The sequence below is a fragment of the Arthrobacter sp. zg-Y1116 genome (assembly GCF_024385485.1).
Lineage (GTDB): Bacteria > Actinomycetota > Actinomycetes > Actinomycetales > Micrococcaceae > Arthrobacter_B.
Window position 1 is genome coordinate 689,666 of record NZ_JANFLR010000004.1, and the last position, 46,899, is coordinate 736,564.

The window sequence follows — 46,899 nt, forward strand, 5'->3', positions numbered from 1 at the left end:
ACGGCTGGGACGGGAACGAGTTCCGGTGCCTGGTCATCCTCTGGAATCACGAGTCCAACTGGCTAACCACTGCCGACAACCCCTACAGCGACGCCTACGGCATCCCGCAGTCCCTGCCGGGGAGCAATATGTCGAGCCACGGTGCCGACTGGCAGACCAATTACCGGACCCAGGTCAGCTGGGGCCTGGACTACATCAAGTCCCGGTATGGCACACCGTGTGCGGCCTACGCCTTCTGGCAGCGCAACAACTGGTACTGAGCGGGTACCTGTAGCGACAGGCAGGCTACCTGGTCGACGCCAATAGCGGCGTTACCGTTTTGAGACTTTTCCCAGAAAACTCCGATACGGTCCTGCGCTTGTGACTTCAACTAACTTGACGCGACGCGAAGAGACCCGCATCCGACGAGCCCTGCGACGCCGTCGGCGGCTCCACCTCGGTGCCGCAACCGCGCTGGGTTCCCTGGCAGCGGTAGGTGTTTCCGGCGCTGCCCTTGGCACTGCCGGAGCGAACCTCCGGGCCACGGCCGGCATCCAGCTGGTGAACCTGGCCGAGCCGCTCCTTGCCGCTGCCGACACCGCAGAGGACGCCGACGACGGCAGGGACAGCGCAGCAGGACCGGACGAACGTCCAGCGACTAACAGCGTGCCCGATCGGCAGGCGGCGGAGAATCCCCTGACGGTCGAAGCGGGGACGGGAACAGAGGTCGAGGCGCCGGAACCCCTGGAGCCCCCGGCGGAGCCCGCAGCCGACGAGGCCGCACGAAGTGCTGCAGCGGAGGCAGCCGCACAATCGGCTGCGGACGACGCGGCCCGAGCCGCCGTACCGCTGGACGATCCCGCCGCGGCCAAGGCCTACGCTGCCTCGGCCCTGCCCGCCCGCGGTTGGGACGCGGGCCAGCTAACCTGCCTCGACACGCTCTGGACGAAGGAATCGGAATGGCTGACCAGTGCCCTCAACCCCGGCAGCGGGGCCTACGGAATTGCGCAGTCCCTCCCGGCGGAAAAGATGCAAGTGGCCGGAGCCGACTGGAAAGTCAGCTATTCCACGCAGATCAACTGGGGCCTGGACTACATTGCGTCCCGCTACGGCAGCCCCTGTGGTGCACTCAGTTTCCATTACGCCAACAACTGGTATTAGGAAAAAGTCTGCCGCGGGGCATACCGGACGGTACCGCCGATGGACGTACCCTAGGAGGGTGAGTTTGACTGTTTCTTCTCCCGCCCCCGAGTCCGCTGCGGCCCAGCCCCGCACCTACGAGGTGCGCACCTTCGGCTGCCAGATGAATGTGCATGATTCCGAGCGGATTTCGGGCCTGCTGGAAGGCGCGGGTTATGTGCCGTCCGACGGCGGCCTGGCGGACATCGTCGTGTTCAATACCTGTGCCGTGCGGGAGAACGCGGACAACAAGCTGTACGGCAACCTCGGGCAGCTGGCGCCGGTCAAGGAAAAGCGGCCCGGGATGCAGATCGCCGTGGGCGGCTGCCTGGCCCAGAAGGACCGGGATGCGATCCTGCGCAAGGCCCCCTGGGTGGACGCCGTCTTCGGCACGCACAACATCGGTTCGCTGCCGGCACTGCTGGAACGGGCCCGGCACAATGCCAAGGCCGAGCTGGAGATCCTGGAGTCGCTGGACGTCTTTCCCTCCACGCTGCCCACCAAACGAGATTCCGTGTATTCGGGCTGGGTCTCGATCTCCGTGGGCTGCAACAACACCTGCACTTTCTGCATCGTCCCGTCGCTGCGCGGCAAGGAACGCGACCGCCGGCCGGGGGAGATCCTGGCGGAAATCCGGGCCCTGGTGGACGACGGCGCCATCGAGGTAACGCTGCTCGGACAAAACGTAAACTCCTACGGGGTGGAGTTCGGCGACCGCGGGGCCTTCGCCAAGCTGCTGCGGGCCTGCGGCGGCATTGAGGGCCTGGAACGGGTGCGGTTCACCAGCCCGCACCCTGCGGCCTTCACCGACGATGTCATTGAGGCCATGGCCGAGACGCCCAACGTGATGCCGCAGCTGCATATGCCGCTGCAGTCGGGCTCGGACAAGGTCCTCAAGGACATGCGCCGCTCCTACCGGTCAAAGAAGTTCCTCGGCATCCTGGACAAGGTCCGCGAGCGGATGCCGCACGCGGCCATTTCCACGGACATCATTGTCGGTTTCCCGGGGGAGACCGAAGAGGACTTCGCCGCCACCCTCGACGTCGTGGAGCAGTCCCGCTTCGCCACCGCCTTCACCTTCCAGTATTCGAAGCGTCCGGGCACCCCGGCGGCAGAGCTGGCCGACCAGCTGCCCAAGGCCGTGGTGCAGGAGCGCTACGAACGCCTCACCGCGCTGCAGGACCGGATTGCCGCCGAGGAAAACGCCAAGCAGGTGGGCACCACCGTCGAGGTCATGGTCACCGCCGCTTCGGGCCGTAAATCCGGCGAGACCGGGCGTCTGTCCGGACGTTCCCGGGACCAGCGCCTGGTGCACTTCTCGGTGCCCGACGGCGCGCCGGTACCGCGCCCGGGCGACCTCGTGACCGTGCCGGTCACGGCGGCCGCTGCGTTCCACCTGATCTCCGACCCCGCCGGACCCGCGGACTACTCGCTGCGGCGTTCGCGCGCAGGTGATGCCTGGGACCGCTCGCAGGCCGAGTCCTGCGGGGTACCGGCCGGACCTGCAGGCACCCGCACCGGTGTGTCCCTGGGCATGCCCGCGCTGCCGCCGCGTTCCTGAGCGCCCGTGAACCCTTCCCCAAGTCTCCCCGATTCCCCGGCGGTAACCCCCTTGAGTGCTTCCATGCCGTCCGCTTCCGTGCCGTCCGCCGACGAACGGCCGGTGATCGCCGTCGTTGGTCCCACCGGGTCCGGAAAGTCCGACCTCGGCGTTGCCCTGGCCCTGGAGCTCGGCGGGGAAGTGATCAATGCCGATTCCATGCAGTTCTACCGGGGGATGGACATCGGCACGGCGAAGATTTCCGTAGCCGAACGCCGCGGCGTGCCGCACCACCTGCTGGACATCATGGACGTGACCGAAGAGGCAAGCGTCTCGGCCTTCCAGGCGCAGGCACGGGAGCTGATTTCTGAGATCCGGGCGCGGGGCAGGTACCCCATCCTGGTCGGGGGTTCCGGCCTGTACGTCCGGGCCGCACTGGACGTCCTGGACTTCCCGGGTACCGACCCGGCGGTCCGCGCCGGGATCGAAGCCGAGCTGGAAACCCGGGGCCTGCCCGCGCTGCAGGACCGGCTGCGGGAAGTGGACCCCGTCTCAGCCGAACGGATCTCCGATGCGCGCCGGGTGGTACGCGCGCTGGAGGTCTTCGAGTTGACCGGACGCCCCTTCAGTTCCTTCATGCCGGTGCGCCAGTACGTCTCGCCGGCCGTGCAGATCGGCCTGGGCGTGGAACGCCCGGTGCTGCACGAACGCCTGGCCCGTCGGGTGGACAGGATGGTGGAACAAGGGCTGCTCGAAGAAGTCCGGCGGCTGGAGCCGGCAGGACTGCGCACCGGCCGGACCGCTTCGCGCGCCCTGGGATACGCACAGTTCCTGGCCGTCCTGGACGGGAAATCGTCCGTGGCGGAAGCCTCGGCTGCAACAGTGGTGGCTACCCGCCAGTTCGCCCGCCGGCAGCTGACCTGGTTCCGTGCGGATCCCCGGATCACCTGGCTGGAGCACAACGACCCCCGGCTGGTGGCCCGGGCGGCCGCGGCCGTCCGGGAAGGGCACCCGCCCAGTATCCTTGGTAAGTGACCAATACTTCTGCTTCCTCCGCCGCATCCCTGTCCGCCTCCGGCCTGCCCTCCTCCGTTGCGGGACTGCCCTTCGCGAAGGGTCACGGCACCGGCAACGACTTTGTGCTGGTGGCCGATCCCGACGCTGCGCATGATCTTGCCGCCGACGAAGTAGCCGCTGTCTGCGACCGGCACCGCGGAGTGGGCGGCGACGGTTTCATCCGGGCTGTCCGGTCCGAGCATCTCCCTGAAGGCCGTGCCCTGCTGCAGACAGCTCCGGACGCCGGGTGGTTCATGGACTACCGGAACTCGGACGGCAGCATCTCGGAAATGTGCGGGAACGGGGTGCGCGTCTTCGTGCACTTCCTGCTGGAAGAGCAGCTGGTGGAACTGGCCGAAGGCGCGTCCCTGGTGATCGGTACCCGCGCCGGGGTCAAGACCGTAACCCGGATGGCCGGCGGCTATGCGGTGGACATGGGGCCCTGGGAGTTCATTTACCCCGACCACGCGGCTGCCAAATCCATGGACACGGTGGTCAACGCAGACGGACTGGAGGTGCCCCGCCCGGGCCTGTCCGTCAGCATGGGCAACCCGCACACCGTCGTGGCCCTCGCGGAACTGGATGAACTGGCCGCGACCAACCTGACGGCAGCTCCGTCCGTGCAGCCGGAGCCGGAGCACGGCACCAACGTGGAGTTCGTGGTCCCGGCCGAGCCGCTCGTAGAAGACGGGGTGGGGCTTCTCACCATGCGCGTCCACGAGCGCGGCGTCGGCGAAACCCTCTCCTGCGGTACCGGCGCCTGTGCGGCCGCCGTAGCCACCCGGTTCTGGGCCGGAGCCGACGCACCCGATGACTGGGCGGTGACTGTGCCGGGCGGCGTCGTCGGCGTCCGTTTCCTGACCGGACCCGACGGCCGCGAACATGTGGAGCTCAGCGGACCGGCCGTCCTGGTGGCACGCGGCACCCTGCTCTAGGCGCTGCGTTCCACCTTCAGGGTCCGGAAGGACTTCGCGGTGCTGTGGCGGGAGACGGTGAATCCGGACGGCAGCGTCTCCGCCAGCCAGCGCTGCAGGGAATCCGAGCCCAGGTTTTTCTGCACCACCAGCCAGGCAGTGCCGCCCGGCGCCAGGCGCGGCAGCCAGAGCAGCAACAGGGCATGCAGTTCCTCTTTGCCGATCCGGATGGGCGGGTTGGACCAGATGGTGTCGAAGCGTACTTCGGGGTCCACCTCCTCCGGCAGCGAGGCCGTGACGTTGCCGCAGCCCAACGCCGCTGCGTTGTCCCGGGTCAGCGCGATGCAGCGTTCGTTGACATCGACCGCGTAGACCCGGGCCGCGGGGGATTTCAGCGCCAGGGTGAGGGCGATGGGTCCCCAGCCGCAGCCGATGTCCAACAGGTTGCCGGTTTCCGGCGGCGCGGGAACTTCCTCCAGCAGAACCATCGTGCCCTTGTCGATCCCGTCGGGGCTGAAGATCCCGCCCGCTGTCTGCAGGGTCCGTTCGGTCCCGTTGAGGCTGACGCGCAGCGGTTTGCGGACCTCGGGCCCGGACGGTGTGGAGGAGAAGTAGTGGTCTGAACCCATAACAGTCCAGATTAGTCGCTGCAGGCGTGTGGCATGGAATTTATGGGTGGCCGTACGGGTTGTAAGGGACAGCTGGCGCGGTAGGGATCCATTGCGGAGAAGGTTGTTTTCCTGAGGATTTGTCGGTTCACTGGCCTACCATGGAAAGTACGTTCCAATAAGGAGATTATGACGATCAACAACTCCCGTCCTGTGAATTCGACGGACAGTTCCACACCCGAACTGAGTCCTTCGGATATCCAGGGTGTCATCGACAGGATTCTCGCCAAGGACAGCGCGGTCGAAGCGAAGGCCCCCGGCGACAAGCAGCGAGGCCGCGCCCTCGCGCTCTCCGACAGCGATAGCGGGCATTCCGTCCACGACGGCGAGCAGCAGGACCTGGAGGAACGCCGCGCACTGCGCCGCGTTGCCGGGCTTTCCACCGAACTCGAGGACGTTACCGAGGTCGAATACCGCCAGCTGCGGCTGGAACGGGTTGTCCTTGCCGGGCTCTGGAGCGAGGGCACTGCTGCCGACGCCGAAAACTCGTTGAAGGAACTGGCCGCACTGGCTGAGACTGCGGGATCCGAAGTCCTGGACGGCATCATCCAGCGCCGGCTCAAGCCGGACCCCGGCACCTTCCTCGGGTCCGGCAAGGCCCAGGAACTCAAGGACATTGTGACGGCCACCGGTGCAGACACGGTCATCGTGGACAGTGAGCTGGCTCCGTCCCAGCGCCGCGGGCTGGAAGACATCGTCAAGGTCAAGGTCATCGACCGGACAGCGCTGATCCTGGACATCTTCGCCCAGCATGCCAAGTCCCGCGAGGGCAAGGCCCAGGTGGAACTGGCGCAGCTGGAATACCTGCTGCCGCGCCTGCGTGGCTGGGGCGAATCGATGTCCCGGCAGGCAGGCGGCCAGGTCGGCAGCGCCAGCGCGGGCATGGGTTCGCGCGGCCCCGGTGAAACCAAGATCGAATTGGACCGCCGGAAGATCCGCACGCGGATGGCCAAGCTCCGCCGCGAAATCGCGGGCATGAAGCCGGCGCGCGAAACCAAGCGGGCCAACCGGCACCGCAACTCCGTGCCCTCCGTCGCCATTGCCGGCTACACCAATGCAGGAAAGTCCTCGCTGCTGAACCGGCTCACCGATGCCGGGGTACTGGTGGAGAACGCACTGTTCGCCACCCTGGATCCCACCATCCGCAAGGCCCAGACCGAAGACGGAATCGGCTACACGCTCGCTGACACCGTGGGGTTTGTCCGGTCGCTGCCCACCCAGCTGGTGGAAGCCTTCCGCTCCACCCTGGAGGAAGTAGCCGACGCAGACCTGATCCTGCACGTGGTTGACGCTTCGCACCCGGACCCGGAGGGCCAGATCGCGGCCGTCCGGACCGTCCTCACCGAAGTCGACGCCCGCAAGGTGCCCGAAATCATCGTGCTGAACAAGGCCGACGCAGCGGATCCGTTCGTGCTTGAGCGGCTGCGCCAGCGCGAGCCCCGGCACGTGGTCGTCTCGGCCCGCACGGGCGAGGGCATCCCCGAGCTGCTGCAGGCGATTTCCGAGGGCATTCCGCGCCCCGGCGTGGACCTGGAACTCCTGGTGCCCTACGAGCGCGGCGACATCGTCTCGCGCCTGCACCAGGAAGACGCCGAGATCCTCTCCGTGGAGCACGGCGAAGCCGGTACCCAGCTGCATGTGAAGGTTCGTGAAGGGCTGGCAGCAGAGCTGGAGCAGTTCGTGACCCATGGGTAGGAAAGCGCCACAGGGGCCGGACCAGGTCCTGGATCTGCTTGACACTGCGGTGGCGGCCATGGGCGGGCAGAACCGGCCCGGCCAGCACGAGATGGCCCGGCAGGTGGCCGAGGCCATCGAGTCCGGCGACCACCTGCTGGTGCAGGCGGGAACGGGTACGGGCAAGTCGCTTGCCTACCTGGTCCCGCTGATTGCGCACGCCTTGGAAAGCAGCAAACCCGCGCTGGTCTCCACTGCCACGTTGGCCCTGCAGTCCCAGATCGTCGGGCGTGACCTCCCGCGCCTGCTGAAGACCCTGGAACCGAAGCTTCCGCGGGAGGTGGATGTTGCCCTGCTCAAGGGCCGCAGCAACTACGTCTGCGTCCACAAGACCGGCGGCGGATTCCCCGAGGAAGACGAAGCCGGAACACTGTTCCTGCTTGGTGACGAGCAGGCTGTCTCCCATCCCGCTCCCGCCGGCGGGCCCACCTCCGCCCTGGGGCGCGACGTCGTCCGCCTGCAGGAATGGGCGCAGGAAACGGAAACCGGTGACCGGGATGAGTTGCTTCCCGGCGTCAGCGACCGTGCCTGGCGTCAGGTGTCCGTCACCTCCATGGAGTGCCTGGGGGCGCAGAAGTGCCCGGTGGCGGAGGCCTGTTTCAGCGAACGGGCACGGGCCAAGGCCGCCGTCGCCGATCTGGTGATCACCAACCACGCGATGCTGGCCATCAGTGCGTTCGAGGGACTGGCCGTCCTGCCGGACTATGACGTAGTGGTGATCGATGAGGCCCACGAGCTGCAGGACCGGGTTACCGGAGCGGTTACCGGACAACTCTCCGGAACAGTCATTGCCGCGGCGGTCTCCGCAGCACGCAAACACACGTCCGCCACCATGGAGCCGCTTGCCGCTGCCGGCCGGGCCTTCGACTCGGTGTTTGCCCCGGTGCCCTCCGGCCTGCTGGCCGCGGGGCTGTCCGAAGACCAGGAGCTGGTCCTGGGATCCGTGCGTGAAGCCTGCCGCACGGCGCTGTCCGACTCCAAGCCCGAAGGCTCCGACGCCGTCGACGGCGGCCGCCAGATGGCACGCTCGCGCCTGATGGCTGTCCTGGAACTGTGCGAACGGATCCTTGACGCAGTGAATTCAGGGGAGGTGCTGTGGGCGTCGCGTGCCAGCACCTTCTCGCCGGGCACCGGCTACACCGCCCCGGAAGAAGACGCACCACCCACCATCAACGTTGCACCGCTGTCCGTGGCCGGCCGGCTGCGCGAAGGCCTGTTCGACGGGCACACCGTGGTGCTGACCTCGGCCACCCTCGCCATCGGGGCGGAGTTCGGCCCGGTGGCCGGAGCCCTGGGGCTGCTGGGTGCCGGTGCACCGAAGTGGACGGGGACCGACGTCGGCAGCCCCTTCGACTACCCGCGGCAGGGTGTCCTGTACGTAGCCAAGGACCTGCCGAAACCGGGACGCGGCACCTCCCCGGAGCAGCTGGATGAACTGGAGGCGCTGATCAAGGCCTCAGGCGGCGGCGCCTTGGGGCTTTTCTCCTCCCGCCGTGCAGCGGAGGAAGCCGCGGAAGCCCTGCGGAAGCGGGTGGACTTTCCGATCCTCTGCCAAGGGGAATCCACCATGTCCGCCCTGGTCCAGCAGTTTGCCGACGAGGACGAGACCTGCCTGTTCGGCACCATGTCCCTCTGGCAGGGCGTGGACGTCCCCGGCGCCTCCTGCCGGCTGGTCATCATTGACCGGATTCCGTTCCCGCGCCCGGACGATCCGTTGATGACCGCCCGCACCCGGGCGGTTGCCAAGGCCGGGGGCAACGGCTTCATGAGCGTCTCGGCCACCCACGCAGCCGTCCGGCTCGCCCAGGGTGCCGGCCGGCTGATCCGCGCCTCCGGGGATAAGGGAGTGGTGGCTGTGCTTGACTCACGCCTGGCAACCGCGCGCTACGGCAGTTTCCTGCGGGCCGCCCTGCCGCCGTTCTGGTCCACCACCGACCGTTCCGTGGTGCTTCAGGCACTGAAGCGGCTCGCCGCGGAACCCGCGGGCGCGAAGAAGTAAACTCCGCCCGGGAAAGGGGATCCCGGGAAGCAAAAAACAGCGCTGCCGTGTACCGGCGGCGCTGCTTTTGCATGGTCCTTTTTCACGTCCGGCCAGGACGGTCAGCTTGTGCCTAGAGCGAACGCATCACCGAGACGACTTTGCCCATAATGGTGGCTTCGTCACCGAGGATCGGCTCGTAGCGGGTGTTCTGGGGCAGCAGCCAGGTGTGTCCGTTGCGCTGCCGGAAGGTCTTCACGGTTGCCTCGTCTTCGAGCAGGGCCGCGACAATGTCACCGTTTTCGGCGGTGGGCTGGCGGCGGACAACCACCCAGTCACCGTCGCAGATGGCCGCATCCACCATGGAATCGCCCGCCACGCGAAGCATAAACAGGTCGCCGTGACCTACGAGCTGGCGCGGAAGGGGGACCATCTCTTCGACCTGCTGGTCGGCCAGGATGGGTCCGCCTGCGGCGATCCGCCCGACCAGCGGAACCATCGCGGTGTCGATTGCGGTGGTGAGGTCGGAGACGCTGCCGGAACGTTGCGTGCGTGGGCTGCCGCCGCCGGAGCCGCCCTTTGCTGCACCCTCAGCAGCCTCCACGGTGTTCCCGTCGCCGCCCGCGTTGCCTTTGCCTCGGCGCACAGGAGCATCGCGGAGCAGAAGCGGAACCAGTATCTCCATGGCGCGCGGGCGCTTGGGGTCCCGGCGGATGTAGCCCAGCTTCTCCAACTGGCTCAGCTGGTGCGTAACGCTGGAAAGGCTGGCCAGCCCCACTATGTCGCCGATCTCCCGCATGGACGGGGGATAGCCGTTCGCGTTCACCGAACGCTGGATGGTCTCCAGGATCTTCGTCTGCCGGGCGGTAAGGCCCTTGGTACGTCCTGCCGGCGCGGGCGCGGCAGGGGAGGGGGTGCTGCCATTGGTAACACGGGCCACGTCGGCTTCCCTTCACAGTCGGCCCGTGGATGCGGGCCGGATGGTTCTAGCGGTGTATCTGGTTGGTGCTGCGGTGCTGCGGTGCTGCGTTGCTGAGGTGCTGCGGTGCGTTGATTCGATGCAGTGGTTGGATGCGGTGGTCTATCCCGCCAAGCCGTTTTGTCAGTGCCGGATGGTTAGTTGGTCCCAGCCGCTTCCAACAGGTTCAACGCTAGGGGAGCGCAGGCATATTTTCAAACATATATTCGAGCGAGTCTCGACAATGTTCGTAGATAAGTGCTAGAAATGTTCGAGTACAGCTTCGAACATATGTTCGACCCTGAGTAGAAAACGGTCCACCGACACCTCGGCGGACCCACCAGATGTTCGAATGCAGTTTCGAGCCACACTGTTTTCCCGGTGCTTTTTACGGGAGGCGGGGGAATCGGCGGAGCTGCTCTTCGGACCGGAAAGGTATTGACATGTCAGTACACGTACTTCCCCTCACTGCACAGAGCATCACTGCACAGAGCATCACCGGATCTTCCCCCGACCGGGCGGCCGGCCCCGCCCGCATGGCCACCACCGCGGACGCCCAGGCATCTGTCCCGCTGCGCCTGACTCGCCGTGGCCGGCTCGTCCTGGTCGGCGCCCCGCTGATGATCGTGGCCGCCGCACTGCTGGCCTTCATCGGATTCTTCACCGCACCGGCCATGGCCTCGGGGGACTCCCCGGAACAGACACGCACCATCCAGGTGGGTGTATCCGCCGGGGATTCACTGTGGTCGCTCGCCACCGAGTTCGCTCCGGACCGGGATCCCCGCACCGTGGTCGCCGACATCGTGGAACTCAACAACCTGGCGGACGCCACCGTCCCTGCCGGCAGCCAGATTTATATCCCGGTCTCACGCTGATCCACCGGCCAGCGCGCTCCGGTGATCCTTACCTGCGTGCCCGTAACAGAGGGGTGCTGGAAGTCCCTCAAATACAACGTCACCGCAGTCCGTCCTAAGCTGTAGAAGTGAACGAACAGCTGGAAAACCTGAACAGACTTCCCCTGCGCGATGATCTGCGGGGCCTGACCCCGTACGGCGCCCCTCAGCTGGATGTGCCCATCCTGCTGAACGTCAACGAAAATACCCACGGACTTCCGGAGCATGTGCGCCGGGCCATTCTGGCCGAGATTGAATCAGTGGTCGCCGGCCTGAACCGATATCCCGACCGCGAATTCACCCTGCTGCGGGAAAACCTGGCCAAATATCTCGGCCACGGACTGGCTGCGGAGAATATCTGGGCCGGGAACGGTTCCAACGAGGTTCTCCAGCAGATCCTGCAGGCGTTCGGCGGACCCGGGCGGACGGCCATGAGCTTCCCGCCCACCTACTCCATGTACCCGCTGCTCGCCAGCGGCACCGGCACCGCGTACGTCACCGGCTCGCGGGAGCGGGACTTCTCCCTGACCCCCGAATCGGCTGCGGAGCAGATCCGGGCGCAGGCACCCAATATCGTGATCCTGTGCACCCCGAACAATCCCACGGGTACCGCCCTGGAACTGGACGTGATCGAAGCCGCCTATGAAGCGGGAGAAGCTTCGAACGCCATCGTCGTCGTTGATGAGGCGTATGCAGAGTTTTCCCACGCCGATACCCCCAGTGCGCTGCAGCTGCTCCCTGGCCGGGAGCGGCTGATTATCTCCCGGACCATGTCGAAGGCCTTCGCACTCGCCGGGGCCCGGATCGGCTACCTTGCCGCAGCGCCGCAGATTGCGGACGCCCTGCGGCTGGTCCGCCTGCCCTACCACCTCTCCGCCATCACTCAGGCGACGGCGAATGCTGCCCTCACGCACGCCGATGCGCTCCTCTCCAATGTGGAAGACATCAAGGGCCAGCGGGACCGCATCGTGAAAGAACTGCGTGCGCTCGGACTGGAACCGGCGCCGTCGGACGCCAATTTCGTGCTGTTCAGCGGTATGGAGAATCCCCGGGCGGTATGGGAAGGCCTGCTCGAAGCCGGGGTCCTCGTCCGTGACATCGGCATCGAGGGCCACCTGAGGGTCACCGCCGGCACCGAAGCCGAAACCACTGCGTTCCTGACGCGGCTGCGGGAACTGCTCGCTGCCTGAGCGGAAGCCGGGCACCCAGGATGACCCCGGTTTCAGTGAGTCGGGGCGTTCGGGACTAAACTGATGACCTGCCGGGGCTTTGCCTATTGCCCCGCTTCCAATCTTCGTGAAGGAACCCCATGACTGTGGAGACCGCCACCGGACGCACCGCCCGCCTTGAGCGGACCACCAGCGAATCGTCTGTCTTCGTCGAGCTGGACCTGGACGGCACCGGCCGCGCCGATATCAGCACCTCGGTGCCGTTCTATGACCACATGCTGACGGCGCTGGCCAAGCACTCGCTGATGGACCTCACCGTCCGGGCCACCGGCGACACCCACATCGACGTCCACCACACGGTCGAGGACGTCGCGATCAGCATCGGCGAGGCGCTGAAGACTGCCCTGGGCACCAAGGCCGGCATCCGCCGCTTCGGCGAAGCCACGGTACCCTTGGACGAGGCGCTGGCAAACGCCGTCGTCGATATTTCCGGGCGTCCCTACCTGGTGCACTCCGGGGAACCCGCCGGCCAGGAATACCACCTGATCGGCGGACACTTCACCGGATCCCTGACCCGCCACGTGTTCGAAGCCATCACCCTGCACGCCCAGATCTGCCTTCACATGCGGGTCCTTGGCGGACGCGATCCGCACCACATCGTCGAGGCCCAGTTCAAGGCCTTCGCCCGCGCCCTGCGTGCAGCCGTCGAATCCGATCCGCGCGTCGAGGGCATCCCCTCCACAAAGGGAGCACTGTGAGTCCCCGCAACGTCACTGTCCTGGACTACGGATCCGGCAACATCCGGTCGGCTGTCCGCGCCCTGGAGCACGCCGGCGCCAACGTCACGCTCAGCGCCAAGCCTGACGATGTGCTGAACGCCGATGGGTTGGTGGTGCCCGGTGTTGGAGCCTTCGCGGCGGTAATGCAGGGCCTCAAGGACGTGGACGCGATCCGCATGATCGGGCGCCGCGTAGCCGGCGGCCGGCCGGTCCTGGGTATCTGCGTAGGCCTGCAGGTCCTCTTTGACGAAGGCGTGGAACACGGTGTCCGGACCAAGGGGATGGGCGAATGGCCCGGCGTGGTCGAGCGGCTGGCCGCCGACGTCGTACCCCACATGGGCTGGAACACCGTGACTCCGCCCGAAGGATCGGCACTGTTTGAGGGCATCGAGAACGAGCGGTTCTACTTTGTACACAGCTACGGGGTGCAGAAATGGGACTTCGACGTCACCCAGCCGGCCATGCGCCCGCCGCAGGTGACCTGGGCGGACCACGGCGGCCCGTTCATCGCCGCGGTGGAGAACGGCGCCCTGTCGGCCACCCAGTTCCATCCGGAAAAGTCCGGTGACGCCGGTGCGGCGCTGCTGAACAACTGGCTGAAGACCCTGGGCTAGGCACCGATATGTGGAGCGTTATCCTCATGGGCCTGGCCGGACTGCTCATCGGAGGTGCGGTTTCCTTCCGCAGCCAGGGCATGTCCAAAATCATCGTTATCAGTTTCTGGGTCCTGGCCGGAATGGCCCTGCTGGGCGCGTACCTGCTGACCCTCGACCTCTCCTGACCCCACCACCGAAAGCATCCAAATGCCCTTCAGCGAAACCCCTGTCCTTGAACTGCTGCCCGCCGTAGACGTAGCGGACGGCCAAGCCGTGCGACTGGTGCAGGGCGAGGCAGGCAGCGAGACCAGCTACGGCGATCCGCTGGACGCAGCCCTGGCCTGGCAGAACGACGGCGCCGAATGGGTCCATCTCGTGGACCTCGACGCGGCGTTCGGGCGCGGCTCGAATCTCGACCTGCTCAGCCGTGTGGTGAAGTCCCTGGACATCAAGGTGGAACTGTCCGGCGGGATCCGGGACGACGAGTCGCTGGAAAAGGCACTGGAGCTCGGTGCCGCCCGGGTCAATCTGGGAACCGCGGCACTGGAGAACCCGGGGTGGACCGCCAGCGCCATTGCCCGCTACGGCCAGGCCATCGCCGTCGGCCTTGACGTGCGCGGCACCACCCTCGCCGCACGCGGCTGGACCCAGGAAGGCGGGGACCTCTGGGAGGTCCTGGCCCGGCTGGAAGAGGCCGGCTGTGCCCGCTACGTGGTTACCGATGTGACGAAGGACGGCACGCTGCGCGGACCCAACCTGGAACTGCTCCGCGAGGTACTGAAACGCACCGACCGTCCGGTGGTCGCCTCCGGCGGCATCTCCAGCCTCGATGACCTGGCCGCGCTCCGGGAACTGGTTCCGCTGGGGCTCGAGGGCACCATTGTTGGCAAGGCGCTCTACGCCGGCGCGTTCACTTTGCCCCAGGCCTTCGACGTCGCCGGGCACCCGGAACGCTAGGTATGGCAGCACGCGAACTACCGGGCCACATTGCGGCGGCCCTTGCCGGCGCCGGCGGCCCCACCGATTCGGCGGGCCGGCCGTGGTCCGGACGGGACCTGGCCGGCGAGGGAAACCCGCTGCACAACTTCGACTCAGACAACGGGCAGACCGACGCAGGGTACGCGGCGGCCCTGGCGAAACTGATTGCCGGGAGCGGAAGCGAAGCGGAAGTCGTAGCCTCCCTGGCCACGGCCCGCGTCTTCGTGCCGATCATCGCCGTGCTGGGGGAGGAAGCCGAATCCGACCACGGGCTGACCGCGGACAAGCAGGCCGATATGGCGCTTGTGACGCTCAACGCCCCGGACGGCCGCAAGGCGCTGCCGGTGTTCACCTCGGTGGACGCTTTGGAACACTGGCATCCCGAAGCCCGGCCGGTTGCGGTCTACGCCAACCGTGCCGCACTCTCAGCCGTCGCCGAAGACGCCCAGCTGCTGGTTATCGACCCGGGAGCCGAGTTCACCTTCGTGGTGCGGCGCCCGGCCATGTGGGCCCTGGCCCGGCAACAGGAGTGGGTGCCCTCCTATGCCGACGCCGGCCTCGTCGCGGCGGCCGAAGCCGCCGCCGGGCCGGACCCGCGGATCCTGGCCGTCACCCTCCAACAGGGGCCGGGGACCGCGTCGCGGACCGCCGCCGGTACTCCGGTGGCCGGGGGAGGGGCCGGTCCTGAGCTTAGAATGGTGCTTCAGCTAGCGCCCGGACTTGATCCGCAGGACGTTTCTGCCCTGGCGGCCGGACTGCAGCAGCGCCTGACTGCCAACCCCGAGTTTGTTGAGCGCGTGGATTCACTTGACCTGAAGATCACGCGCTGACCCGTCCGGCGTAGCCGCCAGAAGAGAACTGCCGTGAATTTTGGCCTGTACCGCGAGATGCTGCGGATAGCTCCTATCCGCCGTGTCCTGCTCATCGGGATGATCGCCCGTTTCCCGCATTCCGCCGCCGGCGTGCTGCTGACCCTGCACGTGGTCAACACCATGGACAAGGGCTACGCGGCCGCCGGCGCGGTAGCCGCCGTCGTCACCATCGGCATCGCAGTGGGTGCCCCCTGGCGGGGCCGCCGCGTGGACACCGTGGGCCTGAGGCGTGCCCTGATTCCCTCGGTTATTGCCGAAGCTGTCATCTGGAGCCTTGCTCCGCACGCCAGCTTCGAATGGCTGCTGGTTCTGGCGCTGATCGGCGGTGTGTTCACGCTTCCGGTCTTCAGCGTGGTGCGGCAGTCGCTGGGCGTCCTGGCCACCGGCGAACAGCGGCGCACCGCGTTTGCGCTGGATTCCATCGCCACCGAGCTTATTTTCATGATGGGCCCTGCCCTGGGCGCGGTAATAGCAACGCGCTCGTCCGTCATCGGACTGACCGCAGTAGGGGTGTCCGCCGCAGTAGCGGGACTGCTGCTGATCTGGTTCAACCCGCCCACCCGGACCGCGGAACCCCGGAACGCCGTGACCGCCGCAGACGAGCAGGATGCCGCTGCGGCCGCCGCGGTCGCCGTGGCCCCGGCAAACGTGCAGGAAGCACCGATGGAGCTCACCGGTGCGGGGCTGCCGGACGGGCCGCAGAACCTGTTCGGCAGGCTGCGAAACGGCCTCGCGGGGAACTTCGGCTGGTTCACCCCGAGCGTGGCCGTGGTCTTTGCCGTCGCCGTCGGCGCCGGCCTGCTGCTGTCGAGCACCGACGTCGGCATGGTGGCGCTGGTGGAAGCAGGCGGAAACCCGTCAGAGGTCGGCATCGTGTTCGTGGCGTGGTGCGCAGCCTCCGCTGTCGGCGGGATTCTCTACGGTGCCATGAACCGGCGGATCTCGCCGATGCTGCTTCTGCTGGCCATGGCCGTCCTGACCATGCCGATGGCTTTTGCCACCAGCACCCTCAGCCTGGCGCTGCTTTCCATCCCCGCAGGCCTGCTCTGCGCACCGGTGCTGTCCTCGGCATCCGAGCGGGTTGCCGACCTCGTGTCGGAGGAACGGCGGGGCGAAGCGATGGGTTGGTACGGCTCGTCAATGACCGCCGGCACCGCACTGGGTGCGCCGGTGGCAGGCCTGGCCATCGACGTCATAGGCCCCTGGTCCGGCTTCCTGATGGCCGGCGGCGCCGCATCGGTGCTGGTGCTGGTGACGCTTACGGTCCGATGGTTCGCCCGGCGCACGGCTCCGGTCAGCTAGCTTCCGGGCACGAAAAAGCCCGAAGGGCCTGCCGCGGATTCCGCGGTACCGGCAGCTGCCGGCATCAGGCCCTTCGGGCATTCAATGGTGTGGGGGAGGAGGGAAGTCCTAGCTGACGGGACCGGTGAACTTTTCGCCCGGACCCTTGCCCGGGGCATCCTGGATAACGGAGGCTTCCCGGAAGGCCAGCTGCAGGGAACGCAGTCCATCGCGCAACGGACCGGCATGCTGGCTGCCGATCTCCGGAGCGGCGGCGGTGACGAAACCGGCAAGGGCGGTAATCAGCTTGCGGGCCTCGTCCAGGTCCTTGAGCTCCTCGGCGTCATCGCCTTCGGCCAGGCCGCACTTCACGGCTGCTGCGCTCATCAGGTGCACGGCCGCCGTCGTAATGACTTCGATGGCCGGCACCTCGGCGATGTCGCGCATCTGCTCGACGACTTCCTGCTGTGCTGCTGCCGCAGATTCGGACTCTGCTGATGTTCCCGGGAAGGAGTGGCGGGTTGCCTCGCCTGCCGGATTGCTCTGTGGGGTACTCATACTGGTAAGCTTGTCACAGACCGACTGGTTGTCGTTACTTTCAATGCCCATCACGGGCGGGATGAAAATCACACTTTCCTCCTGGAAGCCTACGGCGCCGGTATGCAAGCGGAGACCCCTCCCACCCGCGTCAGCCTGACCGCCCTCGTTGGCGGCAGAGTTGCCGGGTTCAGGTCGGCCCCGGACGGGCTGCAGTATTACTGCGGTTTATTCCGGGAGCTAACTGCCTTCGAACTGGCTTCGGAGCAGTTGCTGCCGACCCCCTACAGGGCCTTCGATTGCGCTTGCAATTGGAGGCCTTCTTCATTTGCAGGCGGTAGCCGTTTTGAAGAGCACAGGAGCTGCAACATTAGCGAGCCAAGAATCAATGATCGGATCCGCGTCCCCGAGGTGCGGCTGGTAGGTCCGGCAGGTGAGCAGGTCGGAGTGGTCCGGATTGAGGACGCGCTTCGTCTGGCTGCCGAGTCTGACCTGGATCTTGTTGAGGTAGCACCGCAGGCCAAGCCTCCGGTGTGCAAACTAATGGACTTCGGCAAGTACAAGTACGAAGCCGCCGTCAAGGCACGCGAAGCCCGGAAGAACCAGACGAACACCGTTCTGAAGGAAATCCGCTTCCGCCTGAAAATCGACACCCACGACTACGAAACCAAGCGCGGACACGCCATGCGCTTCCTGGCCGCCGGTGACAAGGTCAAGGCCATGATCCAGTTCCGTGGACGTGAACAGCAGCGCCCGGAAATGGGCATGAAGCTGCTGAACAAGTTCGCTGAGGATGTTGCCGAGGTGGGTGTGGTTGAGTCCACCCCGCGTATTGACGGCCGCAACATGGTTATGGTCATTGGGCCGGTGAAGAACAAGGCCGAGGCCAAGGCCGAAGCGCGACGGGCTACCCAGCGCGCCGACGCCAAGGCAGCGAACGAGGCAGTTCGAAACGGGGAGGCACCCGAACGGGTGAACACCTCGGAGAAGGCTGCTCCCATGACGCAGAGCCTCGCGGACCTGCTTCCGGATGGACTGCGTTTGGGTTCCTCCGCTGAAGCTGCCGACAAGGCCCGCGCCGAGCAGGAGCAGGCTGAAAAGGAACAGGCCGCAAAGCGGGCCAGGGCTGCAGCTGCCGAAAAGGCTGCAACCGAGGCACGCCGTGTGGCTGCAGCCAGCAAGCCGGCCGCAGTGCCTGCCGCTGAAGCTGCCGCTCCCGCCGCTCCCGCCGCTCCGGCGGAGCCCGCGAAGCCGGCAGAAGCAGCGAAGCCTGCCGCAGCGCCTAAGCCTGCAGCGGTTCCGAAGCCGACGGCGGCAAAGCCTGCGCCCAAGCCTGCAGCCCGGCCCAAGCCTGCCGCAGCACCGAAGCCTGCCGGCAAGCCGTCCTCCTCGCGGGGGACCACCGGCCAGAACAAGCCCGGAACTGCAGAGTAGTTTCACTGCACTGCGCCTCGTTCCGGCGTCCAGTAATAAGCCCTGGCACCCGCAAGGTGTCCGAAGCCCCGCGGGCCTGCCCGCGGAAACCTAAAGGAGATCGGTAGACATGCCGAAGATGAAGACCCACAGTGGCGCCAAGAAGCGCTTCAAGCTGACCGGTACCGGCAAGCTCAAGCGCCAGCAGGCTAACCGCCGCCACTACCTGGAGCACAAGCCCTCCACGCTGACCCGCCGCCTCGCCAACGACAAGCTCGTGGCACCGGCGGACGCCAAGGTCATCAAGAAGATGCTCGGCATCTAGCCAGTCCCCGATAGCCGTCCCGTCCGGGCCGGCATCACCCATCAAGCTTTCCCCGCCTGGGATCAACAGGTGCAGAGACTTTTTTGAAGTCGGGGAGATTTACCAAAAGGAGTACGCACGTGGCACGTGTGAAGCGGGCGCTTAACGCCCACAAGAAGCGTCGGGTTATTCTCGAGCGCGCCAAGGGTTACCGCGGACAGCGTTCGCGCCTGGTCCGTAAGGCCAAAGAGCAGCTGCTGCACTCGTTTGTGTACAGCTACGGTGACCGCCGCAAGCGTAAGGGCGACTTCCGCCGCCTGTGGATCCAGCGCATCAACGCTGCTTCCCGCGCCAACGGCCTGACCTACAACCGCCTGATCCAGGGCCTGAAGCTGGCAGAGATCCAGGTTGACCGCCGCATGCTGGCCGAACTGGCCGTCAATGACGCTGCCGCCTTCGCCGCACTGGTCCAGCTCGCCAAGGACGCACTGCCGTCCGACACCTCCGCTCCGGCCGTCGCGGCCGCTCCGGTTGCCAAGGCTGCCGCTCCCGCCGCCGCCGAAAAGCCGGCTGCTGCCGTTGCCTCCGCTCAGGGCGGCTTCAAGGCTTCCGAGGGCGACGCCCCGGAAGGCTTCGTTATCAAGGGCAACCTGGGTTCGGGCAAGTACCACGTCCCGGGTTCCACCTGGTACGAGCAGACCGTTGCCGAGTACTGGTTCAACTCCGTTGAAGCAGCCAAGGCTGCAGGCCTGGAGCCCGCTGGCGGAGAATCCCGCCAGAAGTTCCAGGGCTAAGTCGGTTCCTAAAAGCTGATGAACCTTGAAGGGCGCCCGCAGGCACCGCTTATGTCCAACCCCCGAGCCGATCGGGTCCGTGATGTAGCGAAGCTTGCCGGGCGCTCTTCGCGCTTAAAATCCGGCCGTTTCCTGGCCGAAGGGCCGCAGGCCGTGCGGGAGGCGCTTTCCGCGCACCGTGCGGCCGCGGTCGACGGCGGCCCCGCCGTCGTCCACGAGGTCTATGCCACAGAGGCCTGCCTGGACCGGCTGCCCGAGCTGGCCGATCTGGCCTCCGGCGTGACGCTCCGCCTGGCCACCGATGAAGTCCTGGCCGCCATGGCCGACACCGTTTCCCCGCAGGGCATCGTGGCGGTCTGCCACACCTCCACCGCCACTCTCGAGGAAGTCCTCGCCTCAGGGGCGAAGCTCGTTGCCGTGTTGTGCGAGGTGCGGGATCCGGGCAATGCGGGGACCGTGCTGCGCGCAGCGGATTCCGCCGGCGCCGACGCCGTAGTGCTCACGGCGTCCAGCGTGGACATCTACAACCCCAAAGCGGTGCGTTCCACCGCCGGGTCGCTCTTCCACCTGCCGGTGGTTACCGGCGCCGACTTCGCCGATGTCATCCACGCCCTGCATACCGCAGGCGTCACGGTCCTGGCCGCCGACGGCTACGGCAACGTCAACCTGGACCGGCTCCAGGACCTCAGCGCTGTGCGCCGCTTCGGCGGTGCCTCGGAGACCGGCAGTTCCCGCCCCGACGGGGCGGACGGATCCGCAGAGGCCGCCCTTCCGCAGCTCGAGCTGCCCACAGCGTGGCTGTTCGGTAACGAAGCCCAGGGCCTGTCCGATGCAGAGTTGGCCGCAGCCGACCACCGCGTGGCCGTCCCGCTCTACGGCCGGGCCGAGAGCCTGAACGTCGGGACCGCGGCAACCGTCTGCCTCTATGCCTCGGCCCGCGCGCAGAACAGGTAAACCGGCAGGTTCTGCCCGCAGACCGCGCTGACAGCAAACCGGGCAGGAGATCGCCGACGGCATCAACGCTCCTGAAGCGCAGTTCCGTGCCGCAGCCGATCGCTACCGCTATTTACCCGGAGCCTGATGTGTTTGCTTCGAAGAACGCGCAGGACGCCGGTCAAGTGACCCGCTGATCAGCGCAATAGCCAAACCAAGCAGGGCGAGTACCGCTCCCACCACAGCGGGGGAGCGGTACCCCCAGCCCCAGGCGATAACGACGCCGCCCAGCAGCGCTCCCAGCGCATTGGCCAGGTTCAGGGCCGCATGGTTCAGTGAAGACGCCAGTGACTCGGCACCCGGCGAAACATCCAGCAGCCTGGTCTGCAGCGGAGGCGTCAGCATTGAGCCGATCACGCCCACCAGGAAAACCAGCACCATGGCGGTCGCCGCGTACTGCACCGCCCACGCGTAGGCCAGCAGGATTACCACTGTGCCGCCCAGGATCGCGTAGATGCTGCCCATGACATTGATATCGGCCAGCCGTCCGCCGGCCACGTTGCCGATCACCTGGCCCACGCCGTAGAGCCCGACGACGACGGGCAGCACGTTCTCGGAGATGCCCGCCACCTCGGTCATGGTGGGCGCGATGTAGGAATACACGGCAAAGAATCCGCCGAAACCGACAGTTCCCACCAGCAAGGCCAGCCAGACCTGGGCCCGCCCGAGGGCGCTAAGCTCGCCCTTGATGCTGGCACCGGCCAGGGGCGCCTGGTACGGGACGAAACGGGCCACCATGGCAACGCTCAGGAGGCCGATGGCCGCCACCAGGACGAACATCCACCGCCACCCGGCCTGCTGTCCCAGCCAGGTCGCAAAAGGGACTCCTACGACGTTGGCGATGCTCAGTCCGAGCATGACCATTGAGATGGCCCAGGCCCGGCGCGTCGGTGCCACCAGCGACGCGGCAATGACCGCTGCAACGCCGAAGAAGGCACCGTGCGGAAGCCCCGACAGGAACCGGGTGAAGAGCAGCCAGGAGTAATCCCCGGCAAAGAACGAAGACAAGTTGCTCAGGGCGAAGAAGAGCATCAGGCCCAGTACCAGGGTCTTGCGGGGCATCCGGGCTCCGAGAGCGGCAAGCACGGGAGCCCCCACCACAACGCCCATTGCGTAGGCAGAGATCACATGGCCGCCTGCGGGGACGGAGATGCCCAGGTCTTCGACCATTTCCTGCAGCAGGCCCATAATGCTGAACTCAGTGGTGCCGATCGCGAAACTGCCCACGGCCAAGGCGACTATGGCCTTGGCGGCGGTGGTATGGCGCGTGTCGGGTGTGCGCTTGCCGGACAATGAAATGGGCGCGGTGGTGCTCCGGGACATGTTCGCTTTCCGAGTGGGGGTGCGGCTGTGCCGCTGCGGACGGCGTTCACGGTCAACGAGCAGGAAATGCTCCTGCCGGACGCCGGGACGGCTTCGTCCCCTCCAGCCTAGTGCAGGGGCGCCCCCGGCGCCGACCTGTGCGACGGAACATTCCGCTACGGGCAGGCACAGGCGGCCTGCCCTAGGGAACGTCCGCATAGACTTCTTTCGTGGTCATTGAATCAACGCAAATCACCAAACAGGTTGTGGGCGGTGCGCTGGTGGACAGCCTCCGGCAGCCTTCCCGGATATTGGCGGCGCGCCGGAGCGCCCCGGAAGCGCTTGCCGGGTTGTGGGAATTTCCGGGCGGAAAAGTGGAACCCGGAGAAAGCTGCACGCAGGCCCTGCACCGCGAGCTCGCCGAAGAGCTGGGTGTCCGGGTTCAGCTGGGGGCTGAAATCACGGGGCCCCTGGACGAAGGGTGGAGACTGAACGACGTCGCTGCCATGCGGGTCTGGCTAGCGGAGATCACCGAAGGCACAGCCGAGCCGCTCGAAGACCACAGCGAGCTCCGCTGGGTTGATCTCAACGCAGATGCACTGATGGACCTCGCCTGGATACCGGCGGACCTGCCGATTGTCACTGCGCTGCTGGAGGCTGTCGAGGCGGTTTAGCCACGGTGGTGCGCCAAGGGATTGTCCGGGAACGTGCTAGAACAGAGCGTCCTGGGCAGCCGCAGTGACGGTCTCCTTCCCGTTCGCGGCGCGGGCGGCCTGGGTGCCGGCGGGCCGCAGGAACCGTGCGCCGCCGGTGAAGCCGTACTTGGCCTTGAAGAACCGGATCCGCCCGGCGAGCCAGTCCCGGTATTCCTTCGACGCATACGTTCCCTTGCCGTACAGGTCGGCGTATTTGCCGGAGAGCTGCGGGTAGTGCCGGGCAATGAACTCGAGGTACCACTCGCGGGCACCGGGTCGCAGATGCAGTGCACCCGCCGTGACCCCCGTGGCGCCGGCCGATGCGAGCGCGGAGAACAGGGCATCGAGGGATTCGTCGCCGTCGGTAAGCCAGGGCAGGATCGGCATGGCCATGACCGAACAGGGGAGTCCGGCATCCCGCAGCCGGCTGATCAGCTCCAGCCGTGCACGGGGTGTGGGCGTTCCCGGTTCTGCCCGCTTAGCCAGTTCGGGGTCTACCAGCGCCAGCGAAATACCCATGCCGATGTCGGTCTGCGCGGAGGCTTCCTTCAGGAGCGGGATATCGCGGGCCAGCAGGGTGCCCTTCGTCAGGATGGAGAAAGGCGTGCCGCTGTCTGCCAGCGCACGGATGACGCCGGGCATCAGCTGGTAGCGGCCCTCGGCCCGCTGGTACGGGTCCGTATTGGTGCCCATGGCCACATGGTGGTGCTGCCAGGAGGGCCGTGAGAGTTCCCGCCGCAGGACCTCGGCAGCATTGACCTTGACCACCAGCTGGCTGTCGAAATCGGCGCCGCTGTCCATATCCAGGTAGGTGTGGGTCTTGCGGGCGAAGCAGTAAACACAGGCATGGCTGCAGCCGCGGTATGGATTGACGGTCCATTCGAAGGGCATGTTCGAGCCGCCGCCCACCTTGTTCAGCACCGATTTGGCCACGACCTCATGGAAGGTCACCCCGGCAAAGTCCGGCGTACGCACGGAGCGGACCAGGCCCTGCAGCGGGATCAGCGGATCCGTGGTGCCCGACACTGCGGTAAGGGGCAGTGCTGCAGGGGGCGCTGCCGAAGGGGCCTGGAGCGAACCGGGTGCCGTAGCAGGGCCGGGCTCCCCCTGGGCGGTTCCGGGTTCGTTGCCCTTCGCGGGTGATGCCTTCAGTTCCTGACCTTGCCACCTCATCCCATCATTAGAACATATGTTCGAATCACGGGGTAGTGCCGCGGGGCGGGCGGCGATGCCGGACTGCCGGCGAAACGCGGACCCGGGGGCGCCGCCGCGGCCTTCCGGGGTGCGGCCGGTACCCGCCGTCACGGAGGCCGGCCAGCCGCTCAAACGGATTCGCCGACGCCGGATCGCCGGCAATCACGCGCGAAAGAGCCGCCGCCGCAGAGTACGCGGGCAGGAAGAGCGGACCCAGGAGTGCGTACTGCGTGCTGTGGCGCGTCTCGTGGCGCAGCAGCGGGCTGTCCGGCGCGTGGATGCGGCGGGCCGAGGAGGAACGGTAGAGGACCACGTTGCCGACGGTGAACGCGGCCGCACGGGGGAACGGCAGCGGATAGCCCTCGGCGAGGGTGATCTTCTGCGGCCCCGGGGTGATGCTGCACCCGGTGGCACGCGCCAGCAGCATCCCCGCAGGGGTGGAGAGATTCAGCAGATTGATCCAGCGGCGGATGGAGGCTGCACGCGGTCGGAGAACGATCGGTACGGACGGCATGGAACCTCCCAGCGGCAGTATGACGGCCCGGTCGGGGGCGTCTACTAGACTTGCAAATGATAAGCCAGAACCCAACTAGGGCCGGAAACAGGTAAGAACAGTACATGTCTAACTCCACACCGGGGACCGGTTCCCCAGATACTTCCCCTGAGGGCACCCAGCCCGAGCCGCCGAATCCGCTGGATGAAGCCGCCATAGCCGCCGCCGTCGAGCAGGCGCTCGCCGCCATCGCCGCTGCCGCGGACCTGAGTGAGCTCAAGGAAGTCCGGATCGCCGTCACCGGCGAGAAGTCGCCGCTGAGCGGAGCGAACCGGACCATCGGCAAGCTCCCCAAGGACCAGAAGGCCGCCGCCGGCAAGCTCGTGGGCCCCGCCCGCGGCCGGATCAACTCCGCGCTCGCCGCCCGCACCGTTGAGCTCGAAGCGGAGCGCGACGCCCGGATCCTTGTCGAAGAGGCCGTGGACGTCACCGCAGCTCCCCGCCGCCGGCACATCGGCGGCCGGCATCCCATCTCCACCCTGCAGGACCGGGTGGCGGATGTGTTCGTCGGCATGGGCTGGGAAATCGCGGAAGGCCCCGAAGTGGAATCCGAGTGGTTCAACTTCGACGCGCTGAACTTCAAGCCGGACCACCCGGCCCGCGAAATGCAGGACACCTTCTTCGTGGAACCGCCCGAGGCGCACCTGGTCATGCGGACGCACACCTCCCCGGTGCAGGTCCGCTCCATGCTTGAGCGCGACCTGCCGATCTACGTGCTCTGCCCCGGCAAGGTGTTCCGCACCGACGAGCTGGACGCCACGCACACCCCGGTCTTCCACCAGTTCGAGGGCCTGGCCATCGACAAGGGCCTGACCATGGCAGACCTGGTCGGCACCCTGGAGCACTTCACCCGTGTTCTTTTCGGCGATGAGGCGAAGGTCCGGCTGCGGCCGAACTACTTCCCCTTCACCGAACCCAGCGCCGAGCTGGACATCTGGCACCCGGGTGCCAAGGGCGGCCCGCGCTGGATCGAATGGGGCGGCTGCGGCATGGTCAACCCCAACGTGCTCCGCGCCGCCGGGATCGACCCCGAGGTCTATTCAGGTTTTGCCTTCGGCATGGGCATTGACCGTGCCCTCATGTTCCGCAACGAGGTTTCGGACATGCACGAAATGATTGAAGGCGACGTACGTTTCAGCGAACACTTCGGGATGGAGATCTAAGTGAGAATCCCACTTTCCTGGCTGCGCGAGTATGCCCAGGTACCGGCGGAAGCAACCGCCGAAGACGTGATGGAAGACCTCGTGCGCGTTGGTCTGGAAGAAGAAGACGTCCACCGTCCCACCGATGACCTGCAGGGGCCGATCGTGGTGGGCCAGGTGCTCAGCATGGAACCGGAGCCGCAGAGCAACGGCAAGACCATCAACTGGTGCACGGTCCGCGTGGTGCCGGAAGGTGCTGAGCAGACCCTGACTGGCAAGGGCATCGAGCCCTCCGGCGTGCAGGGCATCGTCTGCGGCGCGCACAACTTCAAGGTAGGGGACAAGGTCGTCGTCACCCTGCCCGGTGCCGTGCTGCCCGGAGACTTCCGCATCAGCCCGCGCAAGACCTACGGCCACGTCTCGGCCGGCATGATTGCCTCCGTGCGTGAACTCGGCATCGGCGAGGACCATGACGGCATCCTGGTGCTCTCCACCCTGGGGCTGGACCCCGAGGTGGGCACCGATGCGATGGAGCTCCTGGGGCTGTACGACCAGGCGGCGGAAATCAACGTCACCCCGGACCGCGGCTACGTTTTCTCCATCCGCGGCGCCGCCCGTGAATACGCCCACGCCACGGGCACCAAGTTCACCGACCCGGCTGCCGCCGTCGTTGTTCCACAGGCCGACGGCAAGGGCTACCCGGTGCGGCTCGACGACGCCGCGCCCATTTACGGCAAGCCCGGCTGCGACCGGTTCGTTGCCCGGACCGTCCGCGGCGTCGATACCTCCCGGCCCACCCCGCCGTGGATGTCCTCGCGCCTGCGCCTGGCCGGCATGCGGTCAATCTCGCTGGTAGTCGACATTTCCAACTACGTGATGCTCGAACTCGGCCAGCCGCTGCACTTCTACGACCTGGATAAGCTCACCGGCGAGATCGTGGTCCGCCGCGCCGCCGAGGGCGAAACCCTGAAGACCCTGGACGAGAAGGAACGCCGGCTCTCCCCGGAGGACCTGCTGATCACCGACGGAACCGGTGCCATCGGCATCGCCGGCGTGATGGGCGGAGCCGCCACCGAGGTTGCCGACGGAACGCAGAACGTCCTGGTTGAAGCCGCCCACTTCGAGGAAGTCAGCATTGCCCGCTCCCGCCGCCGGCATCGGCTGCCCTCCGAGGCATCCAAGCGCTTCGAACGCGGCGTGGACTGGAACATCGCGGACGTCGCCGCGCAGCGTGCAGTGGACCTGCTGGTGGAACTCGCCGGCGGCACGGCCGAGGAGTCCATTACCGACGTCGGCACGGCCCCCGCGCCGCGTCGGATCGAACTGCCCGCACAGTTCCCGGCCCAGCTGATCGGCCTGGATTTCACCGAGTCCCAGATCACCGGGACGCTGGAGGACCTGGGCGCTACGGTCGAGAAGACCGACGACGGCTACCTGGTGACGCCGCCGAGCTGGCGCCCGGACCTGGAGACGCGCGAGGACCTCACTGAGGAAATCATCCGCCTGGTGGGCTATGACAAGATTCCGTCCACCCTGCCGGTCGCCCCTCCCGGGCGCGGCCTGACCCGCCTGCAGCAGCAGCGCCGCCGGCTCATGCAGTCACTTGCAGCAGCCGGCCTCACGGAGGTGCTGGCCTACCCGTTCGTGACCGAGGCGGACAACAACACCTTCGGCGCTCCGGAACCGGGCACCCGCCCGGCCCTGAAGCTGGCCAATCCGCTCAGCGCCGAGTACGGCTACCTGCGGACCTCGGTGCTGCCCGGCCTGTTCGAGGTTGCCAAGCGCAACATGTCCCGCGGCTTCCGGGATCTGGCCCTGTTCGAATCGGGCACGGTCTTCCTTCCCGGTGAGCACCTGGGTACGGAGAGCATCCCGCCGCTGGGCGCCAAGCCGTCCGAGGAAGTCCTCGACGAGCTCTACGCCGGAATTCCGGACCAGCCGCTGCACGTGGGCGTCCTGCTGGCCGGTCACGAGTCCGCTCCCGGTGCCGGCAACACGCCGCGCGCCTGGGACTGGGCCGACGCCGTCGATTACGCCCGGTTGATGGGCGACGTCCTCGGCGTGGAACTCGTGGTGGAACAGGGTACCCATCAGGCGTTCCACCCCGGCCGCACCGCGCGCATCGCACTGCGCAGCGGCGAGACCGTGGGCTACGCCGGCGAACTGCACCCCAAGCTCCTGGCCGCACGGGACATGCCTGCCCGCACGGTGGCTGCGGAACTGAACGTGGATGCGGTTTTCGACGCCGCCCCCGACGTCATCGTTGCCCGTCCGATTTCCAGCTTCCCCATTTCCACGCAGGATGTGGCGCTGGTGGTGGCAGAGGACGTTCCCGCCGAGCAGGTCCGCGAGGCACTGCGCGAGGGAGCCGGGGAACTGCTCGAAGACGTGGCCCTGTTCGACGTCTACGCAGGCCAGGGCATTGAGTCCGGGCATAAGTCGCTCGCGTTCGCGCTGCGCTTCCGCGCGCCGGACCGGACCTTGACCGCGGACGAAGCCTCCGAGGCCCGTGCCGCAGCCGTCGCGCTGGCCGCCGAACGGTTCGGTGCCGTTCAGCGCTAGGTTTATCCAACAACCAGCAGGCACCGCCGGATGTCGTTATCCGGCGGGGCCTGCTGCGTTTAAGCCCTGTCGTGTCCGGATCCCGGCGGGAACCGAACACGGCTGCCGCGCTCCGGACCGTTCGCTAAGCTGTGGCGATGACATCCTCCGGCCCGCACTGGTACCTCTTCGATTACGGCATGGTGATTTCCACCGCTCCCGCCCCGGAGGACTGGCGGGTGCTGGAACAGGCCACCGGCCTCCGGGAGCTGGCGGCCGGAACGAGCCCGTATTGGGAAAGGCGCGAAGACTTTGACGCCGGCCGGCTAACCCCGGCGCAGTACTGGGGAAGCGTGCTTGGCCGGGATCCGGTCCCGGCAGAGGTGGAAGCCCTGGAGGAACTGGACGCCGCGCAGTGGGCGCATCTGAATCCCCGGACTCTGGAGGTTTTGGAGACGCTGCACGGCGAGGGCGCCAACCTTGCCCTGCTCTCCAACATGCCGGAGGGCATGTCGCGGAGGTATTCCACCGAATCGTCCTGGGCACACTACTTCTCCAAGCTGTACTTCAGCGGGCAGATGGGTCTGGTGAAACCGGACCGGAGGATCTTCGACCGGGTGGTTGCCGGCCTTGGTGCTGCGCCGGAGGGCATCGTCTTCATTGACGACAACCCGCAGAACATTTCGACGGCGCGGGAACTGGGGTTCCACACGGTGCTCCACCGCAGCGGGACGGACCTTCGGGCGGAGCTTGCCGGGCGCGGGCGGTAGGAGCGGGCTCCGCCGGCAGCACCGGGTGATCCGGCAGTACCGGGCGGAGCCGCTTCCGGCTCACGGAACCAGCAGTACCTTCCCGGTGGTCTTCCGCCCTTCAAGGTCAGCGTGCGCACGGGAGGCCTCGGCCAGCGGATAGGTCTGTCCGATCCGCACGTCCAGGTTGCCGGCCAGGACCGCGTCAAACAGTTCGCGGGCCCGCCACCGGCGTTCTTCGGGTGTGAGGAGGTAATGCGCAATCGTGGGCCGGGTCAGGAACAGGGAACCGGAGGAGTTCAGCCGCTGGATGTCGAAGGGCGGGACCTGTCCGGAGGCGGCGCCGAAGAGCACCATCATGCCCCGGGTGCGCAGGCTGGCGAGCGAGCCGTCGAAGGTGGCCTGCCCGACGCCGTCGTACACCACGTCCACGCCCTGCCCGCCGGTGAGGGCACGCACCTGCCCGGTGAAACCGTCGTAGCGCAGCACCTGGTCGGCGCCGGCGCCGCGGGCAAGGAGCTCCTTCTCCTCGGTGGATACGGTGGTGATCACCGTCGCGCCCTTGGCCTTGAGCAACTGGATCAGCAACAGCCCGACGCCGCCGGCACCGGCATGCACCAGCGCCGTCTGTCCTTCCTGCACCGGAAACGTGGAGTTGCACAGGTAATGCGCGGTAACCCCCTGCAGCAGCAGCGCCGCCGCGGTGTCGTCCCGGATGCCGGCGGGTACCGGCAGCGCCACGTCCGCGTCCAACAGCATGTACTGCGCATAGGCCCCGCCGCCCTCCGCCGTGGCTACCCGGTCACCCTCCCGGAAGCCGGATTCAAGCCCGGCGGACACGACGGTCCCGGCGGCCTCCGAACCGGGTATGAAGGGATATGACATGGGATAGACGCCGGCACGCTGATAGGTGTCGATGAAGTTCACGCCGGTTGCGGCTACCTTGACCAGCACCTGCCGAGGGCCGGGCTGCGGCAGGTCAACGTCTTCATAGCGCAGGATTTCCGGTCCGCCCGGCTGCGGGACGACAATGGCTTTGTGCATGGCATGGCCTCTTTTGCTGGCTGGAACGTACTGGCTCGATATGGTCCCCATCATACGGTTTGCATAAATATTGGAGACAGTGCATAAGTGTGCTGTAGGGTGGGGGCATGACGATTTCCGTAGCAGTCTCGGGCGCCAGCGGCTATGCCGGGGGCGAAGTGCTGCGCCTGCTGGCCGGCCACCCGGAGGTATCCATCGGTGCCATCACGGCCCACAGCAACGCCGGCAGCCGGCTGGGGGAGCTGCAGCCGCACCTGCATTCCCTCGCCGACCGGGTACTGGAGGACACCACCGTCGAGACGCTGTCGGGACACGACGTCGTTTTCCTCGCCCTGCCGCACGGCGCCAGTGCGGGGATTGCCGCGCAGCTGGATCCGGACACCCTGGTGATCGACGCCGGTGCCGACCACCGGCTCGAGGATCCCATGGCCTGGGAAAAGTTCTACGGTTCTCCGCACGCGGGAACCTGGCCCTACGGACTGCCCGAACTGCCCGGACACCGCGACCGGCTCAAGGGGGCCCGCCGGATTGCCGTTCCGGGCTGCTACCCGACAAGCTCCCTGCTCGCCCTGACACCCGGCTTTGCCGCCGGCCTGCTGGAGCCGCAGGATGTCGTCATCGTGTCGGCCTCCGGCACCTCGGGCGCCGGCAAGGCCGCCAAGCCCCACCTGCTGGGCTCGGAAGTCCTGGGCGGCATGAGTCCCTACGGCGTGGGCGGCACCCACCGGCACACCCCTGAAATCGAGCAGGGCCTCTCCGCCGCCGCCGGAGAGCCCGTGGCCGTGTCCTTCACGCCCACGCTGGCTCCGATGGCCCGCGGCATCCTGACCACTGCCACCGCGAAGGTCCGTCCCGGCGTCGACCCCGCGGCCCTGCGCACAGCCTGGGAACAGGCCTACGCTTCGGAACATTTCGTCCGGGTGCTGCCGGAAGGCCAGTGGCCCGCCACCAAGATGGTGGTCGGCTCCAACTACGCCGTGATGCAGCTGGCGTACGACGCCCACGCCAACCGGGTGATTGTCAGCTGCGTCATTGACAACCTCAACAAGGGAACAGCCGGCGGCGCCGTGCAGTCCATGAATATTGCCCTCGGCCTGGATGAAACCGCGGGACTGACCCAGCAGGGAGTGGCACCGTAATGAGCGCCGAATCACTGACCACCGACAGCACCACCGGCGCCGTCACCGGCATCACCGCCCCGGCGGGTTTCCGTGCCGCGGGTGTGGCCGCAGGCCTGAAGGATTCCGGGGGACGCGACGTCGCCCTGGTCGTCAACGACGGTCCGTCGAAGGCTGCCGCGGCCGTCTTCACCCGGAACCGCATCGCGGCCGCTCCGGTGCTGTGGTCCCGGCAGGCAGTGTCCGATGGACGGGCAGACGCCGTCATCCTGAACTCCGGCGGCGCCAACGCCTGCACCGGCAGCGAGGGATTCCGGAACACCCACACCACCGCCGAAAAGACCGCGGAACTCCTGGGTCTCAGCGCTTCCGACGTGCTTGTCTGCTCCACCGGCCTGATCGGCGTCCAGCTGCCCATGGACAAACTGCTTCCGGGCATCGAAGCGGCAGCCGGGATCCTGTCCGCCGACGCCGGCGCGGACGCGGCGCATGCCATCATGACCACTGACAGCGTCGCCAAGCAGGCGGTCTTCACCGGCACGGACAGCGCGGGCCGGACCTACCGCATCGGCGGCATGGCCAAGGGAGCCGGAATGCTCGCCCCCGGACTGGCCACAATGCTGGTGGTTCTGACCACCGACGCGGATCTCCCGGCACCCGCCCTGGACTCGGCACTGCGGGCCGCAACCGCGGTGACGTTCGACCGGACCGATTCGGACGGCTGCATGTCCACCAACGACACCGTGATCCTGATGGCGTCCGGTGCCTCAGGCGCGGCACCCGAGGCAGGGGATTTCGCGGGCGGACTCACGGAGGTCTGCTTCTCGCTCGCCCAGCAGCTGATCACCGATGCCGAAGGCGCCAGCCATGACATCGCCATCACCACGGTCAACGCCGCCACGGTGGCCGACGCGGAAACAGCTGCCCGCGCCGTCGCCCGTTCCAATCTGTTCAAGACCGCCATTTTCGGCAACGACCCGAACTGGGGCCGGGTGCTGTCCGCGGTCGGCACCACCGACGCGGCGTTTGAACCGGACCGGATCGACGTCGTAATCAACGGCGTGCAGGTCTGCCGGAACGGCGGCATCGGAGATCCGCGGGAAGGCGTGGACCTGGCGCCGCGCGCCGTGACGGTGGAAATCGACCTGCACGCGGGCACGGAAAGCGCCACCATCTGGACGAACGATCTCACCACGGATTACGTCCACGAGAACTCTGCGTACAGCAGCTGACCGGGGGACAGGCATGATCACACCAGCAGAAGCCGGCGAACGGCTGCGGGCACAGGACAAAGCGGCAACGCTGATCGAAGCGCTGCCCTGGATCCAGCGCTTTGCAGGCACCACCATGGTCATCAAGTACGGCGGCAACGCCATGGTGAACGACGACCTTCGGCGGGCGTTTGCCGAGGACATCGTGTTCCTCCATCACGCCGGGGTGCACCCGGTGGTCGTCCACGGCGGCGGCCCGCAGATCAGTGCCATGCTGGACCGGCTCGGTATTGCCTCCGAATTCCGCGGCGGACTGCGGGTGACTACACCCGAGGCGATGGACGCCGTGCGCATGGTCCTGACCGGCCAGGTGGGCCGAGAGCTCGTCGGCCTCGTTAACGCGCACGGTCCCTACGCCGTCGGACTCTCCGGCGAGGACGGCGGCCTGCTGGAGGCCGTACGGACCGGCGTCGTGGTGGACGGAGAGGAACTGGACCTCGGCCTGGTCGGGGAAGTGACGGGGGTCAACCCCGGCGCGATCCTGGACATCATTGCCGCCGGACGGATCCCGGTGATCAGTACCGTGGCACCGGAAGTGAACGCCGACGGCGGCCCCACCGGCCAGGTGCTCAACGTCAACGCCGATACGGCCGCGTCCGCCCTGGCCGTAGCCCTGGGTGCCTCGCGGCTGGTGGTCCTCACGGACGTGGAAGGCCTTTACGGGGATTGGCCCGACAAGTCCTCGCTGATCTCCTCACTGACTGCCGGGGAACTGCGGGCCATGCTGCCCGGCCTCGAAGCGGGCATGATCCCCAAGATGCAGGCCTGCCTCGCCGCCGTAGACGGCGGTGTTGACCGTGCCGCAGTGGTTGACGGCCGGATGGCGCACTCCATGCTGCTGGAAATCTTCACCGAAGCCGGAATCGGCACCCAGGTAGTACCGGAGGACGAAGATGCATAACCCGGATACCCAGGGCACCATCCCCGGGATGGCAGCTCCAGACGCGCAGGAGGACTGGCTGAACCGCTATGGCTCCTCCCTGATGGGCGTCTTCGGTGCTCCGCAGCGGGCGCTCGTCCGCGGGAGCGGCTGCTATGTGGAAGACGCCGATGGAAAGCGGTACCTCGACTTGCTGGGCGGCATTGCGGTCAATTCGCTGGGCCACGCCCATCCGGCGCTCGTGGCGGCGGTGGCCGATCAGCTTGCCACCCTCGGCCACGTGTCCAACTTCTTCACCAGCCCTCCCCAGGTGGAGCTGGCCGAACGGCTGCTCGCGCTCGCCGACGCTCCGCAGGGTTCCAAGGTGTTCTTTGCGAACTCCGGTGCCGAAGCCAACGAGGCGGCCTTCAAGCTGGCCCGGCGGAACTCCGATCCCGCTGCCGGACGCACCCGGATCCTGGCGCTCGAAGGAGCATTCCACGGCAGGACCATGGGAGCGCTGGCCCTCACGGCCAAACCTGCCTACCGGGAACCCTTCGAACCGTTGCCCGGGGGAGTGGAACACCTTCCGTTCGGGGACATCGATGCGCTGCTGGCCGCAGTAGATGAGACCGTAGCCGCCGTCTTCCTGGAACCGATCCAGGGCGAGGCAGGAGTGCGGATGCTTCCCGCGGGCTACCTGCAGGCCGCCCGCGAGGCCACCCGGGCCGCGGGCGCGCTGCTGGTGATTGACGAGGTGCAGACCGGCATTGGCCGGACGGGCAAGTGGTTCGCCTCCGAAGGCGTCCTTCCGGATGCCATGACCCTGGCCAAGGGACTCGGCGGCGGCTTCCCCGTCGGCGCCATGATCACCTTCGGCGAGCGGACCTCCGGGTTGCTGGCGGCCGGAATGCACGGCACCACCTTCGGCGGGAACCCCGTGGCTGCCGCCGCAGCCCTGGCGACCCTCTCCGTGCTGGAATCCTCCGACGTGCTGGCCAATGTGCGCGGCACCGGGGAGTACCTGCGCCGGGAACTGGCAGCTCTGGACTTCGTGGCCGAGGTGCGCGGGGAGGGCCTCCTCATCGGCCTCGACCTGGTCGACGACGTTGCTCCCGCCGTGGTCGCGGCTGCGCTGGAGGCGGGGTACATCATCAACAGCACCGGCCCGGCAACGCTGCGGCTGGCCCCGCCGCTGATCCTCACTCCGGAGCAGGCCGGCACCTTCCTGGACGCACTACCGGGTATCCTGCGAACGGCCTCCGGTGCCGCTTCAGCCGGAGGCGCCGCCTCCGCCCGAAGCGCCGCCGCCGGTCCCGCCGCCGAGACCACTCCAGACTCTGTACCCGGTGCCACCGGCACAACCACTGAAGGAAAACCATGACCCGTCATTTCCTGGTCGACACCGACCTCACGCAGGCGGAACAGGCCGAAGTCCTGGATCTGGCCGATGCGCTCAAGAAGGACCGCTACAAACACCAGCCGTTCGCGGGCGAATCCACCGGCCGCAAGACCGTGGCCGTCATCTTCGACAAGACCTCCACCCGGACCCGGGTGTCCTTTGCGGCCGGCATCTCCGATCTGGGCGGCGTTCCGCTGATCATCGGTGCGGGGGAGTCCCAGCTGGGACACAAGGAGAGCGTTGCGGACACCACCAAGGTGCTGGAACGCATGGTTTCCACCATCGTCTGGCGGACCTACGCGCAGGCCGGCCTGGAGGAAATGGCTGCCAACTCCTCGGTTCCGGTCATCAACGCGCTGTCGGACGACTACCACCCCTGCCAGCTCCTGGCGGACCTGATGACCATCCGCGAGCACAAGGGCCGGCTCGCCGGCCTCACCCTGGCGTATCTCGGTGACTGCGCCAACAACATGGCCAACTCCTACCTGCTCGCCGGTGTGACCGCCGGAATGCACGTCCGGGTAGCCGGTCCGCTGGGCTATCTGCCCGATCCCCGGATTGTCGACGCCGCTGCGGCCCGTGCGGAAGAAACCGGCGGCTCCGTGACCATCACAACCGACGCCGCCGAAGCGCTGGCCGGAGCCGACGTCGTCGCCACCGATACCTGGGTGTCCATGGGGCAGGAAGCCGAAAAGGCCGCCCGGCAGGAACTGTTCCGCAGCTACGCCGTGGACGCCGACGCGATGGCGCAGGCGGCGGACGACGCCGTCGTGCTCCATTGCCTGCCCGCCTACCGCGGCTACGAAATCTCCGCCGACGTGCTTGACGGACCGCAGTCAGTGGTCTGGGACGAAGCGGAGAACCGGCTGCATGCGCAGAAGGCCCTGATGGTCTGGCTCACGGCGCATTCCGGCCTCACGGGAATTCCGGAGGCACGGGCATGACCATGCCGGCAACGAAGACGGCGCGCCAGGCGCGCATCCGCACCCTGCTGACGGGTCTTTCCATCCGTTCCCAGGCCGAGCTCGCGGCACTGCTGGCCGACGACGGCGTGCAGGTTACGCAGGCGACGCTCTCCCGCGACCTGGTGGAACTCGGCGCCGTGCGCATGCGCGGCAAGGACGGTGCCCTGGTGTATGCCGTTCCGTCCGAGGGCGGGGAACGGGCGCCCAAGTCCGGCGTCACCCAGGAAGTGCTGGATGCACGGCTGGCCCGGCTCTGCGGTGAACTGCTGGTTACCGCCGAGGCGTCAGCGAATATCGTGGTGCTGCGGACTCCGCCCGGAGCCGCGAACTTCCTGGCACTGGCCATCGACCATTCCGTGCTGCCGTCCGTACTGGGCACCATCGCCGGCGACGACACGGTGATGATGGTGACCCGGGACCCCGAGGGCGGCCCCGACCTCGCGGCCCGCTTCCTGCGGATCGCAGACGAAGCCAGCAACAACGGCTCCGCACCCGAAAGCCGGATCCTGTAACCGGTCCCCGGCCCGTTGAACCACAACCCAAGACTTTCATCCTGAACCAACCAGCGGCCCCGATCGGGCCGCAACCAATGCAAGAGGAGCGAAATCCGTGAGCGAACGTATTGTTCTGGCCTATTCCGGTGGCCTGGATACGTCAGTAGCCATTGGCTGGATTGCCGAGGCAACCGGCGCTGAAGTTATTGCCGTTGCCGTGGACGTAGGACAGGGCGGCGAGTCCCTGGAGACCGTCCGCCAGCGAGCCCTGGACTGCGGCGCCGTCGAAGCCTACGTGGCCGACGCCCGCGAGGAATTCGCCACCGAGTACTGCATGCCGGCACTGAAGGCCAATGCCCTCTACATGGACGCCTACCCGCTGGTCTCGGCCCTCTCGCGTCCCGTCATCGTGAAGCACCTGGTGGCCGCTGCCCGCCAGTTCGGTGCCACCACCGTCTCCCACGGCTGCACCGGCAAGGGCAACGACCAGGTGCGCTTCGAAGTCGGCATCCAGACCCTGGGCCCGGACCTGAAGTGCATCGCACCGGTCCGCGACCTGGCCCTGACCCGCGACAAGGCCATCGCCTTCGCCGAGGAGAAGAACCTGCCGATCGTCACCACGAAGAAGAACCCCTTCTCCATTGACGCCAACGTCTGGGGACGTGCCGTGGAGACAGGCTTCCTCGAAGACATCTGGAACGGCCCCACTCCGGACGTGTACGAGTACACCTCCGATCCGGCGTCGGCTTCCGCCCCGGATGAAGTCGTCATCACCTTTAAGGAAGGCGTGCCGGTCGCGATTGACGGCAAGCCGGTCACCCCGCTGCAGGCCATCGAGGAAATGAACCGCCGCGCCGGTGCCCAGGGCATCGGCCGGATCGACATTGTCGAGGACCGCCTCGTGGGCATCAAGAGCCGCGAAATCTACGAAGCCCCCGGCGCCATGGCGCTGATGGCTGCGCACCGCGAGCTGGAAAACGTCACTGTGGAGCGCGAGCAGGCCCGCTTCAAGAAGACGGTCGGCCAGCGCTGGACCGAGCTGGTCTATGACGGCCAGTGGTTCTCTCCGCTGAAGCAGTCCCTGGACGCCTTCATCGGCGACACCCAGCGGTACGTCTCCGGCGACATCCGCATGACCCTCGACGCCGGACGCCCGGTGGTTACGGGACGCCGCTCCGAGTCATCCCTGTATGACTTCAACCTGGCCACCTACGACACCGGTGACAGCTTCGACCAGTCGATGGCCCGCGGCTTCATCGAGTTGTTCGGGATGTCCTCCAAGGTGGCCTCCGGCCGCGACCAGCGCCTAGCAGAAGGTAAGTAAGCAGATGACAGACGGCAAGTCGCCAGAAGAAGCAGCGGGTGCCGGGACCTCCGGTTCAACCGTCCAAGGTGCCCTGTGGGGCGGCCGGTTCGCCGGCGGCCCTGCGGACGCCCTTGCGGAGCTGAGCAAATCCACCCACTTCGACTGGCGGCTTGCCGGCTACGACATTGCCGGCTCGCGTGCCCACGCCCGCGTGCTGCACAAGGCCGGCCTGCTCGACGACGGCGAGTTGGAAGGAATGCTTGCGGCCCTGGACCAGCTCGACGCCGATGTGAAGTCGGGTGCCTACGTGCCCGCGGCGTCCGACGAGGACGTGCACGGTTCACTGGAACGCGGATTGATTGAACGGGCCGGCACCCAGCTGGGCGGAAAGCTCCGGGCCGGCCGGTCCCGCAATGACCAGATCGCCACGTTGGGCCGGATGTACCTGCGGGACCATGCCCGCATCATCGGCGCCGGCGTGCTGTCGGTCATCGACGCCCTGGTGGGCCAGGCCCAGGCACACCTCGGAGTGGCGATGCCCGGACGCACCCACCTGCAGCATGCCCAGCCCATCCTGCTCAGCCATCACCTGCTGGCGCACGCCTGGTCCCTGCTGCGCGATGTGCAGCGGCTGGCCGACTGGGATAAGCGTGCGGCAGTGTCTCCCTACGGTTCCGGTGCCCTGGCCGGCTCCTCGCTGGGCCTTGACCCGAATGCCGTGGCGAAGGACCTGGGGTTCGATTCGGCTGTCTGGAACTCCCTGGACGGGACTGCCGCGCGTGACGTGTACGCCGAATTCTCCTGGGTGGCCGCCATGATCGGCGTCGACCTGTCCCGCGTCAGCGAAGACATCATCCTGTGGGCCACGAAGGAGTTCTCCTTCGTGACGCTCGACGACGCGTACTCCACCGGGTCCTCGATCATGCCGCAGAAGAAGAATCCCGATGTTGCCGAACTTGCCCGCGGCAAGGCCGGACGGCTGATCGGCGACCTTGCCGGGCTGCTGGCCACCCTGAAGGGCCTTCCGCTGGCCTACAACCGTGACCTGCAGGAGGACAAGGAACCGGTCTTCGATGCTGCCGACACCCTCGAGGTACTGCTTCCGGCGGTGTCCGGGATGATCGCGACCCTGAAGTTCAACACCGAGCGGATGCAGTCCCTGGCACCGCAGGGCTTTGCCCTGGCCACCGACATTGCCGAGTGGCTGGTCCGCCAGGGTGTGCCCTTCCGTGAGGCGCATGAGCTCTCCGGAGCCGCTGTGCAGCTGGCCGAGGGGCGCGGCGTCGAACTCTGGGACCTGACCGATGAAGACTATGCCGGAATCTCGCCGCACCTGACGCCCGAGGTACGCACCGTGCTCAGCACCGAAGGCTCCCTGGACAGCCGCAGCTCCCAGGGCGGCACCGCCCGGTCCGCTGTCGAGCTGCAGCTGGCGGAGCTGATCCGCCAGGTCGGCGACGTGCGCGGCTACGCAGGCTGAATCTGCCCGACCTGAGACGGACCCCGATGGAGTGCACCTCCCCGGGGTCCGTTCTTTTTGGTGCCGGGCTGCGGGGCAGCGGCACCGGCACACAGCTACGCTGGGCGGCATGAGTGATTCCTTCCGGGCCCGGCTGCGTGCCCTTCCGGACTTTCCCGAGAATCTGCCCGACTTCGATCCGGCCGCAGCGCCTCAGGACCCCGCGGAGCTTTTCCGCCAGTGGCTTTCCGATGCGCTGGCCGCCGGGGTAAGGCAGCCGCATGCATTTTCCCTTGCCACGGCCGACGGAGGCGGGCACGTCTCCTCCCGGATGCTCATCCTCAAGGACATTGACGACGACGGCGGCTGGCAGTTTGCCACGTCCCTTACCTCGCGCAAAGGCGGAGAGCTGGCCGAGAACCCGAATGCGGCAATGAACTTCTACTGGCCGGAACTTGGCCGCCAGATTCGAGTGGCCGGAGCCGTAGTGGAACTCTCCCGGCAGGCTTCGGCCGCCGACTGGGATGCCAGGCCGGCATCGGACGGGAGTGCGAACCCGCAGTGGCAGCTGTATGCGCTGAAGCCGAGGGAGATCGAATTCTGGCAGGCACGTGCCGACCGGCATCACATCCGGCACCGGATGGTCTTCTGAGGCTCGCTCGGCTCCAAGCCGGCACCCCGGATACCCGTCTTTCCGGTTCGACTACCTGTCCGCCCCTCCCGGCGGCGCCCCCGCCGAAGCTACCCTTGGAAGAACCCCAGGAGGACGCGCCATGACCGAGTCCAGCCCCCTCGAAACCCCGGTTCCCGCCGGAAGAATCGAGCGCCGCCCCGACGGCTACACCCTGGTCTTTGAGCGCCTATTCGATTTTCCCGCGGGCTACATCTGGGAGGTGCTGACCAACGGGGACAAGGTGGCCCAGTGGCTCGGCACGGTGACTCCCGGCTGGCAGCTCGGCAAGGAATACCGGCTGGACATGGGCAATGTGGAGGTAACCGGAACCGTACTGCAGATGAGTCCCGGTCTAAGCCTGCAGTTCACCTGGGAGGACCCGCTGGGGGATGAATCCGTCCTCGACTGGCAGGTGCTGGAAACCCCCGACGGTTCCCTGCTGCAGTTCCGCACGCATGAGCCCAGCGCGGATTTCCTCACCGAAGGCGCCGCAGGGTGGCAGGGGATCCTGGACGTGTTCGACGACGTCGCCGCGGGCAGGGAACCTTCCCGCGCGTCCATGGACCAGTGGCAGGCCCTCCGCGACGCGTACGCGGAGGAATTCGACGTCTCACCCACGATGGGGCAAACGGATGCCGCCGGGATCGTCTTCCAACGCTGGTTCAACGCAGCCGCCGGCGACGTCGGCAGCGCACTGGACCGTGCGACGTCGGAACTCGGCATCGGTGCGGAGGCCTCGGTCGACATCACGGACGACGGCGGCCGGACCCGCGTCGTCGTCCGGCAACCGCTGAGCGGCGGAAACGGCGGATCAGACGAGGCGGCCGGCCTGCTCGCCGCGTGGCACCAGGCACTGGACGCCGCCGGCGACCACGTTGCCGGAAACCCCTGGCATCCCAGCTCCCGCAGGCTGGCGGCCCTGAAGGAGTTCTACGGAGCCTCTGCCGGGAGCAGCTGAACGGCAGCACGGAAAATCTCCCCAATGAACCTTGCTACCGTCGGAGTATGGCTTTTGCGAGTGAACGAGAACGTCTTGCCGTCCCGGCCACCTCCGCCGCACCCCAGCTGTTGGGTGCGGTCCTGACCCACGACGTCGACGGCGAACGCGTCAGTGTGCGGATCACCGAGGTGGAGGCCTACATGGGCGACGCCGATCCCGGCTCCCACGCGTTCCGCGGCCAGACGGCACGGAACGCCACCATGTTCGGGCCGGCGGGACACCTCTATGTGTACTTCACCTACGGCATGCACTACTGCGCCAACATAGTCTGCGGAACGGAAGGCGATGCCACCGGGCTGCTGCTGCGCGCCGGCGAGATCGTCGAGGGGGCCGACATCGCCGCCGTGCGGCGTGGAAACCCGCGCAACCCGCTGGACCTGGCGCGCGGTCCGGCACGCCTTGCCCAGGCGCTGGGCATTTCCCGGCCGCTGGACGGGGCAGATGTGTTCGCTCACCCCCTGCACCTGGCATTGCCCGCCGATCCGGTGGGCGGGGAACTCCTGTCAACCGGACCGAGGGTGGGAGTCAGCGGCCCCGGCGGCTCGGACGAATATCCGTGGCGGTACTGGCTCACCGGGGACCCGACAGTGTCTAAGTACCGTCCCGCCCAGCCGCGCAGGCAGCCGGCGTCCGCGGCAGCTGCGGCCCTGCGGCAGTGAAACGCAGAACGGCGTTCCGGGTAACTGTTACCCGGAACGCCGTTCTGCGAAGCTGCTGCTAGGAGCGAGGAAGCGGTGCCTGCGCGGAAATGAGCTTCTTTTCCAGCAGCTCGTCCCAGAAGGCAGCCGGAATCTCGGCCTTCATCGCCGCAATATCCTCCGCGACGCGTTCAGGCCGGCTGGAGCCCGGGATGACCGCCGCCACGGCGGGGTGAGCAGTGGAGAACTGCAGGGCAGCGGCCTTCAGGCTCACGTCGTGCCGAGAGGCAACCGAGGTCAGCTCGGCGATCCGTGCCTTAACCTGCGGAGGGATCTCGGCGTAATCGAAGTAGTCGCCGCCCAGCAGGGCGCCGGAGTTGAAGGGGCCGCCGACGACGATGCCCACTCCCTTTTCCTGCGCCATGGGCATCATGCGCTGCAGCGCACGCTCGTGCTGCAGCAGGGTGTACTGGGTGGCGGAGAGGCTCATGGTCGGCGCGGCCTCGTCCATGGCCATGGCCAGCTCGATGGGCTCGGTGGTGTTGACGCCCAGGCCCCAGCCGTTGATGACGCCCTCGTCCTGCAGGCGGGCGAGTACCCGGAACGCGCCGGTCCGCGCCTCGTCGAACTTGGAGATCCACTCATCACCGAGGAAGTCCCGGGACGTGTCGTGGATGAACACAAAGTCCAGGCGGTCCGTCTTGAGCCGGTTCAGGCTCTCCTCGATGGACCGCAGCGTGGCGTCCGTGCTGTAATCCGTGGCGATCTTGTTTGAACGCCCGTGGGTGAAGAGGCCGGAGCCCTTTTCTTCTTCCTCATCCAGGATCAGCCGTCCTACTTTGGTGCTGAGCACATACTCATCGCGGTTGTGCTGCGAGAGGACCTCGCCCAGGCGGGATTCCGCCAGGCCGGCTCCGTAGAAGGGAGCGGTGTCGAAGTAGCGGATGCCTGCGTTCCAGGCCGCTTCAACCGTTGCCAGCGCCTCTTCCTGGGGAATGTCGCGGAACATGTTTCCCAGGGGAGCTGTGCCGAAGCCGATCTTGTTCTTGAGCACGTCGTGCAGGTTAGCCATATGTGGTGCAGTCCTTGACTGTTGTGCGGGTAGGTTCCGGTCCCGTGCGAAGGGGCCGAGACATGGCAACCGCCGTCGGCGACCCTTTATTCCTCCGCCGGCCCGGACCGACAGCGCCGGATAGCCCGGGAGAGAAGTGCCACAGGAGCCCGTGCGGCTCCGGTCAAACCGGGTGGAACGGGTAAGGTAGACGGGTGAAAGATGCCCCGGCAGAACCGGATAACCACGAGTCCATTGAACAAACCATCGAACGCCTGGGCGCTGTAATCCCTGATTACCCCAAGCCCGGGATCGTTTTCCGGGATCTGACCCCGGTCTTTGCTGACGGGCCCGCCCTCCGGCGCGTAGTAGATGCCCTCATTGCCCCCTTCGAGGGACAGTTCGATTTCGTGGCAGGGGTGGAAGCACGCGGCTTCCTGCTTGCCGCCGCCGCTGCCTACGCTTCCGGCAAGGGAGTCATCACCGTGCGCAAGCCCGGTAAGCTGCCCCGCGAAGTGTTCTCCGAAAGCTACTCGATGGAGTACGGCGAGAGCACCCTGGAACTGCACCGCGACGACATGCCCGTGGGCTCGCGCGTCCTGATCCTTGACGACGTGCTGGCCACCGGTGGAACCCTCGGTGCCGCAGCGCGCCTGATCCGCAAGGCAGGCGCGGAAGTGGCCGGATTCGGCGTCGTGCTGGAACTGGGCGACCTCGGCGGCAGGGACCGCCTCGGCGACACCCCGGTTACCGCTCTGATCCGCTACTAGGCCGGTCCCCTCAACGAGGGGAAGGGCCCGCACGACACGCGTTCCTCGCAGGCAGCAGCTGAGAGAGAAACCGCATACATTAGGGACCTGCAAAAGTCCAAATGCACTGTAAGATTGACGCTCTGCCTTTGCGAGAGGGAACGCGAACATGCCTGAAACACCTTCAGCTTCGAACGAGCTGGAACACGAGCGTCAGTACGTCGCCGGACTGTACTCACGCCTCGATGAGCTGCGTGAGGAAAAGCGGGAACAGCTGGCCGCAATCCGGCGCAGCCACGCCTCGGGTTCGCACCAGAACCGTTCCGAGCGGGACGCCTTTGCCACCATGTACGAGGACCGCCTGGCGCAGCTGAACGCCGTCGACGACCGGCTCGTTTTCGGCCGGCTGGACCTCGACGACGGCGAGGAACGCTACATCGGGCGCATCGGCCTTTCGACGGCGGAGCTGCAGCGCCTGATGGTCGATTGGCGCGCACCCGAAGCCGGTACGTTCTACCAGGCAACCGCTTTCGAGCGCCAGGGCGTACGACGCCGCCGGCACCTGATCCTGAAGGGCCGCGACGTGCAGGCCATCGAGGATGACGTGCTGGACTACTCCATGCTGGAAGAAGGCGAAGCCCTCCAGGGCGAAGGTGCGCTACTCGCGGCGCTGAACTCCAAGCGGACCGGGCAGATGTCCGACATCGTGGGCACCATCCAGGCGGAACAGGACCGCATCATCCGGGCTCCGCTGTCCGGCACCCTGGTGGTCCAGGGCGGCCCCGGTACCGGCAAGACCGCCGTGGCGCTGCACCGCGCCGCATACCTGCTCTACACCCACCGGGAACGGCTGAAGTCCGCCGGTGTGCTGCTGGTGGGGCCGTCCAATGCCTTCATCCGGTACATCGAACGCGTGCTGCCCTCCCTGGGCGAGACCGGCGTCGTGATGTCCAGCCTGGGCCAGTTGATGCCCGGCATCACCGCCGCGCATGAAGAGGACCCGGCCACGGCCGAGGTCAAGGGGCGGCTGTACATGGCCGACGTCGTCGCGCGTGCGGTTGCCAACCGGCAGCGGCTGCCCGCCGGTCCGCGGAAGCTGAACGTCGAAGGCACCATCCTCACGCTGACCCCCAAGCAGGTGCAGCGCGCCCGTGACAAGGCCCGCGCCACCGGCAAGCCGCACAACGAAGCCCGCGTCACCTTCGTGAAGATCCTGCTGCGCGAACTGACCGAGCAGTTGACCGAACAGCTTGAGGAATCGGCCGGCGCCGGGAACAGCACCGACCGGGCCTACCTCGCGGAGGACGTCCGCAGTGCCCGCGACGTGCGCGTGGCGCTGAACCTGTGCTGGATGCCGCTGACCCCGGAAAAGCTCATCAGCGAGCTGTACAGCAAGCCCGGACACCTGGAAGCGGCCGCCCCGGACCTCTCCGACGCGGAGCTGGACCTGCTGCGCCGCAGCCCCGATGCGCCGTGGACCGAATCCGATGTGCCGCTGCTGGACGAAGCCGCCGAACTCCTCGGCGAGCTTGACGCCTCCGCCGGCCGCGAGAACGCGCTCCGTGAGGAACAGCGCAAGCGCGACCTCGCCAATGCCGAAAGCGCCATTGCCAATACGGAGGGCTTCCTCGAGGACTCCGGCGCCCACGGCATCCTGTCCGCGGAAGACCTGGCAGACCACAACGCGGTGGGGGAGCAGCGCCTGACCGCTGCCGACCGTGCCGCCGTCGACCGCACCTGGGCCTTCGGGCACATCGTGGTCGATGAAGCGCAGGAGCTGTCCGCCATGCAGTGGCGGCTGCTGATGCGCCGCTGCCCGCTGAAGTCCTTCACCGTGGTGGGCGACATTGCCCAGACCAGCTCGGCTGCCGGGGCAACGTCATGGCAGGCGGCACTGGACCCGTTCGTGGGGGAGCGCTGGACGCTCGAAGAGCTCACCGTGAATTACCGCACCCCGGCGCAGATCGCCGAGGCCGCGGTGCGCATGGCCAACGCCGCCGGCCTCGTGGTGTCCGCGCCGAAGGCCGTGCGGGAAGGCCGCTGGGCGCCGTTCATCGACGAAGTGCCCGAGGGCGGCCAGATCCAGCGCCTGCTGGACACCCTGCCCGAGGACCTGGACGCGCTCGACGGCGGCCTGCTCGCCGTCATCGCCGAGGACCACCGGCTCTCCGCGGTCCGCCGCGCGCTGGCCGGGGTGTACGGAGCCCGCGTGGGATCCGGCGCCGGCGGCCTGGAGCAGGACATCGTGGTGACCTCGCCGCGCGAGGCGAAGGGCCTGGAGTTCGACGGCGTCGTCATCCTGGAACCGTCCGAACTGCTCACCGCAGCAGCCGGCAAGGTCGGGGACCTGTACGTTGCCATGACCCGCCCCACGCAGCGGCTGCGCCTGATCGCTGCAAACGGGATCCCGGCAGGCATTCCCGAAGACTGATAATTTAGAAGGCGTGTCAGACAATATCGTGAACTCCGAGGGCCTCGGCGCCCAGCAGAATGATTCCTCCTTCGCCAACATCTGGCAGGAACTCCAGTGGCGAGGCCTTGTGCACGTCTCCACCGATGAGGCGGAACTGGAAAAACTCCTCGCCGGGGGACCGATCACGTATTACTGCGGCTTCGACCCGACGGCACCGAGCCTGCACCTTGGCAACCTGGTGCAGCTGCTCACCATGCGGCGCCTGCAGCTTGCCGGCCACCGGCCGCTGGCCCTGGTCGGGGGTTCCACCGGACTGGTCGGAGATCCGCGCCCGACGGCGGAACGCACCATGAATACCAAGGAAACCGTTGGCGAGTGGGTCGGGTACCTCCAGGGACAGGTGCAGCGCTTCCTTAGCTTCGAGGGCGACAACGCCGCCCGTATGGTGAACAACCTCGACTGGACCGCTCCGATGAGCGCCATCGATTTCCTGCGCGACGTCGGCAAGCACTTCCGGGTGGGCACGATGATCAAGAAGGAAATCGTCTCCTCGCGCCTGAACTCCGACGAAGGCATCAGCTACGCGGAGTTCAGCTACCAGGTCCTGCAGGGTATGGACTACCTCGAGCTCTTCCGCCAGTACAACTGCGTGCTCGAGACCGGCGGGTCCGACCAGTGGGGCAACCTCACCAGCGGCACCGAACTGGTGCGCAAGGTGGAGGGCAAGACGGTCCACGCACTGGGCACCCCGCTGATCACCAACAGTGACGGCACCAAGTTCGGCAAGAGCGAAGGCAATGCGGTCTGGCTGGACGGCAACATGACCAGCCCGTACGCCATGTACCAGTTCTGGCTCAACACCTCCGATACCGACGTGGTTGACCGGCTCAAGGTCTTTACCTTCATGAGCCGGGCACGGATCGAAGAGCTGGCGCGAGCCGTGAAGGAAGCGCCGCATAAGCGGGAGGCACAGCGGGCCCTGGCCTACGACGTGACTACACTGATTCACGGCACCGAGGCAACCGACAAGGCCATCGCTGCTTCTGCCGCATTGTTCGGGCAGGGGGACCTGACCGAACTCGACGAAGCCACCTTGAAGGCCGCGACAGAACAGCTGCCGACGGCCGTGGTGTCCCCGGATTCGCTGGGCATCATCGACCTGCTTGTTGCGTCGGAGCTTTCCAAGACCAAGTCCGAAGCACGCCGCACGGTGTCCGAGGGCGGTGCCTACGTGAACAACAACAAGGTCACCGACGCCGACGCCGTAGTGGATTCGAAGGACCTGCTGCACGGCCGGTACCTGGTACTCCGGCGTGGAAAGCGGACCCTTGCAAGCGTTGAGGTCTCCGCCGTATAGTTTTAATGCTTCCTTAGGGGAGGGCCTCCACGGGGACTTCCACGGGGGACTTCCATAGGAGACTTCCAGGGAAGCAATGGGGGCCGCTTCGGCGAAACCCTGCAGGACTTGGGGGCAGTCCTCGCCGGTCAAAGGCGAGGCTGCCGACCCTGGATATGGGGTGTGGAAGCTTGTGCGGCGGATCACTTCAATCCGGTTTGCAAGGACCGGAAGCGATGTGTAGAGTTACATGAGTCGCCGCGGCCGGGACGCTGGAAAAGCGCCCGAGCATGGCGGCCAAACCCCAACAAAAAACAGAGTCCAACCAGT

45 protein-coding genes (1 of these 45 running past the window's edge) are annotated in these 46,899 nt (G+C 67.0%); 37 read left to right on the forward strand and 8 right to left on the reverse strand.

Features of this window, described 5'->3' with window-relative positions:
• The 5 genes from NNX34_RS14560 to dapF all read left to right on the forward strand — a co-directional run.
• Window positions 1-260, forward strand: partial view of a lytic transglycosylase domain-containing protein gene (locus NNX34_RS14560; RefSeq protein ID WP_255767199.1) — the 3' portion only. Its footprint begins 1,048 nt before the window's first position; 260 of the gene's 1,308 nt are visible here — the last part of the coding sequence; its start codon lies beyond the left edge, outside the window; it ends in the stop codon at window positions 258-260.
• A 100-nt stretch (window positions 261-360) separates the two neighbouring features.
• The gene (locus tag NNX34_RS14565) at window positions 361-1,140 is read left to right on the forward strand and encodes a hypothetical protein (protein WP_255767201.1); all 780 of its coding nucleotides are present in this window, start codon (window positions 361-363) and stop codon (window positions 1,138-1,140) included.
• Window positions 1,141-1,198: 58 nt separating this feature from the next.
• A complete protein-coding gene (miaB, locus tag NNX34_RS14570) occupies window positions 1,199-2,719 on the forward strand; it encodes a tRNA (N6-isopentenyl adenosine(37)-C2)-methylthiotransferase MiaB (protein ID WP_255767202.1) in 1,521 nt (506 codons plus the stop codon).
• 63 nt (window positions 2,720-2,782) lie between these two features.
• Window positions 2,783-3,733 (forward strand): tRNA (adenosine(37)-N6)-dimethylallyltransferase MiaA, encoded by a 951-nt coding sequence (miaA, locus tag NNX34_RS14575; protein WP_255767203.1) that lies wholly within the window; start codon window positions 2,783-2,785, stop codon window positions 3,731-3,733.
• The gene (dapF, locus tag NNX34_RS14580; RefSeq protein ID WP_255767204.1) at window positions 3,730-4,689 is read left to right on the forward strand and encodes a diaminopimelate epimerase; all 960 of its coding nucleotides are present in this window, start codon (window positions 3,730-3,732) and stop codon (window positions 4,687-4,689) included. Before miaA ends, dapF begins: the two co-directional genes overlap by 4 nt.
• Here the strand turns inward: dapF and NNX34_RS14585 are convergent.
• Entirely contained in the window at window positions 4,686-5,297 is a 612-nt protein-coding gene (locus tag NNX34_RS14585; RefSeq protein WP_255767205.1) for a class I SAM-dependent methyltransferase, read from the reverse strand. The genes dapF and NNX34_RS14585 overlap by 4 nt on opposite strands.
• Before the next feature lie 168 nt (window positions 5,298-5,465).
• Between NNX34_RS14585 and hflX the strand changes: the two genes are divergently transcribed.
• Both hflX and NNX34_RS14595 read left to right on the forward strand, forming a co-directional pair.
• Window positions 5,466-7,031 (forward strand): GTPase HflX, encoded by a 1,566-nt coding sequence (gene hflX / locus NNX34_RS14590; RefSeq protein WP_255767207.1) that lies wholly within the window; start codon window positions 5,466-5,468, stop codon window positions 7,029-7,031.
• The gene (locus NNX34_RS14595) at window positions 7,024-9,069 is read left to right on the forward strand and encodes an ATP-dependent DNA helicase (protein ID WP_255767208.1); all 2,046 of its coding nucleotides are present in this window, start codon (window positions 7,024-7,026) and stop codon (window positions 9,067-9,069) included. Before hflX ends, NNX34_RS14595 begins: the two co-directional genes overlap by 8 nt.
• A gap of 112 nt (window positions 9,070-9,181) precedes the next feature.
• Here the strand turns inward: NNX34_RS14595 and lexA are convergent, their stop codons facing one another.
• Window positions 9,182-9,988 carry a transcriptional repressor LexA gene (lexA, locus tag NNX34_RS14600; protein WP_255767209.1) on the reverse strand — a complete coding sequence of 269 codons (807 nt, stop codon included), beginning with the start codon at window positions 9,986-9,988 and terminating at the stop codon, window positions 9,182-9,184.
• Between the two features lie 461 nt (window positions 9,989-10,449).
• On the opposite strand from lexA, the gene NNX34_RS14605 reads away from it, so the two are divergent.
• From NNX34_RS14605 to NNX34_RS14640, 8 genes are all read left to right on the forward strand, one after another.
• A complete protein-coding gene (locus NNX34_RS14605) occupies window positions 10,450-10,881 on the forward strand; it encodes a LysM peptidoglycan-binding domain-containing protein (RefSeq protein WP_255767210.1) in 432 nt (143 codons plus the stop codon).
• A 107-nt stretch (window positions 10,882-10,988) separates the two neighbouring features.
• Window positions 10,989-12,089: a histidinol-phosphate transaminase gene (locus tag NNX34_RS14610; protein ID WP_255767211.1), complete on the forward strand. Its 1,101-nt coding sequence runs from the start codon at window positions 10,989-10,991 to the stop codon at window positions 12,087-12,089.
• 119 nt (window positions 12,090-12,208) lie between these two features.
• The gene (gene hisB, locus NNX34_RS14615) at window positions 12,209-12,826 is read left to right on the forward strand and encodes an imidazoleglycerol-phosphate dehydratase HisB (protein ID WP_255767212.1); all 618 of its coding nucleotides are present in this window, start codon (window positions 12,209-12,211) and stop codon (window positions 12,824-12,826) included.
• Window positions 12,823-13,461: an imidazole glycerol phosphate synthase subunit HisH gene (gene hisH, locus NNX34_RS14620; protein ID WP_255767213.1), complete on the forward strand. Its 639-nt coding sequence runs from the start codon at window positions 12,823-12,825 to the stop codon at window positions 13,459-13,461. The genes hisB and hisH overlap by 4 nt, the downstream gene beginning before the upstream one ends.
• Window positions 13,462-13,469: 8 nt before the next feature.
• Window positions 13,470-13,628: a hypothetical protein gene (locus tag NNX34_RS14625; protein WP_227924525.1), complete on the forward strand. Its 159-nt coding sequence runs from the start codon at window positions 13,470-13,472 to the stop codon at window positions 13,626-13,628.
• Window positions 13,629-13,650: 22 nt separating this feature from the next.
• Window positions 13,651-14,400 (forward strand): bifunctional 1-(5-phosphoribosyl)-5-((5-phosphoribosylamino)methylideneamino)imidazole-4-carboxamide isomerase/phosphoribosylanthranilate isomerase PriA, encoded by a 750-nt coding sequence (priA, locus tag NNX34_RS14630; RefSeq protein WP_227924528.1) that lies wholly within the window; start codon window positions 13,651-13,653, stop codon window positions 14,398-14,400.
• A gap of 2 nt (window positions 14,401-14,402) precedes the next feature.
• Window positions 14,403-15,251, forward strand: coding sequence for an SseB family protein (locus NNX34_RS14635; protein WP_255767214.1), 849 nt, complete (start codon window positions 14,403-14,405; stop codon window positions 15,249-15,251).
• Between the two features lie 33 nt (window positions 15,252-15,284).
• Window positions 15,285-16,595, forward strand: a complete 1,311-nt coding sequence (locus NNX34_RS14640) for an MFS transporter (RefSeq protein WP_255767215.1) — start codon at window positions 15,285-15,287, stop codon at window positions 16,593-16,595.
• A gap of 108 nt (window positions 16,596-16,703) precedes the next feature.
• Here the strand turns inward: NNX34_RS14640 and NNX34_RS14645 are convergent, their stop codons facing one another.
• Window positions 16,704-17,132 carry a DUF1844 domain-containing protein gene (locus NNX34_RS14645; RefSeq protein ID WP_255767216.1) on the reverse strand — a complete coding sequence of 143 codons (429 nt, stop codon included), beginning with the start codon at window positions 17,130-17,132 and terminating at the stop codon, window positions 16,704-16,706.
• A 390-nt stretch (window positions 17,133-17,522) separates the two neighbouring features.
• On the opposite strand from NNX34_RS14645, the gene infC reads away from it, so the two are divergent.
• The 4 genes from infC (at window position 17,523) to NNX34_RS14665 (ending at window position 20,576) form a co-directional block, all read left to right on the forward strand.
• Window positions 17,523-18,545, forward strand: coding sequence for a translation initiation factor IF-3 (gene infC / locus NNX34_RS14650; protein ID WP_370647280.1), 1,023 nt, complete (start codon window positions 17,523-17,525; stop codon window positions 18,543-18,545).
• 109 nt (window positions 18,546-18,654) lie between these two features.
• Window positions 18,655-18,849, forward strand: a complete 195-nt coding sequence (gene rpmI / locus NNX34_RS14655; protein ID WP_146363238.1) for a 50S ribosomal protein L35 — start codon at window positions 18,655-18,657, stop codon at window positions 18,847-18,849.
• 119 nt (window positions 18,850-18,968) lie between these two features.
• Window positions 18,969-19,622: a 50S ribosomal protein L20 gene (gene rplT / locus NNX34_RS14660; RefSeq protein WP_255767217.1), complete on the forward strand. Its 654-nt coding sequence runs from the start codon at window positions 18,969-18,971 to the stop codon at window positions 19,620-19,622.
• Window positions 19,623-19,640: 18 nt separating this feature from the next.
• Window positions 19,641-20,576, forward strand: coding sequence for an RNA methyltransferase (locus NNX34_RS14665; RefSeq protein ID WP_255767218.1), 936 nt, complete (start codon window positions 19,641-19,643; stop codon window positions 20,574-20,576).
• A gap of 108 nt (window positions 20,577-20,684) precedes the next feature.
• Here NNX34_RS14665 and NNX34_RS14670 read toward each other — a convergent pair whose 3' ends face one another.
• Window positions 20,685-21,938: an MFS transporter gene (locus NNX34_RS14670; RefSeq protein WP_255767219.1), complete on the reverse strand. Its 1,254-nt coding sequence runs from the start codon at window positions 21,936-21,938 to the stop codon at window positions 20,685-20,687.
• Between the two features lie 209 nt (window positions 21,939-22,147).
• Here NNX34_RS14670 and NNX34_RS14675 point away from each other — a divergent pair, with 209 nt between their 5' ends.
• Complete coding sequence (locus tag NNX34_RS14675) at window positions 22,148-22,591, forward strand: (deoxy)nucleoside triphosphate pyrophosphohydrolase (RefSeq protein ID WP_370647281.1); 444 nt, start codon at window positions 22,148-22,150, stop codon at window positions 22,589-22,591.
• 36 nt (window positions 22,592-22,627) lie between these two features.
• Here the strand turns inward: NNX34_RS14675 and NNX34_RS14680 are convergent, their stop codons facing one another.
• Window positions 22,628-23,785, reverse strand: a complete 1,158-nt coding sequence (locus NNX34_RS14680; RefSeq protein WP_255767220.1) for an Rv2578c family radical SAM protein — start codon at window positions 23,783-23,785, stop codon at window positions 22,628-22,630.
• Window positions 23,786-23,810: 25 nt separating this feature from the next.
• The gene (locus NNX34_RS14685; RefSeq protein WP_255767221.1) at window positions 23,811-24,320 is read right to left on the reverse strand and encodes a hypothetical protein; all 510 of its coding nucleotides are present in this window, start codon (window positions 24,318-24,320) and stop codon (window positions 23,811-23,813) included.
• Between the two features lie 104 nt (window positions 24,321-24,424).
• Here NNX34_RS14685 and pheS point away from each other — a divergent pair, with 104 nt between their 5' ends.
• The 3 genes from pheS to NNX34_RS14700 all read left to right on the forward strand — a co-directional run bounded on the left by pheS (window position 24,425) and on the right by NNX34_RS14700 (window position 28,812).
• A complete protein-coding gene (gene pheS / locus NNX34_RS14690; RefSeq protein ID WP_227924542.1) occupies window positions 24,425-25,522 on the forward strand; it encodes a phenylalanine--tRNA ligase subunit alpha in 1,098 nt (365 codons plus the stop codon).
• Entirely contained in the window at window positions 25,523-28,063 is a 2,541-nt protein-coding gene (gene pheT, locus NNX34_RS14695; protein ID WP_255767222.1) for a phenylalanine--tRNA ligase subunit beta, read from the forward strand.
• 137 nt (window positions 28,064-28,200) lie between these two features.
• Complete coding sequence (locus NNX34_RS14700; protein WP_255767223.1) at window positions 28,201-28,812, forward strand: HAD family phosphatase; 612 nt, start codon at window positions 28,201-28,203, stop codon at window positions 28,810-28,812.
• A 60-nt stretch (window positions 28,813-28,872) separates the two neighbouring features.
• Here NNX34_RS14700 and NNX34_RS14705 read toward each other — a convergent pair whose 3' ends face one another.
• Window positions 28,873-29,835, reverse strand: coding sequence for a quinone oxidoreductase (locus NNX34_RS14705; protein WP_255767224.1), 963 nt, complete (start codon window positions 29,833-29,835; stop codon window positions 28,873-28,875).
• A gap of 107 nt (window positions 29,836-29,942) precedes the next feature.
• Here NNX34_RS14705 and argC point away from each other — a divergent pair, with 107 nt between their 5' ends.
• The 11 genes from argC (at window position 29,943) to NNX34_RS14760 (ending at window position 41,041) form a co-directional block, all read left to right on the forward strand.
• On the forward strand, window positions 29,943-30,974 hold the full coding sequence (gene argC, locus NNX34_RS14710) for an N-acetyl-gamma-glutamyl-phosphate reductase (RefSeq protein ID WP_255767225.1): 1,032 nt from the start codon (window positions 29,943-29,945) through the stop codon (window positions 30,972-30,974).
• On the forward strand, window positions 30,974-32,185 hold the full coding sequence (gene argJ / locus NNX34_RS14715; protein WP_255767226.1) for a bifunctional glutamate N-acetyltransferase/amino-acid acetyltransferase ArgJ: 1,212 nt from the start codon (window positions 30,974-30,976) through the stop codon (window positions 32,183-32,185). Before argC ends, argJ begins: the two co-directional genes overlap by 1 nt.
• A gap of 13 nt (window positions 32,186-32,198) precedes the next feature.
• Window positions 32,199-33,125: an acetylglutamate kinase gene (argB, locus tag NNX34_RS14720; RefSeq protein ID WP_255767227.1), complete on the forward strand. Its 927-nt coding sequence runs from the start codon at window positions 32,199-32,201 to the stop codon at window positions 33,123-33,125.
• A 28-nt stretch (window positions 33,126-33,153) separates the two neighbouring features.
• Window positions 33,154-34,467, forward strand: a complete 1,314-nt coding sequence (locus tag NNX34_RS14725; RefSeq protein ID WP_255767228.1) for an acetylornithine transaminase — start codon at window positions 33,154-33,156, stop codon at window positions 34,465-34,467.
• On the forward strand, window positions 34,464-35,429 hold the full coding sequence (argF, locus tag NNX34_RS14730; protein WP_255767229.1) for an ornithine carbamoyltransferase: 966 nt from the start codon (window positions 34,464-34,466) through the stop codon (window positions 35,427-35,429). The genes NNX34_RS14725 and argF overlap by 4 nt, the downstream gene beginning before the upstream one ends.
• Window positions 35,426-35,962: an arginine repressor gene (locus NNX34_RS14735; protein WP_227924562.1), complete on the forward strand. Its 537-nt coding sequence runs from the start codon at window positions 35,426-35,428 to the stop codon at window positions 35,960-35,962. Before argF ends, NNX34_RS14735 begins: the two co-directional genes overlap by 4 nt.
• A 97-nt stretch (window positions 35,963-36,059) precedes the next feature.
• Complete coding sequence (locus NNX34_RS14740) at window positions 36,060-37,268, forward strand: argininosuccinate synthase (RefSeq protein ID WP_255767230.1); 1,209 nt, start codon at window positions 36,060-36,062, stop codon at window positions 37,266-37,268.
• 4 nt (window positions 37,269-37,272) lie between these two features.
• The gene (argH, locus tag NNX34_RS14745) at window positions 37,273-38,730 is read left to right on the forward strand and encodes an argininosuccinate lyase (protein ID WP_255767231.1); all 1,458 of its coding nucleotides are present in this window, start codon (window positions 37,273-37,275) and stop codon (window positions 38,728-38,730) included.
• A gap of 109 nt (window positions 38,731-38,839) precedes the next feature.
• A complete protein-coding gene (locus NNX34_RS14750) occupies window positions 38,840-39,361 on the forward strand; it encodes a pyridoxal 5'-phosphate synthase (protein WP_255767232.1) in 522 nt (173 codons plus the stop codon).
• Between the two features lie 121 nt (window positions 39,362-39,482).
• Window positions 39,483-40,340, forward strand: coding sequence for an SRPBCC domain-containing protein (locus NNX34_RS14755; RefSeq protein WP_255767233.1), 858 nt, complete (start codon window positions 39,483-39,485; stop codon window positions 40,338-40,340).
• A gap of 47 nt (window positions 40,341-40,387) precedes the next feature.
• Complete coding sequence (locus NNX34_RS14760) at window positions 40,388-41,041, forward strand: DNA-3-methyladenine glycosylase (RefSeq protein ID WP_255767234.1); 654 nt, start codon at window positions 40,388-40,390, stop codon at window positions 41,039-41,041.
• A 58-nt stretch (window positions 41,042-41,099) separates the two neighbouring features.
• Here NNX34_RS14760 and NNX34_RS14765 read toward each other — a convergent pair whose 3' ends face one another.
• A complete protein-coding gene (locus NNX34_RS14765; RefSeq protein WP_255767235.1) occupies window positions 41,100-42,092 on the reverse strand; it encodes an aldo/keto reductase in 993 nt (330 codons plus the stop codon).
• Window positions 42,093-42,286: 194 nt separating this feature from the next.
• Between NNX34_RS14765 and NNX34_RS14770 the strand changes: the two genes are divergently transcribed.
• From NNX34_RS14770 to tyrS, 3 genes are all read left to right on the forward strand, one after another.
• Window positions 42,287-42,841, forward strand: a complete 555-nt coding sequence (locus tag NNX34_RS14770; RefSeq protein ID WP_227924576.1) for an adenine phosphoribosyltransferase — start codon at window positions 42,287-42,289, stop codon at window positions 42,839-42,841.
• 148 nt (window positions 42,842-42,989) lie between these two features.
• Window positions 42,990-45,251 carry a UvrD-helicase domain-containing protein gene (locus NNX34_RS14775; protein ID WP_255767236.1) on the forward strand — a complete coding sequence of 754 codons (2,262 nt, stop codon included), beginning with the start codon at window positions 42,990-42,992 and terminating at the stop codon, window positions 45,249-45,251.
• Window positions 45,252-45,264: 13 nt separating this feature from the next.
• Complete coding sequence (gene tyrS, locus NNX34_RS14780) at window positions 45,265-46,590, forward strand: tyrosine--tRNA ligase (protein ID WP_255767237.1); 1,326 nt, start codon at window positions 45,265-45,267, stop codon at window positions 46,588-46,590.
• Window positions 46,591-46,899: the final 309 nt, after the last annotated feature.

Bases quoted from the DNA above. Each gene is read 5' to 3' on its own strand.
- miaA (WP_255767203.1), top strand. From the start codon at position 2,783: ATGCCGTCCGCTTCCGTGCCGTCCGCCGACGAACGGCCGGTGATCGCC.
- NNX34_RS14585 (WP_255767205.1), bottom strand. From the start codon at position 5,297: ATGGGTTCAGACCACTACTTCTCCTCCACACCGTCCGGGCCCGAGGTC.
- hflX (WP_255767207.1), top strand. From the start codon at position 5,466: ATGACGATCAACAACTCCCGTCCTGTGAATTCGACGGACAGTTCCACA.
- NNX34_RS14595 (WP_255767208.1), top strand. From the start codon at position 7,024: ATGGGTAGGAAAGCGCCACAGGGGCCGGACCAGGTCCTGGATCTGCTT.
- NNX34_RS14605 (WP_255767210.1), top strand. From the start codon at position 10,450: ATGTCAGTACACGTACTTCCCCTCACTGCACAGAGCATCACTGCACAG.
- hisB (WP_255767212.1), top strand. From the start codon at position 12,209: ATGACTGTGGAGACCGCCACCGGACGCACCGCCCGCCTTGAGCGGACC.
- NNX34_RS14625 (WP_227924525.1), top strand. From the start codon at position 13,470: ATGTGGAGCGTTATCCTCATGGGCCTGGCCGGACTGCTCATCGGAGGT.
- priA (WP_227924528.1), top strand. From the start codon at position 13,651: ATGCCCTTCAGCGAAACCCCTGTCCTTGAACTGCTGCCCGCCGTAGAC.
- NNX34_RS14635 (WP_255767214.1), top strand. From the start codon at position 14,403: ATGGCAGCACGCGAACTACCGGGCCACATTGCGGCGGCCCTTGCCGGC.
- NNX34_RS14645 (WP_255767216.1), bottom strand. From the start codon at position 17,132: ATGAGTACCCCACAGAGCAATCCGGCAGGCGAGGCAACCCGCCACTCC.
- rpmI (WP_146363238.1), top strand. From the start codon at position 18,655: ATGCCGAAGATGAAGACCCACAGTGGCGCCAAGAAGCGCTTCAAGCTG.
- NNX34_RS14665 (WP_255767218.1), top strand. From the start codon at position 19,641: ATGAACCTTGAAGGGCGCCCGCAGGCACCGCTTATGTCCAACCCCCGA.
- NNX34_RS14670 (WP_255767219.1), bottom strand. From the start codon at position 21,938: ATGTCCCGGAGCACCACCGCGCCCATTTCATTGTCCGGCAAGCGCACA.
- NNX34_RS14680 (WP_255767220.1), bottom strand. From the start codon at position 23,785: ATGAGGTGGCAAGGTCAGGAACTGAAGGCATCACCCGCGAAGGGCAAC.
- NNX34_RS14685 (WP_255767221.1), bottom strand. From the start codon at position 24,320: ATGCCGTCCGTACCGATCGTTCTCCGACCGCGTGCAGCCTCCATCCGC.
- pheS (WP_227924542.1), top strand. From the start codon at position 24,425: ATGTCTAACTCCACACCGGGGACCGGTTCCCCAGATACTTCCCCTGAG.
- NNX34_RS14700 (WP_255767223.1), top strand. From the start codon at position 28,201: ATGACATCCTCCGGCCCGCACTGGTACCTCTTCGATTACGGCATGGTG.
- NNX34_RS14705 (WP_255767224.1), bottom strand. From the start codon at position 29,835: ATGCACAAAGCCATTGTCGTCCCGCAGCCGGGCGGACCGGAAATCCTG.
- argC (WP_255767225.1), top strand. From the start codon at position 29,943: ATGACGATTTCCGTAGCAGTCTCGGGCGCCAGCGGCTATGCCGGGGGC.
- argJ (WP_255767226.1), top strand. From the start codon at position 30,974: ATGAGCGCCGAATCACTGACCACCGACAGCACCACCGGCGCCGTCACC.
- argB (WP_255767227.1), top strand. From the start codon at position 32,199: ATGATCACACCAGCAGAAGCCGGCGAACGGCTGCGGGCACAGGACAAA.
- NNX34_RS14725 (WP_255767228.1), top strand. From the start codon at position 33,154: ATGGCAGCTCCAGACGCGCAGGAGGACTGGCTGAACCGCTATGGCTCC.
- argF (WP_255767229.1), top strand. From the start codon at position 34,464: ATGACCCGTCATTTCCTGGTCGACACCGACCTCACGCAGGCGGAACAG.
- NNX34_RS14735 (WP_227924562.1), top strand. From the start codon at position 35,426: ATGACCATGCCGGCAACGAAGACGGCGCGCCAGGCGCGCATCCGCACC.
- argH (WP_255767231.1), top strand. From the start codon at position 37,273: ATGACAGACGGCAAGTCGCCAGAAGAAGCAGCGGGTGCCGGGACCTCC.
- NNX34_RS14750 (WP_255767232.1), top strand. From the start codon at position 38,840: ATGAGTGATTCCTTCCGGGCCCGGCTGCGTGCCCTTCCGGACTTTCCC.
- NNX34_RS14755 (WP_255767233.1), top strand. From the start codon at position 39,483: ATGACCGAGTCCAGCCCCCTCGAAACCCCGGTTCCCGCCGGAAGAATC.
- NNX34_RS14760 (WP_255767234.1), top strand. From the start codon at position 40,388: ATGGCTTTTGCGAGTGAACGAGAACGTCTTGCCGTCCCGGCCACCTCC.
- NNX34_RS14765 (WP_255767235.1), bottom strand. From the start codon at position 42,092: ATGGCTAACCTGCACGACGTGCTCAAGAACAAGATCGGCTTCGGCACA.
- NNX34_RS14775 (WP_255767236.1), top strand. From the start codon at position 42,990: ATGCCTGAAACACCTTCAGCTTCGAACGAGCTGGAACACGAGCGTCAG.